This is a genomic window from Paenibacillus sp. NPDC057886, assembly GCF_042796655.1.
Taxonomy (GTDB): domain Bacteria; phylum Bacillota; class Bacilli; order Paenibacillales; family Paenibacillaceae; genus Paenibacillus.
On sequence record NZ_JBHVMZ010000010.1, the window covers coordinates 173,015 to 230,685 of the forward strand.

Here is a 57,671-nt window from a genome sequence, read left to right on the forward strand (position 1 = left end):
ATAAAGGTACTACACTTATGAGTTTTGACACTGATCGTATCTCTGACACAGTCATTCAACAAGAGAAAAAAAGCTATACATTTGAGAACACGGATTGGAATCTGGACTGGTGTTATCTTCGTCATCCCAATACAGAAAACTACTTGTTAGAGCAAGGCAAAATAAAGTTGAAAGGAACCGAAGTGACACTGGATGTTCCGGCATCCCCGACATTCATTGGCCTACGCCAAAAAGACTTTGACTCGACCATCTCTGTTGATGTAAGTCTTACGAATGGAGAGGCAGGAATCACCATCTACATGGATGAACAGCATCATTATGACCTGGCAATTCGCAAAGAGCAGAGCGGGTATAAGGTGATTGAGCGTCTGAATATTGGGGATATCAAATCAATCGAAAATGAAGTGGAACTGGGAAATGAGCATCATGCCACATTGGTTATACGGTCAAGTCATGAGCGCTACAGCTTCCTTATTCATGCAGATGGCAAGGAAATCCTTTTAGGTACAGCACAGACGAGATATCTTTCCTCGGAAGTTGCTGGAGGATTTACAGGGGTACTTATTGGTTTGTACGCGAGTGGAGAAGGTTCTGTGGCTGAGTTTTCTAAATTTAAGTGTGATTATATTTGAAAAGGTAAGAGGAGGGACTTTGGTTCCTTCTTTTTTTTGTCAATTCTTGTGATTTCTCAAACAAAAGTGTAGTAGCACGTGTTTATGTATTATATGAAATAAAATAATGAGTTGTATGCTGAGAATCGAATACATAGTACACCATATTCGGATAAACCACCGAGGATGTTTAAGTTGTAATGAGAGGGAGAAGGCAATGAATGATAATACTGCATATTCGTTAGTCGCGGCGAATCAAACTAGCTATGCCAAGTACTTTGCGACGTATAGAAAGAATATCTGGTTTAGACCCAGCTGGGCATCTCTTCAAGAAATGATGCTAGACGCAAGTAATTGTTATTGGATCTATCGAGACAATAAACGAGTGGGCGCGATTTCTTTGACAAGCAGTGAACTTGGATCTTTCTTCATGATTCCTCCGTCTACGTTGACTGTAGATATGGTTAATTTCTTAAAGAATTATGCCATTCCAAATTCAGGGGATCAGTCAAAGGTAGAAGCTTACAATGTTCTGGCTGAACATATTAATGTGTTGAAGTCGGCTGGTTTCGAAGTGTTAGACACTAGAAAGTGTATGATCAGACCTACCGAGAAGCTTGAACATGACCTCCATGCTGATTTTATTTCTATTAAACCCAAATTGGTGCATTTGCCAAGCATTGTTCAAGTCATGAACGAATCATATCGTGGAGGAATGGATGAAGGAAATCTGGATACATATCGGAATGACGTGAGTTATTATTTTGAACATAACCGTCAGGATGAGCTGTTGAATGCATCATCGGTTTTAGTAGATAAAAAGACGAACGAGGTCGTTGGGTTTTGTTTGATTTCGATGTGGGAGGATATGCCTCTTGTGTATGATATATCGGTTAAGCCGGGCTTTAGTAATCAGGGTTTGGGAGGATATATGTTATACAAGGCGATTTCTCATCTGGAAGGTTTCTCTCCAACCATTCGTTTGTTCGTTACTATAGGAAATAAGGCTGACTATTTATATACCAAATTAGGTTTTCTTTCAGGAGAGGAATCATCTCACTTGGTTTATAGAGATCGTGCAGAGAAATGATGATAGAAACTATACTTAATGAAATTGAAGGGAGGCTTCATGGAAGACCAATGGAGAATTGCAACGTATGATGCTGCTTGGAGGCACATGTTCATTGAAACCGGGATGCAATTAAGAGAGGCGTTGGGAGAAAAGGCCGTGCGGATTGACCATGTCGGATCAACTTCTATCGTCGGAATGGATGCCAAGCCGATCATAGATATACAAATTTCCGTATCTAATTATGATGGTTTGCTTAACTACAAGCATGGAATCGAAGCGGTCGGCTTCGTATTCAGAGAAGAAAATCCCGATAAAACCAAGCGATACTTTCGCGAAGTACCCGGATGCAGGAGAACACACGTACACGTAAGAAAAGCAGGGAGTTTCTCTGAGCAGATGAACTTGCTTTTTAGAGATTATTTGAGGGAACATCCAGAGGATCGATTGAAGTATGCTGAAGAGAAGCACAGGCTTATGGCATTATATAAGGACCAGCGGCCAAAATACGTGGAAGGCAAAGGACCGATGGTGTGGAGCATATTAGAGAAAGCTCATATATGGTCCCAAGAAATCGGATGGCAACCGGGAGAATCTGACGCATAGGAACATTCATTGTATATGGGTAACCTTATGGGAGTGGTTAGATGAACATTGGAAGAAAGCTGCTGACGACCGTTCTAACCATCAGTAGTTTTACTTTAATTGCAAGTATAATATCCATGAATGAATCTTACAGCTTTGATTTTTATATTCTTGTTTATCTTGTATATTCGACTCCCCTGATCACATTGATCGGGCTACCGTTATCCCTATTGCTGGATTATCTGTTGAGCAGATTTCGTTTCACAAATTATGTTATTTATCTAAGTTTGAGAATACTGGGTTACGCATGTGCTGGAGTCTTAGGTATGTATATCTATTATTTGCTCATGGACGCTGGAGAAGAAATTTTGAATTTTAAAGATTCATTGATTTTGACCTTATTTGGCGTCTAAGCTGCTATAATATTTGTGTTGATCGATCTGGGATTGGAAAGTTTGTTAAAGGTGAGAAAACGGAAGAAGGAGTCATAACAAGTGCTGATTTAATATTATTTTTCAGGAGGAATATAAGATGCCAACCCACTGTGCACTTCTTGTAATCGATGTTCAGGTAGCCATGTTCGATGAATCAGATCCCGTATATCAGGGGGACTTATTGCTTCAGAGAATACAACACGTCATTTCCAAGGCTCGGCAAAAAGGTCACTCCGTCATCTACATTCAGCACAGTGAAGGAGCAGGGAGTCCCCTTGAGCGTGGAACGGCAGGTTGGGCGATTCATCCGTCCATTGCGCCGATCACTGGTGACCTTGTTATTGAAAAGCAAACCCCGGATTCGTTTCACGAAACAGATCTGAATCTGAAATTGCAAGAAAACGAAGTTAAGGATCTTATTCTGACTGGCATGCAGACGGAGATATGCGTGGATACGACTTGTCGCAGAGCAAGTAGCCTTGGCTATGCATTAACCCTGGTTCGTGATGCTCACAGCACCTGGAATTCCAACATTCTTCAAGCTGATCAGATTATAGAACATCACAATTCGGTTCTGAGCATGTTTGCGAATGTGGTGGATACCGAAAATGTAATGAATGGATGAGATGAATTGACGATGCGATCTGGTTCCTTTCCACTGTATATGTGAATGCCCTTCTTTATCTGTTTAATGTCCTGTTTATATACGCTGGAATTCATGTTCTACTCTATGTAAAGAAGAGAATGACTAAGCCAAAAGAGTAGGGAGCTGCGACGAACGCGGCTCTTTTGTTTTTACCATATCATGGGTTATGATAGAAGGCACGAATAGATTGGGGATGATGATATGAAACAGATTCCAGCGGAATGGAATTCAGATCGACTTTTCATTTCCGATTTGAAAGAAGCTGAGATTTTCGATATCCAATCCATTGTTGATACGAGTAACTATGTGCAGGAATGGGACGGACGAGATCATGAGCCGGATTATGTGAGAACGTGCTTTGAAGAAGGCAATCTGCCTCCTGGGGGAAGGCTGGAGAACTACCGAATTCAGACCATTCGTACGAGTGAGGAAAACAAAAGTATAGGTGTGCTGAGCCTGTACCATGGCTACCCCATGGAGGATTCCGTTTATCTCGAATTTTTATATATCCATAGTGAGACCCAGAAGCAAGGTTATGGACAAGAAATGATTCATGCGTTGACCCGATTATTTTTCGAGCTTGGTTATAAGGAAATCAGAATCAACGTGGCACTCAAAAATTGGCCTGCATTACGATTTTGGACCAAGTCGGGATTTGATCAGATTAGCGGAATTTACGGAGAACTTGAACATTCGGATAAGACTTTTGCCAATATAGAACTGATCAAAACACTTAAAAAGCATGATATATAAATTGAACTAAACATTTACACGAGAACGTAGAGGACAGAAATAACCTGAAGAAGCGGAGCGTTCGCCTTTATCCCCGGATTTTCCCCTTTGAAAAAGGAATTCCAAAAAATCTGGGGATAACAGCGATTGGAAGGTTGTTCTGTCAACGGAGTGGCAAGTGTAAATATCTTTAGTTCAATTTATATAGAAAAGGAGAATGGCTAAATGGAATCTTTCTTTCGTTATAACTGGATCGTGCGTGAGCAATGGTTTCAGTGGTGTAAGGATGTACCGCTTGAAGAGCTGCTTCGGCCTCGAACAGGCGGAGTAGGCAATATATTGCAAACGTTTTTTCATATCATTGATGTAGAGTGGAGCTGGCTCCAAGTATTGCAGGGCAAACCGGATGGTATGGAGAACTTTGAAGACTATAAAACACTGGAAGCTGTGCGACAGTTTGAGCGCAAACTGCGACCCGAAGTGGAGGCATTTGTTCTATCCTGGGATCCTGGCATGGAAAAGAGACCCTACATCGATCCTGATTTGGATCGTACCACAGTCAAGGAATCGTGGGGAGAAGTGATGCGCCACGTGATTGCTCATGAGATTCACCATATGGGGCAATTATCGGTATGGTCCAGAGAACTGGGCAAGAAGCCCGTATCTGCCAATTTCATTGGTAAAGGACTTATTGCTCCTGATAACTAAAGTGAAGAGGAGACAGTATGATCCAAATTCTAAATTCACAAAGGAGGGTCGGGCAAAATGGGGTTAACTCTGGAAAGTATCCGATGGGTGGAGTTGAGCGAAGAAATTCGCTGCCTGCTTGGAGAACCATACAAGATGCTTCCCCTGTCACCAGGGCTGGAGGCAGACGTTATGAAGATAGAATGCGCTGATCACTCTTATGTGTTAAAGATATGGAACAAGGACTCCAAACCCAATATTCGCAAGCAGTATGAACTTTTATCTGAACTATACCAGAGGGGAATACAAGTGTCCCAACCGTACGGTTGGGGCATGGATGTGGATTCTAATCAAGTCCTGTTAACGAGTTATGACGGGGAGCCTATAGCCAAGTTAAGCAAAACCAAGCTGGAGCATTTGGCTCATATGTTAATTCAAGTCCATGGTTATGATGTAAATGATACGGATAACACGGATGCAAATTTCATATCACAATACGACTTCGTTGGATATTTCTTTCCTTCCATTGAACTGCATGAGGATATGTATCAGATCCTGACGAGCCTTCTTCAACGGACTGAATTTAGGCAAGATCATTTGATCCACGGTGATTATAACCTGGGAAATGTTCTGGAGGCAGGCGACCAATATACGATTATCGATTGGACGAATGGGCAGCTCGGTGATCCCAGATACGATATGGCGTGGTCTATTTTTTTGATGACAATCTATGCGGGGGAACGAAACGGAACGATGTACAGTGCTCTATTCAGGAGTCTGACGGAATACACACCGGACGATGCAGAGATTTTTGAAGCGATGGCTTGTTTGCGTTGGATTCTATTAAAGCGAGTGTCTGATGTTCCTATGGGGCCGGGTGTTATGCAGCGGGTTAAAAAGATTACTGGCAATAATTCATATTTAAATGATGAACTGCTGTAGTATTGTCCTAAACGGTCCTTCGTTGCATACCTATGGTATAGAGGAGCGTGATAGGTATGGAACAGAAGGTGCAAACTTATTTTGAGCTGAAACAGCAGCAAAAAGAAATTGAACAACGATTATCTGTGTTACGAGATGAGATTGTCGGGTATTGTGAGGAGCAGGGCGTCTATGAGACACAAGTTGGCGGATACGCTGTGAAAACGGTGCTTCAGCACCGCAAGGAGTATGATGACCAGAAGCTGTATGCTTCCCTTCCCGATCCGGACATCTGGCGACTGCTGTCCAAGGTGGACAGTCATAAGCTGAAAAGCCTGATCAAGCTGAACATACTGACTGAGGAGCAGATTAGTCCAGCTTGTACGGTGAAGCCGGTAACAGTATTACAGGTGGACAAGTTGTAACCCTTCGCACGCCATTATATATTAACCATTCTATAATCGTCATCACAAAGCACCTTCCACGGCATATTGCTCTGTTGCCATCATCGACGGAATACGGAGGTGTTTTTGTTTTTGCGTGGAAGCAAAAGCTTGCCTTTTGTGTTCGATCAGCAGCTACAGCCGAAGGAGTCTTTCTGGCGCATCATTAAGCAGTAGCAATCATACTTTCCTTGTCATTCGCACATATATGCCAACGCTCCCCGAGGAGCTGATTGAATCGGTCACGTGGTGGCCGGTTTTTGTTTTATGTAAAATTGTGTGCCAATTTCAGCCGTGCGTTTTAAGTCATTTGTGAGCATAGGCCTGATTCAGTGCCAGAATGGGAAGAAAACGGTTTGCTTTAAACAGTTATGCGAGTAGTTTATATGTTATAATTTGTAATTAATTCATGTGCCATCTTTGATAAGGAGGGGAGAAAAATGAAGATTAAGTAACCGGTATGGTTGAATTTACGATTCGATACATCGGTGGCGAAAATATGGTGAAAGATGTTGGTTATCAATTTGGCGGTAAAGATCTAACGGCAAGCGGATTGGTAGAAAATCTGGGTACGCCTTTCCGGGATATTAAGCAAGCCTCGGGTCCGAAATATCTGGAGAATGAAGACTTTCCCATCCCTGTCGATATTCAATGGAATGAAGATCAGGAAGAGACAGTATATCTTCAAAAGTTGTAGACCGATGAGTTGAGGAGATGGACTATGAGGAAAAAAATCATTTCGATCGTGCTTGCCATCTGGGTATTGATGATTGTGATCAGTGTGGTTCTTCTGTTTCTGCCCAGAACGATCCATCTTGATGGTGTGGCTGTAAAATATCGGCTGGGAGAAGACAACAGGGAACCAGAACAAACGGTTCATATAAACATGGATGGCAAACGTTATCTAACAGCTTCGGGAGATTACATATTCAGAGGAACCATTGATATTGAAGGTGAGCCTTTCCCCGTACCCGAAGATCAAAAGAGGCTCGAAATTCGTTTTCATAAAGGATACGGATTGATGGAATACATCATTTTTGAAAATGGGAAAACGGATATCTTCGTATACGGAACACTATTTGTTGATCGTGCATTCAGCAAACTCACCATCGCCATTTCGGAGGAGGATTCGAACGGAGAGCAGAACAGTAAAAGCTGGAGCGCCGAAGATGGGCTCATGCTCTCCATGCCCGCAACCAATCGTTCCGAAGCCATTCAGCTCTCTAATGAACTGATGGAAACTTATCTCGGGGGCTATACATTAAAATGAGAAATTATAAACAAAAACAGGCATGCATTTACCTTGGAGATCGCTTTCCCCTTGTGTAAACGACATGCCTGTTTTTTTATTTATGCTGCAAATCTCTAGTAATCTTGTGTTCAGTTTCCAAGCAAAGCTTTTTCTACTTCATCCAGAACCTGACCATAAGCGATCGGTCCAAATCCAGCTACCCAGACCGTGTTGTCCACCATGTAAACCTGGTCGCTTTTCACAGCCTTCAAGCCTTTCCAGACTGCATTGTCACGCAGCTTGGTGAGCGCTTGTTCGTTCTCTGCTTCACTACCGGAGATGATCATGAAAATACGATCCGGATTCAATTCAGGCAACAATTCGAGCGACACATTCTCAATAACTTCATTCATGACGATGCCTGCTTTGGCAAGATCAGGTGCATGGAGTCTGGCTATATCGTACAGCAGGTTCGGAGAATAGAAGGCGTCTGGTGATTTGTCACTTGGGGCTAATACCTGAATCTGCTTATCGGTCAAACGAAAAATCAGAATGGTGTCATCCGCGGCATCGCTGGCAGCAACCTTGGTGCCAAGATCCTTCGCCTTTTGATACAATTGATCCACGATTTCGTCTGCCTCCTTTTCTTTGGCTAATACTTTGGCTGTATCCTTGAACCACTCAAGCGAATTGCTGAAGTAGCTGCTCATATAGACCGGTCCAATCCCGCTGATCCCTTCGTATTCATCAACAAGTACTTCATTGGACAGAATGAGATCCGGCTCTGTGTCCAGAAGTGCTTCCTTGTTGAATTCATTGACGGAACCTAGCGGTACGACGCCTTCGAGCTTGTCCTTCAGATAGGCAGGCATCTCCTGACCGACTTGGGTCACCATGGCGTATGGTTTCATGCCCAGTGCCACGAGGTGATCGGCATACGCATAGGTCAAGCCAGCGATACGCTTGGGTTCAGCAGGAATATCAACAGGACCCTTAATACCCTCAACGGTGCGTGTCTCCGTATTGGTTGCCTCGCTATCCGACGATGAGGTGCCGTTGGTGCTCTCTGTTGACTCACTGGCTGTGGAAGTGGATTCACTCGTGGAAGCCTGTTCGGCCTTGGAGCACCCGGCAACCAGAATAAGCAGCAGCATTAGCATGATGCTTGCCTTCAAATTGGTTTTAAATCCTCGTTTGTTTCTTCTATCTGTATTCATATGTGCATGTCCCCCTTTACTGATTATCATTCTCAATTACTAGTATAGGAGAGAAGATTCAGTGCGTCGAGGCACAAAAGGAACCATTCACATGCACGATAGTGACCGAAGGCGCTCGGGAATTTCCCGTAATAACAGATCATGCGAGAAGGCATTATAGCTGCCGAGTACATAATTCATCTGATCCAAATAAACCCGCCCTCGCTTCACCGCTTCCCGCGCTTTCCACCAGGGAGAGTTCAACCATCTCTGCCGCTCGGCATCACTGACCGAAGGGTGGAACACCAACATGATGTAATCGGCGTCCAGATCGTCCATCTTCCAATCCTCAGCAATATAGTGGCTTTGCTGTTCATGGATCAGGGAAGGGGTGGACAATTGCAGATCCTGATACAGGACCGCGCCCATATGGCGGTAGCCGGCAACAAAACAATCCTGACTTCGAACGAGTAACGACACGATTGAAGCAGAGCCGATCTGCTGACGAAGACGGGTTGCAGCCTGATGGGATTTCTCATCATATTCATCCAGCCAGCTGTAAGCATGTTGATCTCGTCCGGTAGCCTCAGCAATTTCGAGGAACTGACTGCGCCAGTCCTGGGATTGAAAAGCAATCGTCCGTGTAGGTGCAATTTGGTGCAGCTGCTGAACATGTGCCTCGTCTGTATATTCACTGGTCAGAATCAGATCCGGTTCAGCCCGGAGCAGTGTAGTTGAATCGGGTGCTTCACCTTCATAGGCATTCATGAAAAGGGTATGATCCAGCAGAGAGGTTTCGGCTTTTAGCTTTGTTGTCTGGTGAGCAGCCGTTTGGCGTGATGCATTCGAATGTCGGTCAGATATTCCTGCGGACTTTTGCCCACGTTTTTCTTGAAAAAACGGGAGTAGTACCCCTCGGAGAAACCTACCCGTTCGGCAAGCTGTTGGCGTGTAATCGGTGACTGATAGTTCTGCTCCATATAGCGCAGCGCGTCCAGTACAAGACTGGCCGAGTCATAATCGGAGGTGGCTTCAAGCCGTTCTCCTACATCTGCGACCCATTGCAGAAATTGTCCTTGGATACGAATCCGCTGCCAATGATTATGTTTCTGCCAGAGAATATGCAGCTCTTTAATTAACTCGCGTTCATGGGATTGCAGGATACCAACACGGTTATGCTCAAAAAGGGGAGGGAGAATAAGAGCCTCTTCGGAATCCTCTCTATGCGAGATTTGCCCCTCTATCTCCAACGCGATGATGCGTAATGGATCTGCGGAAGTCTGTCTAATCTGCAGCTGTTTGCCATCCTGGAGAAAAATAAAATGCCCTGCCTTGAGATTGCGATGCTGACGATTCGCGATCAGACAGATCTCTCCATCCTCCAGCAGCACGAACAGTTGTCCTTCTGTATGTGTGAACGGGTTGCCGTTAGAGGGCAGCCTGGTGTGGTGCTCAATGGATGTAAGATTATACATCGGGATGTCCCCCTCTATAAAGCCGATTTCAGTGTGTGTTTAAAGGCATTGCAGTCAAAGCCTATGTATTATCTTATCATTCTAGCGAGTAACAGGAATGCTATCAATTATCTTCGATGTTCCCTTCGATGTTCTCCCGTCCTCTTTAATGATCCAGTACGCAATGATAACTGTTTAATAGCGTTTACAATAAAACTCAAAGTGAAACACCGAAATAAAACGGATTATCCTCCTAAAACGCTCGATCTGCCGTTGATTATGCATGCCAAATGTTGGTCCGATTTTATAAGCTTATTCTGTAGGCCAGAGGCTTCTGGATTATACAAAAATAAAGGATAAAGGAGAGTTTTTGTGATTCCGAACACAATAGCGAAAGAACGCCTTCCCTGGTCAGCTCTGCTCGCTTTGGCCATGGCTGGATTTATATGCATTCTTACAGAAAGCCTGCCGGCGGGGCTGCTGCCGCAAATAGCGCAAGATCTGGAGATCGGGGAAGGTTTGGCTGGTCAGCTCGTCACTTTGTATGCGGTGGGATCTCTTCTGGCGGCAATTCCGCTGACTACAGCAACTCGTGGATGGAGACGCAGGCCGCTGCTGCTAGTATGCATCTTCGGTTTTCTAATTTTTAACTCAATTACGGCTGTATCTTCGGTATATGGTTTGACCCTTGCTGCGCGCTTCATGGCGGGCGTGTCTGCTGGAGTGTTGTGGGGAATGACTGCAGGTTACGCACGCCGAATGGTTTCAGACTCGTTAAAGGGAAAAGCGATGGCTGTCGCCATGGTGGGCACGCCGCTGGCTCTTGCGCTAGGCGTTCCATTGGGTACCTTTTTGGGCAATTACGCAGGATGGCGTCTTATTTTCGGAACAGTCTCATTATTGACGGTAGTGCTTGTATTGTGGGTGCTCTGGAAAGTACCTGACTATAAAGGGGAACCTGCCCGTCATCAGCTCGCGCTTCATCGGATTTTTGTAATACCGGGGGTTCGTCCCATATTGTTTGTTGTTCTGACCTGGGTACTGGCCCATAACATTCTGTACACGTATATCTCTCCTTATCTGGGCGAGACGATGCTGTCCGAACGGGTGGACCTGGTTCTGATGATCTTTGGGGTGACTTCAGTGATCGGTATATGGATTATTGGGCTGTTGATTGATCGTCACATGAGATTATTGATTCTGGCTAGCCTTTTCCTATTTGCGCTGGCCTCGCTGGCGATGGGGATCTTTATCCATCAACCGATGATGATCATTCTGGGAGTAGTGGTCTGGGGGCTTACATTTGGCGGAGCGGCTACGTTATTACAGACTGCAATTGCGCAGGCCGGAGGCAAAAGTGCCGATGTTGCCCAATCCATGCTGGTGACAGCATGGAACCTGGGGATCGGAGGAGGAGGGATCGTTGGAGCCATCCTTCTGGACCAGATAGGGGCTCGTTTCCTGCCAATTTCCCTGATCCTATTGATCGTTATGGCCTTGCTCGTCGCCTGGCCGGCTAGTAAACATGGTTTTCCAAGACTGGCTAAGGAGCGATGACTGAGTAATCCATTTACACCGGACTCGTTCCTTCGATGAGATTTTTAGTTGCAATAGGTGAAGACATTGCGATGAGGGTGGTGTAAGTACCGTATTGATCGCATCGGTCCCCAAATGCTTCAAGACCAGCAATCGAATCCGTCATGATTTTCAAAAGGTAATTATGCTCTCCGCTGACGCGATGACATTCGACCACTTCGGGTGACGAACGGCAGAAATCAAGAAAGGCATGACAATCCCGTGTGCGAAAAAGAAGATAGGAAGTACTCGACCTCCCTATTTTCTGCGGGGAAATGATGGTGCGGTACTCCTCAATTACGCCGCTTTCTTCCAATCGCTTCACGCGTTCCGTTACGGCGGGTTGAGATAAACCTACCAGCTTGCCCAGTTCCGTCATGGATAGCCTGGCCTGGTTTTGCAAATGAAAGAGGATATTGGTATCAATTTGGTCCATGAGATAGCCCCCTTTTAAATTATAGGAAATGATTTGTGAATGCCTTTATATTCATCGCTGATTAAAGCGGATAACTTGCTTGTCTTATGTAATACGGATGAGATCATTTATATAATAAGCACACTTACTTTAAATAATCAAGCTTATTGCACATGGAGGAGAATAGTGAAATGGGAGACAAAGATATGAAGTTTAACCCAGCATATGTAGAAGAAGTAATTAACCGTACGTTGGCAGAAAAAAGAATCGTGGGTTCCGTTGTTCAGATTGCCTGGAAAGGGGAAGTGGTCTATAACAGCGCTGATGGCCTCGCCGATCGGGAGCAGAACAGACGAATGCAAGAAAATGCGCTATTCAGGTATGCTTCTGTAACCAAACCGATTGTGTCCACCGCCGCCATGGTATTGATATCCCAAGGTAAATTAAAGCTGGATGACCCGGTTGTCAAATGGCTGCCAGAATTCCGCCCCAAACAGCCAAATGGGGAAGTTTCCTCCATGACGGTTCATCATTTGATGACACATACGGCGGGGTTGACGTATCGTTTTTTTCAGGAAAACGGGGGAACGTACGAACTTGCCGGAGTATCGGATGGAATGGATATCGCTGGCATTACACTGGAAGAAAATTTGCTGAGGATTGCTGCTGCTCCACTGCTGTATGAGCCAGGGACGATGTGGAGATATTCAATTGCAACAGATGTACTCGGTGCAGTTATTGAGAAAGTGACCGGGCTGCCACTGGGAAAGGCAGTACAACTGCTCGTGACTCATCCACTAGGCATGAAGGATACGGATTTTGTCGCTGTGGATTCGAAGAGAATGACAGCTGCCTATGCGGACAGTTCCAACAGTTCGGGGCAACCTCGTCGCTTGCGTGATGAGGACCATGTTCCTTTTATTGAAGGAACGGCGGGCTTCCAACTTGCACCAGAAAGATACCTTGATCCATCGGCCTACCTTTCGGGTGGTGCGGGCATGATAGGAAGTGCGGGAGACTTTCTAGTATTGCTTGAAACGCTGCGTCAAGGTGGAGGTTCGCTTCTTCCTAAAGCGCTGGTCACCGAAATGACAACTAATCAGATTGGCGATCTGGACATGCCTTATTGGCCAGGCAGAGGATTTGGCCTGGGATTCACATTACTGAAAGATCCGGTAGAGGCAGGCACACCGGAGTCTGCTGGAACGTGGCGTATGGGAGGAACCTATGGTCATTCGTGGTTTGTTGATCCAACAGAAGAACTGAGCGTTGTCGCGTTCACCAATACAGCTCTGGAGGGCATGTCGGGCAGGTTCACAACGGAACTTTGCGAGGCTGTTTATGAGGGGATTGAGCGAGAGAGATAAGTTGTGTTATGGATTAATATGTAAAAATGTGATAAGGTAGAGCAGCAGATTACAGTGAATTCTAAATTTGATTCCGAAATGAGATGAGAAGATGGATCGTATCCGCAATTACCTGTTTGTTTTCGCAGGCAATTTTCTAGCTGCCTATATGATCTTTCCTGAAAGAACTACTGTCAAATCAGTGATGTTTGCTGCACTGATGCTGTTCCTGAGCATGGGAATGGATTTCATGAAAAGCAAAAAGCAGCATTCGTTGGAGCAGCAGTGAGCCAGCTTAACATTTCATGTCAGTGCGGAATATTTAGTCCGTAATTAATATTGGAACCGATTCTCGACAGAGGATCGGTTTTTTGTGTACAGTTGAAGCATGAATGACCGAATGACCTGAATGTTGGTCAAGTCAGAAGGCAGGGAGCGTTTCATATGATCCGAAACCAATTTAATCAATGGGCCAAGTGTCAGGCGGAACGGCTGCAAACGTTGGTATCTCGACGGAGCAGGCCAAACAGGGGGACGTCGATGAACAACTTATCCCTGATCCTTCAACCGGATTCATTATGAGTCCGAGTATGCCATCGGTCAGGTGACTGTCTGGGCATCAAAACAAATGGAATATGAGGTTGTGAACATCGAGACGGAAGAACAGCTTTTATGGAAGTATGTTGAAAACATGGAGGAAGACGAACCTGATTTTGATGAGATTTTGAGACAATATTTCGACGTGTTACAGTCCGGGCTCAAACTTTAACCGGCTTCGGGAGGAGAGGCAGAGACCACTTTATCCGGCTCCCATTTACTTGATCACTATTGTTCATTACACTTGGTTTATAGTACTTACTTAATCCAAATTCAGATGTTCAGGGGGAATATATTTATGCATCAATCCGCACATATTCAGGAAGCCAGAGATTACATATTAAACCGTATTAATAACAAGCCTGTCGTGGGCATGATTCTGGGATCAGGGCTGGGAGCGCTCGCGGACGAGATCGAGAATGCAACCGTCATTCCATATACGGACATTCCTTATTTTGCTCAATCCGAGGCTATTGGTCATGCTAACGAATTGGTCATCGGAGAACTGATGGGCAAGACAGTCGTAGCGATGAAAGGACGCCTTCATTATTATGAAGGATTTTCGCTGGATGAAGTAACGTTCCCGGTTCGGATTATGAAAGCGCTGGGTGTCGAGCAGTTGATCATCACCAATGCTTGTGGAGCGATCAATACCAGCTTCGAACCTGGACAGCTTATGTTGATTACCGATCATATCAATCTGGTAGGCAATAATCCGCTGATGGGGCCGAATAATGCCGAGCTGGGCGTGCGTTTCCCGGACGTGTCACAGGTATATAATCGTGAATTGCGCAGTATTGCTATGAAGGTAGCGGAGGAGCAGAATGTTGGTTTGCAGCAAGGTGTGTATGCATGGTGGAGTGGTCCGGCGTATGAGACTCCAGCGGAGATTCGCATGATTCGTACGATGGGCGCGGATGCTGTGGGTATGTCGACGGTACCTGAAGCGATTGTAGCCATTCATGGCGGCATGAAGGTACTGGGCATTTCCTGTCTGACCAATATGGCCTGTGGCATTCTGGACCAGCCGTTAAGTCATGATGAAGTGATTGAAGTCGCGGAAAAAGTGAAAACAACCTTCATCGGACTGGTTAAAGGTATTCTGAAAGAGATGTAATTTGTGATCGAGAGGGCGCTTTCCTTTCAAAGCACTCGTGTAGGAGGCATTGCCCATGATGGAAAATTTCCGTTGGGCAGTGCTTTTTGCTTTGCTGAACAATCCGTTTACGATGAAGATGGGCACAAGCTCCCTTATATTTTTCACGTATGTTATCGTACTGAAGGAGGAGGTAGAATGATCAAGCAAGCAGAGCTGCTGTGGAAACGTATTATTGCAAAAGGGACGGGCGCAAATGCTGATTTTGAGGTAGAGCTCAACCTTCAACCTGGTGCGAGCGATGAAGATTTTCGTTCCGTGGAAGACGAGCTTGGCGTGAAATTGCCTGAAGAGATGAAGGCTCTGTATCGTGTACATAACGGACAAGCCTGGAATGTTGGAATAGATTCCTTTGTTCGTAACCTGACATTGTCACCTCTGGATCAGGTGAAGGAGAACTGGGCGTTTTTGCAGGAAGAATTCGACCCGGACGAGATGGAGCCAGAGATTGAGGATGATGCCATTAAGCCAGTACTGTGGAACTGCAGATGGATTCCGATTGCGGAAAATGGTGGTGGAGATTATCTGTGTTTGGACACCGATCCATCAAGTACGGGGATGGTGGGACAAGTGGTGTACTTTTGGCATGATTGGGGACATCGGTCGGTTGAGGCTACGGGATTATTTGAATTTATTCAGAAATGTATAGAAGAAGAGGACGAATCAAACAGTTCCTCTTAATCATTAAGCGGAAGAAAGAGATTTCCCGTGTAAAATAGTGGTTGAAGAAAAATAAATCGCTCCCCGGAGAGCAGGCATCAAGCCGCACCATGGAGCGATTCTTTATTAGTTGGATTTAGTAGGATACGGGCCAAAGCAGTAGCAGTGAACATAGAATCAGACCTGAACCGCCGCCCAGGGTATAGACCGTGAGCTGGCGGAGTAAGGACTTTTTCCAGAACGGCAGAGCTGTCTGGGTGCGAATCCGTTCATTTTCCCGTTGCAGGGCGTTGGATTCTCTGACAAACATGCGCTTGAGACCGCCGAATCCTTGCAGAAAGGGGTCCATGAACCCGCTTTGGAGCACATGGATTGCTGTTCCGGCCAAGAGACATATCAGACCGGCGACAAATAGCTGGTCTGAACCTTCATGTAGGCTACCGGAGCCGCCTAATATTCCGCAGAAGTCCAGCAGATAGGCGGCCAGGGCCGTTATCAGACCGGACAGAGCGTAACGGATAAACATTACTCGGCTACCCGCTTGGTGAAGCGGAGATCCGGGTTGGAACGAGTGTCAAAGATAACGCCCTCAATACTTGGACTAATCAATGCAGTGTCGGCAGAGAAGAGGATCGGTATAATTGGCAGTTCGTCCATTAGAATGGCCTCCGCTTGGTGCAGCTCTTCAAACCGTTTAACTGGATCAAGCTCAAACGTGGATTCGCTGATCAGTTTGTCATATTCCGGGTTGCTCCAATTGGTGAAGTTGTTGGAGTTCTTCGATGTGTAGTGTTCCAGGACACCCAGCGGGTCGAGGAAGTTTCCTTCCCAGCCCATACGTGCGACTTGGAAGTTCTTTTGCTTGAAGGTATCGATGTATGTTTTCCATTCCTGATTCTCCAAGTTGACTTCAATATCTAGATTGGTTTTGAGCATTTCCTGAATGGCTTCGGCTACTTTTTTGTGTTTGTCGGACGTATTGTATTTGAAGGTAACTGTCGGGAGTTCAGACAAGCCTTCTTCTTTCAATCCTTCCGCCAGCAATGCTTTGGCTTTTGCCGGATCGTACGCATAATATTGGGTTGGCGCCTCTTCCCTGAAATCTTTGCCGGATGGTGCTGTTACGCCGTAAGGCACATATCCGAAAGCTGGTGTTTCACCGCCCTTGGTTACACTTGTTGTCAACGCTTCACGATCAAGTGCATAAGCGAGGGCCTGTCTGATTTTTTTGTTCGTAAAAGGTTTTTCCTCCACATTAAAGGAGTAGGTATATACGCTAAACGAAGGATGGGACAGGAAATCCGCATTGTTCCGCTCCTGATCGATCGTATCCACTGGCAGGGAGAGGATCAGGTCAAGCTCACCCGTTTTGAACAGCTGATAGTACGTATTGGAATCCTGAACCATTTTGAAGTGGATGGTATCCATCGTGATGTTGGCTTTATCCCAGTATTGATCATTTTTAGCCAGCGTAATTTGCTCATTGTGCTTCCATTCCTTGGCAGTGTAAGGGCCATTACCTACGATCGTATCGGCTTCTGCTGCCCACTTCTCATTATTGTCCACAACGGAAGCTTGAACCGGCAGATAAGCATGGCCAACGACAATGGTTGGGAAGAAGGCCAGCGGAGATTTCAGCTCAACCACCAGTGTATGGTCGTCTGTGGCGGTCACACCGACATCCTCAGCTTTTCCTTTTCCCGTGTTATAAGCTTCTGCGCCTTTAATGTAATACAGAGAAGAGGGGTCATAAGCGGCAGTCGCAGGGTTCAATACACGTTTCCAAGAGTATTCAAAATCCTTGGCAGTTACGGGTTCGTTATTCGACCATTTTGCATCGTCGCGGATGGTAAACGTGTAGGTTTTGCCGTCCGGTGATACATCGACTTTGCTGGCTGCTCCTTCAACGATTTTTCCTGATTTGTCGTATGTATACAGTCCCTCATACAGATTATCAATCACCCAGTAGGATGTCGTGTCGGATGCCAGTGCAGGGTCCAGTGTGTATGGTTCTCCACCGGCCAGATTGGTGTTCAGCACTTGCTTAACGTTTGCCGCTGCTGCCTGATTGTCCGGTTTTGAAGCAGTTGCACCATTGTCGGTTGTCGAACTGGAGCAGGCGCTCAAGGCAACGGATGCTGCCAGTAAGAGAGAGAGGGCCCAATTCGTTTTTGTTTTGTTCATTGTTCATTCCTCCATTAATAATTAATTCGTGTTACTCGTAAAGATGACATGCTACCCAGTGTCCTGTTTCGACCTCCCTTCCGGCAGGCATGCGGTTTGCGCAAACATCCATCGCGGCGAAACATCGTTGATGAAACGGACAGCCCGCCGGGGGATGAATGGGACTGGGCGGATTTCCTTGGAGCCGAATACGCTCCCTTTGCCCTTTTAAACGAGGATGTGCGGCGGGAATGGCCGACAGCAGCGCCTGAGTGTAGGGGTGAAGCGGATTGGCAAAGAGATCGTCCCGTCCGGATAGTTCCATCATTTTACCCAGGTACATGACTCCGATCCGATCGCTGATATGCTTCACCATAGCCAGATCATGCGCAATAAATAGATACGTCAGTTCCTCTTCGCGCTGCAGGTCCTTCAGCAAATTGACAATCTGTGCCTGAATGGACACATCCAGCGCGGAAATGGGTTCATCGGCTACGATGAAACGCGGCTTGACGGCAAGTGCCCGGGCAATCCCGATGCGCTGGCGCTGTCCTCCACTGAATTCATGGGGGAAGCGGTGGGCATGATCCGGGTGAAGCCCGACGCGCAGCAACAAGTCCGCGATGATGTCTTTTCGCGCTGCTCCTCGTGCCAGCTTGTAAGCGTCAAGCCCCTCAGCGATAATATCCCCGATGCGAAGCCGCGGGTTAAGCGAAGCGTGCGGGTCCTGAAAGATCATCTGCAGATGGCGGTTCAGCTCCCGCTTCTCACGCGGCTTTGCCTGTCCGGTATCCTGTCCGTTAAACAAAATCTGTCCTTCCGTAGCTTTCAGCAGCCCCACGATGGTACGTCCTAGTGTGGATTTGCCGCTGCCACTCTCGCCGACAAGCCCGAGTGTCTCTCCCCGACGGATGTTCAGGCTGATGCCGTCAACCGATTTGACGGTCAGATTGGACGGGCCGTGAAAATGTTTCTTCACATTGCGAATTTCAATTATAGATTTGGTCATGCTCATTCCTTTCTGCCGGGATACGATCATCCACTTGTGGAGCTCGAGGATCGTTCAGCCAGCATCTGGCACTGTGTTTTGGTGAAAATAGGGTTGCGTCAGGCATTTCCGTCAAACAGATATCCATCGTGTATGGACATCGGTCTGCGAACGGACAGCCAGGCGGGAGCGCAGCAATATCCGGGGGCGAACCTTCAATAGGAATGAGCCTGTCATGTTCCGTATCATCCAGTCGTGGTGTGGACTGGAGCAGTCCCCACGTATATGGATGGCGTGGCCGATCAAAGATATCCTCCACCGTGCCAGTCTCCACAATGGTGCCTGCATACATGACGGCAACGCGGTGAGCCACTTCGGCGACAACGCCCAGATCATGGGTAATCAGCAAAATTGAACTGCCTGTTTGCTGCTGTAAGCTGCTTAGAATATCCAGAATTTGCGCCTGAATGGTAACGTCGAGAGCGGTCGTTGGCTCATCGGCTATCAGCAGCTTGGGATCACAGGCAAGCGCCATGGCAATGGCAACCCGCTGACGCATTCCGCCGCTGAATTCGTGCGGATATTGATGATAGCGGCTTGGTGCGTCAGGAATGCCCACGAGGTTTAGCAGTTCTATGGATCTGGCCCGAGCATCCTTGGGCGATAATTTGCGGTGCTTACGAAGTCCCTCGCCAATCTGAATACCGATCTTCATCGTCGGATTCAGGGAAGACATGGGGTCCTGGAACACCATGCTGATCTCGGAGCCTCGGATTCGGCGCATGGCTTTAGCAGATAATCCGCTGATGACCCGGCCCTCAAAGCGGATTTCGCCGCTGCGAATTCGGCCGTTCGGTGATGAGAACATACCTATCAGGGAACGGGCGGTTACGCTTTTTCCGCTTCCACTTTCGCCGACGATAGCAAGCGTCTCTCCTTCATCGACGTGAAAAGAAACGTCTCTTACAGCTTCAAGTTCTTTGTCACGTGTGGCAAAGGAGACCTTCAAATGATTGACCTCCAGTAAATGACTCATGGTGTGAACCTCCTTAACGGTTGGAGCGCGGATCAAAAGCATCCTGCAGCCCATCACCGAAAGCGTTAAATGCAAACATGGTGAGCGAGATCATCAGACCGGGAAAAAACAGTCTCCACCATTGTCCGCTCAGGATGACCCCAAGCGAATCGTTAGCCATTGTCCCCAAGCTGGCGATGGGTGACTGGATACCGAGTCCCAAAAAGCTCAGAAAGGATTCGGAGAAAATAGCGGATGGAATCGTGAAGGTCAGATTGACGATAATGATTCCAGCCGCGTTAGGCAGCAGGTGCCTGAAAATAATCTTGGCATGGGATGTGCCGAGCTTCTGCGCTGCGAGTACGTATTCCTGTTGTTTTAATTGCAGGATCTGACCTCGGACGACGCGTGCCATACCAACCCAACCGGTAATGGACAGGGCAATAATCATCGTTAGCAATCCCGGTTTCATAATGACAAGAAGTAGAATGATAACCAGCAAATACGGGATACTGTACAAAATTTCAATGATTCGCATCAAAAAGCTGTCGATTCGATCGCCTGTCCGTCCCTGTCCGGCGCAGTAACCGGCGATTCCGCCAATCAGAACGCCAAGCACGAGGTCAATGGCTGCGGCGGTAAAGCCGATGAGCAGCGATATACGAGCGCCTGACCAGGTACGGGCCCACATATCCCGCCCGAGATCATCCGTGCCAAACCAGTGATCGACCGAGGGTGGCAGATTAGTCTTGAGTAAGGACTGTGAGCTGGGCGAATAGGGAACCAGTAACGGGCCTATCAGAGCCAGCGCAATAATGACAACGAGCAACAACAAGCCAAGCAAGGATAATCGATGGCGAAAAATACTGTATGTACGTTGTTTCCATAAGGGAAGACCCGGGCTGGCTATGCGATTCGCAGTCAACTGGCTTCGATCTGCCGGTGCGAAGCGGGGGTCCGACGTAATGGGGTCTGTTGTTGTAGCTTTCATGCTAATCTCCTTTGCTGGACAGCTTGATTCTCGGATCGACGATCCGGTACGACAGGTCGATCAGGAAGAGGGTGACGACCAGAATGACGCTGTAAAAGATCGTCGTTCCCATGATTACCGGGTAATCACGATTGAAGATACTGTCCACGAAATATTTGCCGATTCCCGGAATGGCAAATATCTTTTCAATCACGAAGGTGCCGGTGATTACGGAGGCGAAGAGCGGCCCGATAAAAGACAACACCGGAATGAGTGCGTTTCGCAGTCCGTGCCGGATGACGACTGACCAGGTAGATAATCCTTTGGCTTCCGCTGTTCTTATGTATTCCTGCTGTAACACATCCAGCATACTGGTCCGCATGAAGCGGGCGATGACAGCCAGCGGCGTCACCGATAAAGCCAGCGAGGGCAGTATCGTATGCTGCCAGGTCCCCCAGGATGCAACGGGGAAGAGTCTCCATTGTACGGCCGCGTATTTAATGAGCAGCGGTGCAAGAATGAAGCTCGGGACTGATATCCCGATAATGGCAATGAACATGGATATGTAGTCCAGCGGCCTTTTATGGAACAGGGCGGCAACCGTACCCAGTGCAATGCCTGCAATTAGCGCAATGACAATGGACTGGATGCCAAGAAGGGCGGAGGGCGGAAACCCTCGTGCGATCAACGTGTTGACATCGGTCGTTTTGGACTGGATGGAGGGCCCCAGGTCCAGCACCAGCAAATTTTTCAAATACAGTGCATACTGGACAGCAAGTGGTTCATCCAGATGATATCTTGCACGCATATTTTGCAGTACAGCTTCAGGTATCGTTTTGGAATCGTTGGAAAAAGGGTCGCCAGGGATCATGTGCATGATTAGAAAGGTCAACGTCACAATGATCCAGAGCGTCAAAAGCATGGTGAAAAAGCGTTTAACAATATACATGGTGCAAATCTCCTGTTCTGTTTCTCTAGGCACTCTTCCCAATTAATCTACTACTGTTCAATTAAGCCTCGCACAGAAATGTACACATTCGATGTAGAATGTGAGAAACTATTAAAAGCTGATAAGAATACTAGGTATATTAAAGTGATTTGTATATATTGTCAACATTAGGTTGCAGGTTTGTCACCCTTATAGCTAGAATGAAGAATAAAATAATCGAAAAAAAGGGGCCTTTTAATGATCCAGATAACGATGCGTCAATCCAAGCAGGCAGATCAGGAGCACCTTGCTGAGTTGCGAGCCCTGGTTCTATATGATGATCTACACAGGTTGGGAAGGTTCGATGAGGTGAAGGTTCGTGAACGTTTCCGTAATACATTCGACCCTGCCCACACGTGGATTATTGAGGTCGAGGGTGCACTGGTGGGATGTGTGGCATTGAAGCCCAAGTCGGAGGAGATTCTACTGGAACATTTCTATATCCATCCCGATTATCAGGGTCAACAAATAGGGACTCAGGTGCTGAACAAACTGCTGGAACGGGATGAGCTCAAGGGCAAACGTGTTATTTTAAATGTGTTGCAGGGCAGTCCGGCTCGGCGTTTGTATGAACGCTTTGGGTTTGTCTTGGACAGTGAAGATGAGGTGGATGTGTTTATGTCCGTTCAAGTGCAGTAACCGTTACTGTACATCTATATAAGTTGAACTATTCTTTTACACAGAAACGGAGAGGACAGAAAAAACCTGGAAAAGCGAAGCGTTCGCCTGAAAGCTTTCTGAAAGAAAGCTACGTCGTAAGCATAGGCTTATCAGCGGATTTTTCCCTTGAGAAAAGGGAATCAAAAAAATCTGGGGATAACAGCGATTGGAAGGTTATTCTGTCATCGGAGTGTTCAGTGTAAAATCTTTAGTTCAAGTTATATAACAGACCCATTCATTTAATTCTTGAATGGGTCTATTGAACTTTTCTATTATACTTTCCAGTGATGGTATCCTAATATGGATAATAACCTACTTTTTATATAGGAATTATATAGTATGGAGAATACCAAGATGCCGCATTGGAAGCGAAATCTGTATATTCTGTGGTTTGGCCTGTTTTTTAATCATATGTCTTATACCTTGTCTGTTCCGTTCTTTCCGCTGTTTCTGCAAAATGATCTCGGTATTCAGAGTGGATTGGAAGTCTGGTCCGGCATTTCGATCTCGATCAGCTTTCTGATCAGCGGACTATGTGCTCCATTCTGGGGATCGCTGGCTGATAGATACGGCAGCAAACTGATGCTGATTCGTTCGGGCGTTGGTCTCGCCATTGCTCACCTGGCTAATTATTTCGTTTATGATCCTTACACGTTTATTGCTGTGCGGATATTTCAGGGACTCATGGCCGGCTTCAATCCTGCATCCATTACATTGGTCGGCACCAATACACCGGAGAAGCATGTAGGTTATGCGCTTGGTGTCATCTCCACATCCACGGCTGCCGGGGGAATTCTGGGACCGCTTGTGGGTGGTGTACTAAGCCATTGGATCGGGCTGCGCGGATGCTTTATCGCATCGGGAATCATTACGCTGCTCTCGGCTGTGATGGTGATCTGGGTAAAAGAAGCCCGCGGTCCCCGCACTGTGGTTCGGACAAGTATTCTGGGTGATCTGAAAAAAGCAGCCTCCACTCCGGGATTAATGCGGATCTATGGTTTGATTTTGCTCGTTTCAACTTCCGTGCTCATTATTGAACCTGTGCTCACGCTTTATGTGGTCCAGATTGGTGGAGACGTCAGTAGTGCAACACTCAGTGCAGGAATCGTCTTCTCGGCTATCGGTGTGGCAACGGTGATTATGGGGCCGCGCTGGGGACGGATTGGCGGGAAGATCGGATACGAGAAAACGCTGTTTATTGGTCTGCTGGGCGGCGGCATGGGCAGTTTACTGCAACTGACGGCGCATAACCTCATTTATTTTGGAAGTCTGCGATTTGTCTATGGTCTGTTCTTCGCTGCGGTGTATCCGGCCTTAAATGCGTTAATCATCAAATATGCTGACCGGGATTTCCGGGGAAGGGCTGTTAGTCTGAGTCAGACTGCGAATCAATTCGGTATTGTACTCGGCCCGTTACTCGGGGGTTTTCTGGGCGGATGGACGGGGATTCCTTTTATTTTTCTCCTTACAGGCATTGTACTTCTGGGAGCAGCCTGGACAGTCCGGGTAAGCGAAAGGAACCAAGCGAATAAACCCGGAGTGGGCATGTCACCAGCAGAAGCAGGCGGAAACATCATAAAGAAATGATGAAACGATGAAAATGATCCTCAGAGAAAAAAAGGTTACTCGGACTGAATTAATTGGTCATCACCACAACATAGGGAGGAATTAATATGTCACAACGACGATTGAGATTGGGAGCAAACTTGAATGGAGTGGGAAATAGCATCTCTTTTTGGCGACACCCGGATATTCCGATCAATGCCAGCGTAAGCCTGGATTTCTACAAGAAGCAGGCGATTAAGGCGGAGGAAGGGAAGTTCGATCTGCTCTTTATTGCGGACGGCCTCTTTATTAACGAGAAATCCAATCCCCATTTTCTGAATCGTTTTGAACCGTTAACCCTGCTCTCCGTTCTCGCGGGAGCAACCTCACACATCGGGCTGGTTGCAACGTTGTCCACCTCATACAGTGAGCCGTTCACAGTGGCAAGACAATTTGCTTCTCTGGACCATATTAGTGGAGGACGAGCCGGATGGAATGTAGTCACTTCACCACTGGAAGGCTCGGCACTGAATTTTGGCAAAGGTGAACATCCGAACCACGCGCTGCGCTACGAAATTGCAGAAGAACATCTGAATGTGGTTAAAGGCCTGTGGGACTCCTGGGAGGATGATGCGTTTATCGGGGATAAAGAGAACGGTGTTTTCTTCGACCCATCCAAACTGCATACGCTGAACCACAAGGGAGATCACTTCTCCGTTCAGGGGCCACTAAATGTGGCACGTTCCAAACAGGGACATCCGGTCGTTTTCCAAGCAGGTTCTTCCGAATCCGGCAAGGATCTGGCGGCCCGATCGGCCGATGCTGTATATACGGGGCATGAGACGCTGGAGGAAGCTCAGGAGTTCTATTCGGATGTGAAGGCAAGAGCGGTGGCTTATGGACGTAAGGCAGAAGATATCTTGATTTTCCCTGGCATCGGTCCCATTGTGGGCAGAACGGAGGAAGAAGCCGAGCGCAAGTATCAGGAGATTGCGGAGTTGGTCAGTATTGACCAGGCATTGAATTATTTGGGCCGTTACTTTGATCATTATGACTTCGCCCAATTCCCATTGGATGAGCCTTTCCCGGAGATTGGTGATTTGGGCAGTAACAGCTTCCGCAGTACAACGGACAAGATCAAGCAGCAGGCACAAGAACAGGGACTGACCCTCCGCCAAGTGGCATTGCTTGCATCGACGCCGCGTACATCCTTCATCGGTACACCGGATCAGATCGCTGATCAGATTCAGGAGTGGTTCGAAGGTGAAGCGGCGGACGGTTTCAATATTCGCACAGTTGTGCCGAATGGACTCGCGGACTTCGTGGATCTGGTCGTACCTGTCTTACAAGAACGCGGCCTGTTCCGAACCGAATATGAACATGAGACACTGCGGGGTAATCTGGGTCTTGAGATTCCACGCAATCGATATACATTGGAGACGGTAAAATAAATCAATTATCGTACATCGAACTTGCTTTCAGTTCAAAATGCTATAAAAGCGATCCAGAAAGCTCCTATCATAACCACAACACGAAGAAACCAGCAAGTCACCCATCATCTGGGGACCTGCTGGTTTCTTTGGTTAAGCTGCTGCAGTTATAGGCTTATACTCTCAGATCAATCTCAAACGTCTTGATTTCATAAGGTTCAAGAGCAAAAGTTATCGGTGTATTATACAGGAGTTCGCCCTCCGGTACTTCCATAAGATTGCATTCTCTCCACGCGTGAATCCGTAGATCGCTTGTCAGTTCAAGCATATTCATGCTGCCGGAATAATCATGAACGCGTACGATGACACGATCGGAATCCTCCGCCTTCTTAACTGCCGAGATCATGGCTGTGCTGCCGGACAAGGTGAACATGGAGCGACTTGGCTGCTCTGATTGTCCCTGTGTATATTGAGCTGGAGCATTTAGAAGCCAGGCTTGCTGCACGGTTCCGCCAACCAGCCAATCTCCCTGATGCGGAAGAAGAGCATAGGTGAAGCTGTGCAGTCCCTGATCGGCATGTGGATCAGGGTGCGTAGCGCTCTTGATCAGGGTCAGCCGCATGACGTTATCTTTAATGTCATAACCGTACTTGGAATCATTCAGCAAACTGACGCCATAACCTCTGTCGGACAGATCCGCCCATTGATGGCCAACGGATTCGAAACGCGCCCAGTCCCAACTTGTGTTCCAGTGCGTCGGCCGTTTAACGTTGCCGAACTGAATATCATAGGTGGCTTCGGTAGAGCGGATGCCGACTGGGAAGGCAACTTTCAGCAGTTGCTGCTGTTCATGCCAATCCACCTCTGTGGCGTAATCGATTCGCCGCTGCCCGGCATATACAGTCATGTTCTGCGTAATCGTGGAGCCAAGGTATTCCCAAGCGAAGCGAATCACGGCCTGAAGCGGCCCAGTCTCTACGACTTCAATGCTGGTGCATTTCGTAATCTCTCGCATATCCTCCTGATAGAAGATATCAATATCCCAGGCTTCGTGGGCAAGCGGTTTGTCCTCGAACACCTGAAGCACATTGCCTCTAGCGCCTTTGGCAAGCACCTCACGGTGTGACTCTTTATCGTAAAGGCGGGTCAACTGCCCATTCTCGTTCCACTCGAGCAGATAGAACGGTGTTTCGATCCCATTGGCTGTGTGGATGAATGGCGAATGATCAGGGATTTCGTTTACCGTACTGATCTGGAAGTGAATGGTGGTATACCCCAGCGAAGGAATATCCTTCACCTCGACGGACCAACATGCATCCTGGTATTGAGCGTTCAGGATCTCACCGGAATCGCTCAGCCAAGTCCCCGTTTCCAATTCACCTGATGCCGCAGGAATGCTCACAATTTCTGTAACGACCCATGGGGAGGAGTTCCAAATGGTGTACGTATGCGGAGATTCTCCGCTGCCAGCGATAGCCATCCGAGCCTGCGTGTCCACGTGACTGCCAATCTGCTCAGCTTCTGCATATTCAATTCTGCTATCCTCATACACCTCTGTGATGGAGGAACCGGGAATGATGTCATGGAACTGGTTGCGCAAAATGATTTTCCAACCCGCAGTCAGAGACTTCGCTTGATACAGATTCCAGTCATTATGCACAATACTTTGCAATGCATTCAGCCATTCTGCTTCGCGGTAAGCCAGCTCAAGCTTGCGGTTCATCCGTTTGTTGTACGCCTGACTGGTATACGTTCCGCGGTGATACTCCAGATACAGTTCGCCATCCCATGTATGGATGTACGAATCGGTTTTCTCCACTGTCTCCTGCAGCTTTTCAAAATAATCATCTGCACGTCCTGTCTTAACCTTGGGCAGTCCGGGCAGTTGATCCAGCCGTCGTCTCATCTCCAGCATTTCACGGTTAACTCCGCCTCCGCCGTCTCCGTATCCGTACGACAGCAGCAGATCCTGGTTCATCTCCTTATCGCGGTAGGCATCCCAGATGCCCTTGACCGTCTTCGGAATGATTTTCCCGTTATAGGTATAGAACCATGAACCCGGCTCGGACCAAGGCTCAGGCGTGGTAATGAAGTGGGTCAGCACCTCTGAGCCGTCAATTCCGCGCCAGTGGAATGTATCGAATGGCATGCGGTTGTATTGGTTCCAGCTGATTTTGGTCGTCATGAACGTATGAATGCCGGATTTTTTCAGAATTTGCGGCAGGGACCAGCTATAGCCGAATACATCTGGCAACCAGAGATATCGGCAATCCGTCCCGAATTCTTCTTTGAGAAAACGAGTACCGATCAGCAATTGCCGGACCAGAGATTCGCCCGAAGTCAGGTTGCAGTCAGCCTCCAGCCACATGCCGCCGCCCGCTTCCCAGCGACCTTCAGCGACACGTTCCTTGATGGATTCGTACAGTTCCGGGTAGTCCTCTTTCACATATTCGTACAATTGGGGCTGTGTCTGAAGGAAAACATACTCCGGGAACATCTCCATCAGTCGCATGACCGTAGAGAAGGAGCGGGCGCATTTCTCGCGCGTATGCTTCAACCGCCACAGCCAGGCAACGTCAATATGAGTATGGCCGATACAAGTAACAGTCACATCAGAGGCTTTGTCCATCGCACTCAATCGGGAGCTCAAGTCATCCCTTGCGTCATGCACAGAGGAATAGAACACATCGGACTTAGGCTGCGACCAGTCAATCAGGCGGAAGGACTGCTGGAGCGCATGAAGCAGCTTTGTGCGTTCCGGTGCATGGGCATCCAGAATGTTGACCGTTTCCAGAATCGCCGACCCTGTAAATACAAGATCATCAACAGCTTCATCCAGCCAGCACAGTTCTGCTTGTCTGAACGTATGCGTCTGATTGCGGGGCTGACCGCCACCTTCCAGACCGGACCATAAGCGGAAGACCAGCTCGTTGGTGCTACCTGCGGCAGAGGCTGGAAAGAACACTTCCTTGTGGTTGGAATCTACGCCTTGAAATGGCTTGCCATCCCAGTAGAACAGTGATTCAAAGCCGGAATTGTTACCACCCCCGGTATCGCCAAAATCAAACAGTCCGACAATCCGTTTATCTGCCCAGGAGGCAGGGAACTCGACTTTTGTACGCAGCCACAAATAGAGATCTCGACCGGACCAACTTTCTCCTGTATGCATAGGCTTCCAATGGCTATCATCTGCCGGCAGGACCGGGTTGATCTCTTCCCTGCGGTCTTCGCAGGCAAGAAAATGATTTAAAGGCAAACGATCCCGGTAACGGAGCTCGGATAATTCATGAATACGTGCTTGTAGTTTGTTTTCAGTAAGAAACATCGTTAAAAACCCCCAGTTCATTTTATCGGGGAGTGATTCATATATAGAGAGCATCCAAAGCGAGTATGTATTACATAACTTTTATAGGGGAATGCGCCCATTATAGCGCTTCCATTCAATTTTGACAAATCATAATATGGATTACGGGTTCTGAGGGCTGGTGATTGTCGAATTTAACCAAACGGTGATACACTGAGTTGGAAATTGGTCTGGAGGAGGTGTTCAGGCGCGAATGTCCAGGATACGAACCATGTATAAGAACTACTTGAAGAAAAAAATGTTCAACAAAATCCTGCTCTTTTATTCCATGGTGATGGTCCTGTTGTTCATCAGCATATCGGTGGTGGCCTATCGCTATTATGAACAGCGAGTGGTACAGGAACAAATGGATGCCAGTTTGCAGGAGCTGGATATTGTCAGTATCAACCTGAATCAGCAATACGAACGGCTGTATAATGCCGTGCAGCAGATTTATACCGACGCCATGATCGGCGATGATCTGAAGTATTTTTTGACTCATGAATACGAGGATTTTCTCAATTGGCGTCTGAATCAATATGCTTCCAGCTACCGTACAGAGCGAGGGAACTTCGATTATCAATTACGTCTGCTGCTAAAGGATGAGGCTTCGATTGCAAATGTCGTGTTATACAGCACGGATCAGGATTTCTTCTATGTTCTTAATCGGGAGACTCAGCACTTTTACTACCATCCCAAGCTGTCTGCAGGGCATCAGGACTGGTTCCAGCGTCTGAGGAGTGCACCTTGGCAGTACATGGGCAGCGAACCGCTGTTCGAAGGGAAAATGGCTGATGAGCCTACCCCGTACAGCTACGCAAATGTGCTCAAAGACTCCGTGACATTGAAGCAGTACGGTGCAATTATGTTTGAGCTGAATACAGACCGCATTAAAGGGCTTCTTCGAGATAGACTCGATGGCAAGGACAGTCGGATCATGCTGATGACAGGGGAAGGTGAGGTGATCTTCGATTCGCAGGGCAAGTATGACAACACCGTCTACCCGTACTGGGGGAAGATGAATTTGCCGGAGGATTGGGTGGATCTGGAGGAGCGCTCCAAGGTGCAGCTGCTGAATATCGGGAATACGGGAATGGTCGTGGCTTCTATTATTCCGGAGTCGCAAATCAAACAGAGCCTTCAGGCGATTCGTTTCAGCCTCATTGGGATTGTGATTCTGTGCATCATGGTTAGCATCGCGGTGACGTTCACCATCATCCGCCGTTATTCCAAAAAAATTCACAGACTCGTGCTTTACATGCGGCGCTGGCAGGAGGGTGATTTGAGTAAACGTATCGAGATGGAGGGGGAAGATGAGCTGCAGCAGATTTCGCAGAGATTTAATCATATGTGTGATCGGCTGGAGTCTTACATAGAAACAGTGTATGTGTCGGAGATCAAACAAAAGAACGCGCAGCTTGTCGCTTTGCAAGCCCAGATTAATCCCCATTTTCTGTACAATACGCTGGAAAGCATCCGCATGAAAGCTATCAGTTTGGGAGCCAGGGATGTTGGGCAGATGATTTATATTCTCGCCACGATGTTCCGTCATTTGATCAAAAAGCAGACCCATGTAACCTTGGCGGAGGAAATAGAGCTGTGCGGCATGTACCTGGCTTTGGTCCAATATCGGTATGAGGACAAGCTGCACGTGGAGACGCATATCGAGAATGCAGCGGCGGGAAGCATGGTCGTCAAGTTGCTGGTCCAGCCGATTATTGAGAATTACATTGTGCACGGTTTTCGTACGAATGATGAGGATAACCGGATCTCAATCACAGCCGAAGAAGAGAACGGCGTGATTCGTATCCGTGTAAAGGATAACGGAAAGGGGATTTCCGCGGAGAGATTGCTTGAACTGCAACATGGGTTGTATAAGGGCGATGAAGCTGCTGAGACATCTGACCGATCTTTGGGTCTTAAGAACGTGCACGACCGCATACGTCTGAATTATGGCAGTGATTATGGTCTGCACCTGAACAGTGTGGAGGGTGAAGGATGTGAGGTGACCATCAGCATTCCAGTTACAAGGGAGGAAACGGGATGAGAAGTGTAATGTTGGTCGATGATGAGCCGCTTATTGTGAAAGGAATGCAAGCCATCATTGATTGGGATCAGAATAACATGCAGATTGCCGGAACGGCATGCAATGGGTTGGAAGCGCTAGCAATGATGGACGAGGTTCCTGTCGATCTGATTATTACGGATATCATGATGCCGCAAATGACCGGACTTGAACTGATCCGGGAGACTAAAGCGCGCAATCCATATACCAAATTCATTATTTTGAGCGGTTACGAAGAATTCAAATATGTGCGGGAGGGCATCTCGCTTGGGGTCGAGAACTACCTGCTCAAGCCAGTCAATATGGATGAACTGGAAGCGACCATCAAGCATATGCAGCGGGATTGGGAGCACGAAGAGATGCGCCAGATTCAAATGGATCAGAGCTGGAGGATTCTGCGCAACAATATTTTGCAGCGATGGGCGAACGAGACCATTGACGCCAAAGAATTCCGTGAGCGTGCGCAGATGCTTGAGATTCCCATGAACAAGTCCACATATTGTGCGGCTTCTCTGCGGATTGTAGGCGATGATAAGGGGGATGATCCCCAGATGTATCTGCCGGGAATTGCTGAGCAGTGTGAGCAGATCGGGAACAAAGACCTCCCGGATGGCTGCGGTGTTATCTGCTTTCCCGATCAGGAGGGAGACATCATGCTGCTGTTCGTTTCAGATGGTACGGAAGGTAGTGCTGAATGGCAGCTTCAGGCACTCAACAGGATGAAGCAAGCGGTCGCCGAGGACACAGGTGCACGTGTATGGGGGATCATGGGTCAATCCGAGTCGACCTATCTGGGTTTTCCGAAGAGCTGCAAGTCCGTAAAGCTGTGGCTTCAGAATCATTTGTTTATAGATTGTAATACCTTCATCATGCAAGTGGAGAACGAAGAAGCTGCCAATGAGTATCAAGAGAAGCCAGGGCCTGCGATGGAGCAGTTCCACAAGCTGCTGCGGGATGGGGAAGGTACAGAGGTGGACCGGTTCATCGACGAATTCTTCATTGCTGAGGGTAAGGAACCCTGCCTCCCGAGAACACCGTTCTTCAATTCTGCGATCCAGCTTATGCTGGCCGCCAAGGAACTGGAGAAAACGCCTGACTACGGGGACATCTTCGGACCCCTGTCCAGAATTCATACGCTCAGCAAACTGAAACAATTGGTCAGAAAAGTTGTTCATCGCACGCTGGATACATATCATACCGCCGAGAAAACGTACAGCCCGCATATCATGTCTGTGCTGGAGGTGGTGAAAAATCACTATCAGGATGAGCTTTCACTTAAGACGCTCAGTCAGAGGCTGGAGCTTCATCCGAACTACCTCGGCCAACTGTTCCAGCAAGAGGTCGGTACCACTTTTTCTGATTATGTGAACCAGTACCGAATCGAGCGTGCCACTCATTTGCTGTTATATTCGGACAAAAAGACGGCAGAAATAGCGGGCGAGGTGGGCTATTGGGACTCCACTTATTTTTACAGACAGTTTAAGAAATATGCTGGCGTTTCTCCTACGGAGCTGCGCTCGATCTACATGAAAAAATAAGCCGGGGGCTCCGGCTGAATGAAGATACTCCCCATGTGGGGGTGTCTTTTTTGTTATGGAATGAATGTACGATCTTTAATTAATCCATCAATTTATTGGGTTTTTCAACTATCTCAAAATTGGTAGCGCTTGCATAATGGAGGTAGGAGTGAACGAGGAAATCCAAAGTACCAAAAGGGCTTAGGTCCAGTGTTGATTATAGGGGATTAATGCTGGATGCAGCTAAAGCGATAATGAACGAGATTATAAGGAGGGACAGCCGTGCAGGGCATCTTCAAAAGTCTGATGAAGAACAAGGCTTTTCTTCTGCTGGTACTGCCGGGAGCAGCTTGGTTTATCATTTTTGCCTATTTGCCAATGTTCGGAACGATTATTGCTTTTAAGGACTTTCGGATTCATCCGGGCGGATTTCTTGAAAGCGTTCTAAAAAGCGAATGGGTCGGGTTCAAGAACTTTGAGTTTCTGTTCTCCACCAGTGACGCCTATATCATCACACGTAATACCATTCTGTATAACCTGGGTCTGATCTTTCTCGGGTTGGTGCTCGCGGTGACGCTTGCGATCATCATGAACGAACTATTGAACAAACGGCTGGCGAAGATCTACCAGACCGCGATGTTTATGCCTTATTTCCTGTCCTGGGTTATTATCAGTTATTTCGTCTTCTCGTTTCTGAGTGTGGAAAAGGGTGTGTTCAACCAGATCATTACCTATTTTGGTGGAGATCCGGTTAGTTGGTACAGTGAGACAGGGTATTGGCCGTATTTTCTCATTCTGCTCGGCCTGTGGAAAGGTGCAGGTTATGGCAGTGTAGTATATCTGGCGGCAATCGCAGGTATCGATCGTTCTTATTATGAAGCAGCGATGATCGACGGAGCCACCAAGTGGAAACAGATCCGGTACATAACGCTGCCACTGCTCAGACCGCTAATGATCATCCTTACCATTCTGGCGATCGGCGGGATCTTCCGTTCCGACTTTGGACTGTTCTATCAAGTTCCGCGGGATTCTGGTGCACTGTATCCGGTCACCAATGTTATCGACACGTTTGTATACCGCGGCTTGACCATTATGGGCGATACGGGAATGAGTACAGCTACAGGATTGTATCAATCGGTCGTTGGTTTGATTCTTGTCCTACTGGCAAACTATGCTGTGCGTAAAATTGAAAAGGATTATGCCGTATTCTAGGCTTGCGGCAAGGGGGTGCTGTCCATGAGTAATTTAAGCGAACCGGTAAAGCGGGCATCTGCCCAAGCGAAGAGGAGCAGAAAGAAATCGAGAGATCTGAATGCCATTTCGCCATTATCCAATGTGATTTTTAATATAGCTATCGGTCTGTTTGCCTTATCTTGTATCTTTCCGTTTCTGTTCATCGTTATCATCTCATTTACCGATGAGAAGACGCTGGCGATCAATGGTTTTAAGTTATTCCCTGAAGTCTGGACGCTGGATGCCTACCGATTCCTTATGGAATCCGGGCAGCAGATGGCCCAATCGTTTGGGGTTACCTTAACGGTGACGGTTGTCGGAACCGCGCTGACACTGTATTTGGTCACCACGTATGCGTATGCCATCTCGCGCAAAAATTTTGCACAGCGTCGGTTTTTCAGCTTTTTGGCCTTCTTCACCATGCTATTTTCCGGCGGTCTCGTTCCCAGTTACATTGTGGTTACGCAGGTGCTGCACTTGCGGGATTCGATATGGGCGCTGATCCTGCCGTCGATCATGAACGCTTTTTACATTATCGTTATGCGTACATTTTTCACGACCACCGTGCCGGATGCGGTTATTGAGTCGGCCAAAATCGACGGAGCTACTGAATTCGGTATTTATACGCGCATCGTACTGCCGATCTCGTTGCCAGGTATTGCAACCATCGGATTGTTCAGTACATTAGGATTCTGGAATGACTGGTTCAATGCGCTGCTCTATATCGACAATGCGAATTTGATTCCGCTCCAGACGTTGCTGATTCGAATTCAGAACAATATGGATTTTGTTGTGCAAAACAGCAGCCGTGTCGTGTCCTACGACATTGCCTCTACATTGCCAACGGAGACCGTCCGCATGGCGATGGTTGTTCTGGCTACACTGCCAGTTGCGCTGGCGTATCCGTTTTTCCAAAAGTATTTTATACAGGGCCTGACGATTGGTTCGGTCAAAGAATAAGTCTGGTTGTGCCTGCCCTCAAAGGGCAGTAACAATAACACTGATAAGGGGGATACACATGAAGACAAGAAAAATTGCTCTGCTTATGGCTGCCTTAATGCTTGCTTTTGCTACGATGCTAGCAGGCTGCGGGGGCGGTAACACCAATGATACTAGCGGGAATACGGCATCCGGGGGAGAGTCCGGTGATAAGGACACGGTGAAGCTCAAGGTCTATCTGATCGGTGGCCCACAGCGCGACCTGCCCATTGTACAGGATGAAATGAACAAATACTTAATGGAGAAAATAAATACAACCGTCGACATCACGATGATTGACTGGGGCGACTATTCCAAGCGGATGCCGGTTATTACCGCTTCGGGCGAAAATTATGATATCGCTTTCACCTCTTCCTGGGCTTATGACTATCTGCCAAATGCTACAAGAGGGGCGTTCCTGCCAATCAATGATCTATTGGATAAGTACGGTCAGGGCATTAAAGAGCAGCTTGATCCACGCTTCCTTACAGGATCGCAGATCGGTGGTCAAAACTATGCCGTGCCAGTAAACAAAGAGTTGGCTTCCCAATGGGTATGGCGCTTCAACAAGCAGTACGTTGATAAATACAACATGGACATCACCAAGATTCGCACATTAGAGGATCTGGAGCCTTACCTGCAGCAAATCAAGGACAATGAACCGGCCGACATTACTCCGCTGGCTGTTCCGAAGGGCTTTAAGCCTTATCTGGCGTTCGACTTCCTGTTGGGTGACGAATTCCCGGTTGGTATCAACATGAATGGTGACACCGGCAAATACGTTAATGTGCTGGAATCCGAAGAGCTGAAAAGCTCGCTAAAAACCATCCGTAAATACTATCAGGCTGGTTATCTGCGCAAGGATGTAGCGACACTGGAAGGCATCGACAACATCAAGACAGGCAAATGGTTTGTTGACCGTGAACAGACACAGCCGTACGCCGAGCTGGGATGGTCCAGAAGTGCGGGCTATGATATCGTGACTACACCGATGCAGGATCCGGTTATTTTCACTGGCTCGGCAACAGGTGCGATGCATGCTATCTCGGCGAACTCCAAGAACCCTGAACGGGCCATGATGTTTCTAAACTTGCTGAATACCGATCCATATCTGCGTAACCTGATCAACTACGGTATCGAAGGAACACATTACAAAAAGATTTCGGATAATGTCATTGAGGATCTGCCAGCGATGAAGGACGGATTCCAGATGCCTGGTTTTGCCCTGGGTAACCTCTTCCTGACCTACATGCACAAGGAAGATCCAGCCGATAAATGGGAAGCGTTCAAGGAATTTAACAATTCCGCGAAGGTTGCTCCAAGCTTTGGCTTCAACTTCAATCCTGACCCGGTGAAGACAGAAGTGGCTTCCATCTCCGCCATCGTGAAGGAATTCTACCCATCCATCATGACGGGGGCAGTTGACCCGGATGAGCATCTGCCGAAAGCGATCGAGAAGTTGAAAGCGGCAGGTCTGGATAAAGTGATTGCAGAAGCGCAAAAGCAATACGATGAATGGAAAGCTGCAAATCCACAATAAGCCTGGAACATAAAGTAGACATGGAAACGTCTGTCCGGTCTATCCAGGTCAGCGCTGATGGTGTGAATTGGTCAGGTGTAGTTCATGTAAAAGGAAATACGGCAGCCCGAATCTATGAGTTTGAGGTTCGTGGGTTGCAGCCGTAGTTGGCGGTTGGAAAGTTACAAGTGTAGCTGTGAAATTAGCAAAAAAGGAACCATGCGGTCAATCCGGTTTCAATGACGGCTGGCTATCCTTGAAGTAGCCGGTCGTCTAACGGGTGTACCGCACTGCATCAGACTACGGCTGAATATGACTGAATTTGAGGCTCACAGATCTTTGGATCTTGTGAGTCTTTTTACGTTTATGCTGGATTCGCTTGCAAAAGGTTTAAAATCGTTGTTTTAGATAAAAAATCGGTTTTGCAATCAAAGACAATGCTAATGAAAAGTCTTATATTGTAATTAAAAAGATAAGAAAGGAGTGAAGGTGATGAAGAATAGAAAGATCATGTTTGCTCGCCCGCTGCAAGTGGAAACGGTAGAAGAGGACTTTATTTTGCCAGCTTTAGGTGAGAAGGAAGTATTGGTTAAACTGATCTATTCCCTCATCAGTCCAGGAACGGAGCTGGCGATGTTATCGGGAAAAGAAGAGTGGGCCAAGCTTCCCGTATGTCCGGGGTATGCGAGTGTAAGTGAGGTGATCGAGGTGGGACAGGGTGTACACCATGTTCAGCCTGGGGACGCTGTGTTCCATTATGGTCAACATGCTGAATATCAAGTGGTATCCACAGATCATGTTTTCATCAAGGTGCCTGAGCACTTGGATTTGAAGTGGGTTCCCTTCACCCGTATGGCAACCGTGGCATTCACCTCAGTTCGTGTATCCAATATTGAACTTGGGGATGTTGTGGGTGTGACGGGGCTTGGATTGGTAGGGAATTTGGCTGCTCAATTGGCACACCTTCAAGGTGCAACTGTGATTGGCGTGGACCTGTCACCAGAACGAATCCGAACTGCCCAGACATGTGGGGTTGACTATACGCTTCGTGGCGGAGAAGATAAAGTAAAAGAAAAGATACATGCCATAACGAATGGAGCAGGTGTATCCACTCATATTGAGGCGACGGGTGTACCCAGTGTAGGTGTTCAAAGTCTGGAGTGGATCGGGAAGCTGGGAGAGATTATTTTCCTCGGCAGTCCACGAGGCGAATATAACACGGATGTCACCGATATATTGAACTACTGCCACCTGTATGGACGAGGCTGCATTACGTTTAAGGGGGCACATGAATGGCGCTTCCCGGTTGAGCCGAACGAATTCGTTAAGCATTCCCTGGTGAGAAATTCGAACATTGTATTTGAACTGATGTTAAAGAACAAGCTGCATATTGAACCATTGATCAGTCATGTGATGAAGCCGGAACAAGCGCAAGAAGCATACGAGGGCCTTAGAATAAATAAAGACCAGTATAACGGTGTACTGTTTGACTGGTCCTAGGAGGAGATTGGAATGATTAGAGGGTTAACAAGAGCAGGTTTAGGGAACATCGAGTCCAATGAACAATATATTACGAATGCTGCAAAATACGGATTTCAGTCTGTAGATTTGAATCCGCTCTCATTCATTCAAGAGGTTGGCAAGGAACAGGCCAAACATCTGTTGGAAAGCAATCAGATGATCATCGGTTCATCCGATCTGACGGTGGACTGGAGAACCACAGATGAACAGTTTCGTGAAGGACTTCAATCGCTGGTTCAAATGGCAGAAGCCTCCGCTTCGTTGAACTGTTACAGCTGTTGTACCTATATTTTACCTTCCACGGATCAGCCAGCAGCATCGTTTATGGCGGCAGCTACCAAACGATTGAGACTATGTGCGGATATTCTGGGCGCATATGGAATTCGGCTGGGTCTGGAGTTTGTCGGTTGCCATCATCTGCGAACCCAATGGAAGAATCCATTTATTTGGAGTGTGGAGGATACGCTCGACTGGATCGAAACGATCCATGCTCCGAATGTAGGTTTATTGGTGGATTCCTATCATTGGCATACGAATGGATTAAAGATTGAAGAAGTGTTGAATCTTAAAAAGGAACAGATTGTCCATGTTCATGTCAATGATGCCTATGATCTACCTATTGAAGCATTGCTGGATCATGAGCGTTTATACCCTGGCGAGGGAGTAATTGATCTGCAGGGGTTCTTGAAGAATTTGAAGACAATTGGATACACTGGCGTCGTATCTCAAGAGGTGCTGGCACCAACGCCAACCCTCGATTCAAGTGAATTGTTTGCCAAGTCCAAAGCAGGCTTCGATAAAGTGTTTGCGAAAATATAACCGGATCAGTGAGAAGGCAGTTGGGAGGAATTACATGTGTATGAGCCATGGATGAATAGCATTTCGCCATTCGTAAGAGCGGCAAGAATGACGGAATCCTTTTCTTTGGCAGGGGAATGGATAGACCACGATCATGTGTATACATACATTGAACAAGGGGAAGCGGAGTTCTTCTTGAGTGGTGTGAAATACCTGGTCCAAGAAGGCGATATTGTGCTGATGCATCCATTCATGTCTCATATCATTCGGTCCACCTCTACGCAGCCATTGATTCAATATATTTTTCATTTTGATCTGTATTATGAGGAAGAGCGTAGTTTATTGAAGACTACGAGTGCAACTCATAGTGAAAGACCTGGTATGGCGGATAGGGAAATGAAGCTGGCTTCCATACGCCCAATCTCTCATTTGCAGCTAGCCGATCGAATCGAATGGAAAAAGAGATTTGCGCTCATGCATAAGGAGTTTGAAGAGCAGCGGGGGGGATCTTCGTTAATCACGAAATCCATATGTTTGGAATTGCTGCATCTGTTTTTCAAAAATCAATCCGAAGATCAGGACCAAGAGGGGAACATGACCAAGGGATGGGCATTCATCGAAAAGTCGATTCGTTATATTCATGAATGCTACGCCGACCCTCAATTAAATAATGTTGCCATCAGTAGACATGTCGGTGTATCGACGAACCATTTATCGCATTTGTTCAAAAGTAAGCTGGGGACCACCCTTCACAAATATGTGACACATATCCGAATAGAGCAGTCCCAGAAAAGAATTATGGAAGGAACACATAATTTAACCCGGATTGCCGAGGAGGTTGGCTTTTCGAGTATTCATCTGTTCAGTCGGTCTTTTAAGGCTGCTGTAGGCATCACACCCAGTAAATATGCAGCGATGAAATCGAGGGTATAGTGGGAATAGGCTGATAGTTGCTAACTAAACATAAAAGATATATAGTATATTCAGAAAAGAAATAGTTAGGATGAATGAAATGGCATACTCTACAGCCTTATCACAGGGAATCTCCATTCTGCTCTACGTTCACGCATACACCGAGAAGAACTGTCATAACTATTTATCGACCAAAGTGATATCGGAGCAGCTAAATATTCCGGTTCCTACGACGGTAAAAGTCATTCGAAACCTGAATAACGCCAAACTGACGATGGCAAAAGAAGGTGCCAAGGGCGGCATATTACTTGCTCAGCCTTTATCGGAAATTACGATGTTGGATGTATTCCTGGCGGTTGAACCCGGCAAAGACTTGTTTAAAATTCATACCGATGTAACACTCCAGGGACAAGACGTGGACGACGTGAAACAAAAGGTCATTCATCATCTTGAAGGCGCGGAGATCGCAATGCAGAATTATTTAAAAGAAATACGGTTAACCGATCTGTTCCATGAAGAAAGAAAAGGTTAACCTCTTTTTTTGGGTTTAACTAGATATAATATATATCAAGTATATTTCGTTTTTTTTTTGAGAGGAGCAGTCAAAATGAATTTGCATACAAAAGTGGTTGAAGCCAGAAACGGAGTTCCCATTCCCCAACTGGGTTTTGGAGTTTACAAAATAACGAAAGAAGCAGAATTTACAACAGCGACTCGCGAGGCCATTCAGGTCGGGTACCGACATTTTGATACCGCCCGAATCTATGGGAATGAGAAAGCGCTGGGGGCAGAGATCCGGCATAGTCAGATCCCGCGCAAGCAATTCTTCATCACGTCGAAAGTCTGGAATACGGATCATGGCTATGAAGCAACCAAGAAAGCTTTCCAGAAAACGATAAACAAGCTGGGTGTCGATTACCTCGACATGTATTTAATCCATTTTGCCTCGCCAAAGTATATAGAAACGTGGAAAGCCATGGAGGAATTATATGAGGAAGGCAAGATCAGAGTCATTGGGGTCGCGAACTTTGAGATTCAGCATCTGGAAGAATTAAGGAAGCACGCGAAAATCTTGCCGATGATCAATCAGATCGAGACGCACCCGGAATTTCCACAGAACGAACTGCGTGCCTATATGGACAAACATCAGATTTTGCATGAGGCGTGGGGTCCGTTAGGGCAAGGGAATAAAGTATTATTGCAGCATGCGGTATTGAAGAAAATCGCTGATCATCACCATAAGACGGTGGCTCAAGTCATTTTGCGTTGGCATCTGGAACGGGGAGTCATCCTGATTCCCAAATCATCCAATCCAAAGCGGATCAGAGAGAACAGCGAGATCTTTGATTTTGAGCTGTCCGCTGAGGAAATGGAAAAGATTAGCCGTCTGAACTCCGGTAAGAGGTATTCTATCCATCCGACAGGTTATATTGTGAATCCGATTTTTAATACATTGATGAAACTTTTTATTCGGTAGAACGAAGGATCCGTTGCATTGGCATATCTAATTTTATATGAATGAAACAATTGCGATAGGGATTAACGGGTGTATCCGTTAATTCCTTCGTTTTTTTTGAGGAAAAAGGTCTTTTGCACCCTACTCTGTTGGTTCTTAGGTGTTCAGTGATTGTTAAGAACTGCTTGCTATATTGGTACAGAACGTTATCAGAAACCTAAGGAGGAGACCATTTGAGTTTACACACTAAAAAGGGTGCAAGAGTCAAAAGAACACGATGGAGTGTGCTTGCTCTTGTCATTACATTACTCACAAGCGTGGGTTTTCCAGCTTCATCGGCTCTGGCTGCAACAGAGCCCGTTTCATTAAACAGACCTACAGATATCGAGTTCTATAAGACGGCTAATGGTGAAACAGAGTTGCTGATTGCAGACACTGGAAACAATCGGGTTATTCGGTCTACACCGGAAGGCAAGGTACTATCGACGATAGAGGTCAACCAGGTGACGGCGGTTACGATGGGGAACGATGGGCTGATCTACGCTGCTGAATCCGGAGCAGCCGCAAAAGTACATATTTTTAATCAGGATGGTACTGTGAACGGACAGCCTATAGACGTTATGCGTAAATTTTCGTTGTATCCGCATCCAGATGAGGATAAGCAGCCTTACATTCGAAACTTAATTCGATATAAGCAGGGCGATTATGAAAGACTGTACGTTTTCTTCAACGTGTATAGAGAAATGAATAATGCTCCAGCGAGATATGGCACATTGGCCAACTTCGCTTTGGGACACGAAGGATGGGGAGGTTTGAGTGGCGCATTCTCAGAATACTCTGGCGCAACCCAGGGAACTGGAGATCAGGTATGGTATACCAATGGGCAGGGAGCGATGCTTTACCCCGTTACAAGTATACTGAATTCAACAGATAAACTCGGAGACTTGACACTGGATCCAGTAAACAAACGTGTATACGTTGTGAGCGAGAACCAGATCATGCAGAGTGGCTACGAGGGCTTTGTATCTCCTGAACGTCCTGTCCTGAGTACGTGGGCGAGTGGAAACGAGACATATCCGATTGACCTCACTAATCAGATTGCCTTCGGACCGGAAGGCGAATTGTATATGGCTGATACGGCGAGAGACCGAATCGTTGTATTCAGTGCAGATGGTAGCTCTGCCCGTATCTTGGGACTAACGCTGGATAACACCCCCAAACCTGTTGTAGGCACGTTTACCAAAACGGTAAAACAGGGGCTCCCGGTATCCTTTACATCTACGGATTTTACCAGTAACTATGCCGACCCAGAGAACCGGTCTATGACGGATATTCGCATCGCATCCCTGCCTGACAGCGGTAAATTACAACTGAATGGTACAGACGTTGTGAAGAATCAGGTGGTTCCTGTCGCAGAGTTGAACACATTGGCCTTCGTTCCTTCTTCGGCTTTTACAGGGATCAAGACAACGTTCGGCTGGCAGGCCAAGAATGGAGCTGTGTTTTCGGATAGCGTGGAGGTAACGATCATGCTTCGAATTAAAGGTGATGCCAATGGTGACGGCGTGATTACACCAGCGGATGCGTTACTGGTCAACAAATATATCAAAGGATTAATCACGTTAACACCAAGTCAGATTGAAGCATTGGACATGAATGACGATGGTGTACTCGATGCGAAAGATTCAGCCCTGATTATGGGCGTATACTTGGGGATTAATTCATAAAATTAGAAGGGAGTGACTATCTTGCCAAACAATAAGGGACATTTAATTTCTGTAAAATCCAAACGATCCATGAAGGCGCTTCTGGCTATGCTGCTCATGGTGTCTATGATCTTCTCGTGGCTTCCTCAGGCACAGGCCAATGTAGATCCGGTAATTCATATCGGAGAAGTATCTGGAAAACCAGGTGACATCGTTGAAGTACCTGTATCCTATGATTCAAAAGGTTCGGAATTTTCTTTTTATCGCTCTGAACTGTCCTTTGCCTATGACCCGGCAGTGCTTGAACTTGTGGACGAGGACGAGGTTGTGAACCGGCAGGCTTATGAAAACTATCAGGGAGTTAGCCTAACCGAAGATACGTCTGCTCTAGGTTATATTCAGGTTGTGATGACGACGCAACAACTCATTGATGAGTCTACCGCACTGTACTCTCTTCATTTTAAAATTAAAGAGAATGCGGCTGCCGGTTCAAGCTCAGTAACCCTGCATGGAGGCGTATTAGTAGAGGAATTTGATCCTATACAGACGACTGGAGAAAATGGACAAGTTACTGTGCTGGCCGATGAGAAGCCGGTTGGGAATGTGGCTGTTTACATCGGATCTGCACAAGGAAAAGCAGGTGACAAGGTAACGCTATCGGTTGATACGGTGTCGCTTGATCAACCGATAGGCTCTTACGGAATCCGTTTGAAGTTCAATCCGGCAGTCCTGCAGGTGACTGATGTTACAGGTAACAGACCGGGAGTACAGCATAACGTGAATAATGAAACAGGATCAATCATCGTGGGCTGGAGTGATGAGGATGGAGGTCTAAGTCCTATTCCGGCATCCGAGAGCCCACAGACACTGTTCAAGATTGAATTCAAGAATGCCTCCAGTGCTGTCGCAGGAGAGTATCCGGTACAGATCGTCAACGAGACGCTACCCGAATACTTTACGGTGACAGATACCGATGCGATTGAAATGAAGAAACAGGCAATATCAGGCGATGTCACGGTCGTTGGTGAGCCAGTTACGCCAACAACACCAACAACGCCAACAACGCCAACAACGCCATCCAATTCGGGTTCGTCCGGTGGTTCTTCAACACCATCCACGCCTGCAAGCACTTCCGAGAAGATCACGGTAAATGTGACCAATGAACGGAACACTAATGCCGTTGTTTCGGAAACGATTATAGTGAGAACAACAGGGGCAGATGGACGCAAAAAAGACGAGGTGAATCTGACAGCCGAACAGACTTCTCGAGCGATTGAGAGCTTGAAGAAGGCCGGTTCGAAGATTGCCCGAATCCTGATTCCAGATGCGAAGGATGAGGTATCTGAACTGAATGTCACACTTCCATCCAAGTCTACTTCCCTGATGGCTGATGAGAAGATGAACCTGTATATCGAAACGGATAACGCTTCCTTGCAGCTCCCGGCAGCTTCGTTACAGGGATTAAGCTCGGATGTATTCTTCCATCTCGTGCCGATTAAGGACAAGGCGGGACAGGAAGTGGTGAAGCAGCATATTCAGAACGATCCGTTATTATCCAGTGCATTAACTAATACAGCCGACTTCCGCCTGGTAGGTCGTCCAATGACCATTGAGACGAATATGAGCAGCCGTCCGGTGACGGTTGTGCTGCCGATCAGAGATACGAACCTGACGAAGAAGGAACTGGACAAGCTGCAAGTATTTATTGAACATAGCGATGGAACGAAGGAATTAGTTAAGGGGAAAATCGTTAAGTTTAATGGAACAGACCAACCGGGGATTGAGTTTGAAGTCACCAAGTTCAGCACATTTTCCATTATTCTGATGAACGGCGGCCAGTCATCAGCCTACATTCAAGGTTATGCGGATGGCACGTTCAGACCGAATCAGGCGGTTCAACGTGCTGAAATGGCTGCCTTATTGTCTCGAATACTGCCGTCTGGCAGCGACGAGGCTGCGCTCAATACATCATATCGGGATATGCCGGTTGCTGAATGGGCACGCGAAGCGATCACAAAGGCTACTGCATCAGGTTACATGCGTGGCAATGCTGCCGGGGATTTCATGCCGGGGCGTTCCATCACACGTGCTGAAATGGCTGTTATTATTGAACGAATCCTGAAAAATCAGGGATCAGCCACCGATGCAACTGCAACTACAACGGAAGCTGTCGATATTACGCAGCAATGGGCTAAAGAAGCTGTTCAACAGATAGTGGCATCAGGTATCATGAGTGTGTCACAAGAAGGCAAGTTCCGTCCAAATGATGCTGTCACACGGGCAGAGGCCGTCACGATTATAAATCGCCTGCTGAACATTGAATCGGTTAAGACCGGTTCTCCAATGTGGAAGGATGTATCCGTCAGCCATTGGGCTTATGGTGCCATTCAGGCTGCATCTCAAAATTAGAATGAAGCTTGCTGATCCTGTTTGCCAGTTCATCGGGGCAGGCGTGATCGGATTATGAAAAGAAGGCATCTTCGGATGCCTTCTTTTCATCGCTATGCACTAAGCATGGAATAAGGATGGACAGCTTAAGATTTGAGTGGGAAAATAACGCTATATTGCAAGTTATAAGATAGACGTTACTGTAGAAAGAGAGATGACGGTCATCAGAAGGGATCGATTTTTGTTAGGGATCGGATTCATGACTTTGTTGCTCGCGCTGGTGGTTGCATTGCAGATCTCGGCTGAACGCGAGAAGCCTTTGGCCAAGAAGGGCGTTCTGGACGTGACAGGTCTGGAGTGGACGAAACAGTTTGTTGTACCGCTGGATGGGGAATGGGAATTCTACCCGCAGCAGTTACTTTCCCCTCAACAAATCCATCACACAAGTGATCAGCCTATCATGATACAGGTCCCGGGCAATTGGGACGACAAGAGGATTAGCCATGGATATGCCATGAACGGAAAAAGTTTTGGAACCTATCGCTTGCTTGTACGAAATGTGCCGCAAGGAGAACTGCTGGCGATAGCCAAGCGTTATGTCCGCTTTTCGGATGCGATGTATGTTGATGGAAAGTTGATGAATCGCTCCGGCAAACCGGGCACCTCCGCTGCATCCTACGAACCGCGTAATGAGCCATATACAATCTATTTTCACGCTGAACGTACAGAGATTGAAATTGTGTTACAGGTAGCTAATTTTGATTTTCGCAGTGGCGGCATTTATAACTCGATTGATCTGGGACTTGGCAGTCATATGGAAGCGAGAACGATCATTCAATCCGGACTTGAGCTGTTGATTATAGGCATTGTGGTGATCTTTGGATTGTTGTTTTTCTATCTGTATGTGCGCCTGCATCGGGATGGAATTCAGCTGCTGTATGCGTTGTTCTTTATCGGTTTCGCATTGACGGTGGTGACCAACGGGGAGCGTCTGCTGTTACAGCTGATGCCGGACATTTCCTTTGAACTGGCGTATAAATTGAAATATATATCGGTATACGGTGTGTCTATTATTGTAAGTATGATTACCTGGAGACTTACTCCTGATCTCGCACCCCTGTTCAAAAAATGGCTTCAGGCGCCAAGCATGGTGCTGGCTGTATACGTGGTATTCATAGCGATGTCTCCATTTCGTATCTATTCGTTCATTCAAGAGAGCATGTATGCCGTCAATCTGTGTGCCTATGCTATGGCTTTTATGGTCATCATTCATCAGTACATTCGGGAAAGGTACGGAAACCGGAGTCGATCCCAAGCACAATTGCTTATCATCTGCATCTGGCTCATGCTGGTAAACTATGTTCTTGGAATCATTGTTACGTGGTATCCGATCAGTCAGGTGCTGCTGAACTGTACAACGCTCGTGATCTTGTGCGCCTTTGCGATGTTGCTAATCTATCAATATACGCAGGCGTATGCCTCAATGCAGCAACTTGCCCATCAGCTTCAATTGTCAGACAAGGCCAAGGATGAGTTTTTGCTGCTGACTTCGCATGAGCTTAACTCACCGCTTCACAGCATTATTCATCTGTCCCGTTCCCTTCTCACGACGTCACTTAGACGTGCTAATGAACCAGAGGTTCGAGGCAAGCTTCAGCTTATCCGCAATACGGCGTACCGGATGTCAAATCAGGTCAATGATCTGATTGACATGTCAAGATTCAGGGATGGGAACATGAATCTGTCCATGGGGAGCGTGGATCTTGTCTCTTGCCTTTCGCTGGTCACGGAGGTATTGGGGTTTCTGGCGTCTGGCAAAAGCATCGTTATGATTCGCAGGCTGGAGCCTGAGGCACGCTACGTCATGGCGGATGAGAGTCGGCTGCTGCAAGTGCTGTATAACCTGGTCTATCACATGATGGGACAGCATCATAATGGCAAGCTTGTTCTGGCGTGCGAGAGACATCTAGATAGTGTGCAGATTATCCTTCGTTTGGAAGCCCATCCGGATCGGATTACATGGCAACGTCAGGATGTGGATTCTGGTTCACAGCAAGCGGATCGAATTGCAGCAGGGGTGTCTGTTGCAGCGGAAATAGTCAGCGCAATGAGAGGGAAACTTGTGGTGAACGATGAAGCTGCATCGATCATGATTGAGCTTTCGTGCGCTGTTCGTGCCGATATGGAAGATTTGACGGAGACAGCCGCAACGCAGGAGACTGATGTGAAGGAGGAGGAAAAGGTGGGAAGCGTGACTTCAGCCCACATATTAATTGCGACGTCTGATCTCGTAGACATGGAACAATTGAATACATTGCTTTCTACGGAAGGCTTCAATCTGAGCTTCGCAGACTCTGATGTCAAGGTGCGGACTGCCTTGGCCGGTGGCAGGTTCCCCGATCTCGTGATTGTAGACGCCATGCTGCCTGAGGTGACCGGCTATGAGCTGTGCAAGCAGATTCGGCTGGAGTTCAGCCAGGCAGATCTTCCGATTCTATTTATCAATATGCGCAGTACACCAGCCGATATCGAGGCCTGTATTACAGCGGGCGGCAATGATTTCATCACACGTCCACTGGATGCAGGGGAAATTCTCGTGCGAGTACATACACTTCTTGGCATGAAACGGTTGGTCAAGGAAGCGGCTATTAATGAGATGGCTTTCCTGCGCTCACAGATCAAACCGCATTTTTTATATAATGCTTTGGGCACGATTATGTCATTGTGCTTCACAGATGGTCCGAGAGCAGGTGAGCTCCTGGGCAGTTTCAGTCGGTATTTGCGCATTCTCTTTCATCTGGATAATTCAGAGGAGATGATTCCGCTCAGCAAGGAAATGGAGCTTGTTCAGGCTTATGTCGAGATTGAGAAAGAGCGGTTCGGCTCCCGGCTTCAGGTGGCATTGGATGTAGATACGTCACTCTACTCATGCAAGGTCATGCCCCTACTCATTGAGCCGCTGGTGGAAAATGCGATTCGGCATGGCGTATCCCAAAAGATTAGTGGGGGAACCGTTCGGCTATCTATTCATAGGCACGGAGACATGGTGCAAGTTGTGGTAGAGGATGATGGTGTGGGCATGTCGATCCAGCAAGCTGAATGGATACTGGACAGAGGCCCTGGGGAGCAGGGCATCGGCTTGCAAAATGTGCAGAGACGATTGAAGCATCTGAATGGTCTGGCACCCGTCATCCATAGTGAGCAAGGATTGGGCACGAAAGTGACGATATTATTTCCATACCAGTAATTGAAGGGGGAGGGGAACCTGTAGTGCTGCAAGCGTATTTGGTGGACGACGAGCCTCATGCTTTGAATATGCTGGAAATGTTCCTTGCTCGAACAGGTAAAGTACACGTCGCAGGGCGTGCGGCTAATGGCTTCGATGCGCTTGATGCACTTCGGAACATACGCCCGGATATCTGGTTTCTGGATATTGAGATGCCAGGAATGAGCGGACTGGAGTTGGCAGCGAATATACACGAGGTGGAACCGGATGCCGTGATCGTGTTCACAACCGCCTATGATCAGTATGCTGTAGCTGCTTTTGAACATGAAGCACTGGATTATCTGCTCAAGCCGATCGAGATGGGGCGCTTGTCACGGACCATTGAACGATTGACGAAGGAAAAGCGGGAGAGTAGGCCACCGGATCCCCTTGTCGTCAAGACCGATAATACGGACAAGTTGTTTGTCCAATTGCTTGGAACATTCCGTGTTGCAATCACAAACGGAAAGACGCTGATGTGGCGGACAGCCAAGGAGAAGGAGCTTTTTGCATACTTGCTGCTGAATAACTCTGCGACAAGTGCAGTTCACCGGGATCGCATTATCGAAAAGTTATGGCCTGATGAACCTTATGAGAAAGCCAAAATTTATTTGCACACTTGTGTGAGCCTGTTACGAAAAAACTTGCGGAACATGGGTATTGAACAATTGTTTAGCTATAAAAGTGAGCACTATATCCTAGATAAGGAACGGATTAGAGCAGACGTATTTGATTTTCTGGACGTTTCGTTCAAGATAGAGCAACAAGCAGATGTGCCGATTGCTCTAATCGAGCAAACCTTACATCTGTATCAGGACGAACTGCTTCCTCAGGAGGATTACCCCTGGGTAGTGGAGCTAAGCCATCGGCTGGAGCAATTTGCCTTGGAGCTCAGGCTGAAGCTTTCCGAGAAATATCTGGATTCTAATAACGGCAGAAAAGCAGCAGAGGCAGCGGAGCGTGCAATCAGTCAATCGCCATATGAAGAAGAAGCCTATCGTCATGCCATGCAGGCATACTTGTACATGGGTAAACACGATCATGTGCTGCGAATCTATCAAAATCTCAAAGAAAGATTGACCGAACTTAGCATTCAGCCCTCCCCCGTCACGAGACAATTATATGAACAGATTGAGGTCTGAGGAATCGACATGTTCTGAAATACTGGAGCCGCATTATAACCCCAAAAAACGAGTCATGGATCTTATTCCAGTGACTCTTTTTTTGTGTGTTATGAAAACATTGACAATTCGTTAACAATTCCAGGATTTCCCGTTTACAAATCTCTCCTATAATTACAATCGTGATAGGTCATTTTTACTATGAACGTGGAAGTTTGGGGGGATGAGCCGGACAAGCTCTCATAAAGACGATACATGCAGAATACCAGACAGCAGGGCATGACAAAACAAGGCAAATTAAATGGAATAGAGAAGGGTGACAAGAGCCAATGTCAATGAAAAAGGTGTTAGTGGTGTCCATGGTAGCAACAGTGTTAGGTACTTCTGTGGTTAGTGCAGTATCGGCTGCTCCTGCAGTGAAACCTGCGGCTAATGCAGCTCAGGTGCAAAATTCCACGCTTACAATAAACGGTAACAGCGTCGTCGTTCGTTCCATTGTTAAAAATGGCGAGACACTTGTGTCACTTCGTGATGTGATCAAAGCCATCGGCGCACAAGCAGAAGTACATAGCGGAACGACGGTGATCAAGCTGAATGATCACAGCGTGACGCTCCAAAACAATAGCAAACAAATCGTGGTAGATGACGTCAAAGTGAATTTGAATCAACCGGTTACCATCATCGGTGGTACAAGTTACATCGCTCTTCGTCCACTGGTGTCGGGCGTTGGCGGTACGATTGTCAAGCGCAACGGACTGCTTGAGATCAGTACAGTATCCTTGATCGATGAAGTCGAGAATCCTCGTTTTGCCGGAGCGGATAAGCTGATTGTCTCCAAGAGCGACAACAATGGCAGAAACGATTATCTCGTGAATACAACAAGCGGCAAATACGAGTTGTTATTAACGACAGACGGTGGATCGGATCTCGTTATTTCGCCAAGTGGTGATCAAGCAGCGTATACGAATGCCGAAGGAGCCGTTTATGTTATTGATCTGAAGACCAAGGCTTCCAAACTGATCACGAGCGACAACAGCATCAAGCCTGAGTTGGTATGGTCTGCTGACGGGAACGCAATCTACTTCCTGCAAGGAGATAAAGGGTCCGTGATTGCCAAGCTGAATGTGGCGGATGGCGCGATTACGAAAGTGGTCGAAGACAAGGTGGACTATAAGGAAAATCTGAATGTTTCTGCTGACGGCAAGAAATTCATCTATACCGTAACAACACTTGGTACCGTAACTTCGGATACAACGAATGTGGATGAAGACAATGTCTCCATTGATTTCTCATCCAATCAACAGCAAATATTTTCGTATAACACAGGAGATTCAAAACCGGAGGCTGTGAAGCTCACAACATCAACCGACGACAAGGTATTTGTATGGTCTGCTGACGGACAAAAAGCCTACTACGTGAGTGTACCTTCTGAAGACGGTAAAGCATCGTTGCTGACTGTGGATTCATCTCAAAAGTCTACGCCGGTGTACACCGAGTACGATGTAGAACAAGCTATTCTGTCGGGTGGCATCTTGTATGTACTGGCGGCCCAGGATGACAACAACAGCGTGATCCTTTCGATCGACACGGTAACCGGAAAACAAACCAAGCTGTACACGGTATCTTCCGATGTATCATCCATCGCAGTTGCCGGATCGCAAATCGCTGTGATTGAGAATGGCCGAGTTCTGGTACAAGCTGGCGGAAGCTGGAGAGCCGTTACGAAGTAATGTTTTTTATCAAGTATGATCACAAGCTTTTTAATTCGAGAGGAGTTTAGTTAACATGAAAAAATGGATCAAACCCTTCACAGCAATGCTTATGGCGGTATCTCTGATTGGTGGACTGGGTGGCGCAACGACGGCATCAGCTGCCAAGAGCACGGAGAAAGGTAAAATTGTCATTAACGGTTCCTCCGCATTGCTTCCGCTGACACTTCAAGCTGCCAGCGAATTCAAAAAAGATAATCCAAAAGTTAAAATCTCGGCTTCCGCAGCAGGTTCCATCACAGGTCCTCAATCCGTTCGTAAAGGGATCGCGGACATTGGTGCTGTAGACTGGGATGCATCCAAAGATGTACCTGGCTTCAAGAAATTTGATGGCTTGGTAGCCAATCCGGTAGCTGTAACAGTGTTCACGGCTGTCGTTAATACCAATGTGGGTGTAAGCAATCTGACAACAAAACAACTGCAGGACATCTTCTCCGGCAAAGTGACAAACTGGAAGGAAGTCGGCGGATCGGATGCCAACATTGTTGTGGTTAACCGTAAGTTTGGTTCCGGTACACGGGTTAACTTCCAACAAAAAGCATTGGATGGCAAGGACTTCATGAGCAAAGGGGACAACTACAAAGAGGTTGGCTCCAGCGGTGATATGAAAACTACGATTGAAACGACACCCAATGCAATCGGTTATATTGACCTTCCGTATGTAACTAGCAAAATGAAGGCTGTATCGATCAATGGCGTGGCACCAACAGAGAAAAACGTCCTGAACAAAACATACAAAGTATGGGGCATTGGATATTACATGACCAAAGGCCAACCTACGGGAGCAACCAAAGCGTTCATCGAGTATATCCAAAGCAGCAAGTTCCAGAACGGTTCCCTGAAAAAGCTGAAATTCATTCCGCTTGCTGCCGTTAAATAACGAAAGCTACGAACGTCCATCATTCTCGCATTTCATAAGGAAAGGGATAGCCAGCTTCTGCGCACGGTCGCCAAGCTGGCTTCTCTATGTGAAAGGAAGAGCCCTTCATGATCGATTTAAATCCATCCACGAACAGCCCTGCTGCGAGTGAGCTTGATCCAAGCATTGGCAAGGCTCCCGGATCGGGAACCCGATTTGACCGTAAGGCGCGTTTAAGATGGTCCAATAAACTGTTTCGCATGATCTGTATTGGCAGTACATTGTTTGTTTGTCTGGTTCTGTTATGCATTCTGGTCCTTATGCTTCGTACGGGGGTTCTGACCTTTGCGGATGTTTCGCTCAGCGAATTCTTTTTCTCTACCAACTGGGACCCGGAAAATGAGCATTACGGTGCGCTGACCTTTATTCTGGGAACGCTGGCACTCACGGGACTCACCATGCTGTTTGCCATTCCAATCTCCGTCATCATTGCGGTGTTTCTGGCCGAAATGACGCCAAAATGGCTTCGCCATATTCTGAGACCCGTATTGGATCTGTTGGTGGGTATTCCTTCTGTGGTATACGGTTTCTTGGGACTGACGATTCTCATCCCCTGGCTTAGGGATATCAGCGGACATGATCTGGCGGACGGTTTGCTCGCAGCGTCCATCGTTCTGACGATTATGGTGCTGCCTACCATTAGCCGGATCAGTGATGATGCCATATCTGCTGTACCGAACAAATACCGGGATGCAGCTTATGCGCTTGGTACGAATCGCTTCCAAACCATAACTCGTGTGGTCCTGCCTGCTGCAAGAGGCGGAATCATGTACGCCGTCATTCTCGGGATGACTCGTGCCATTGGAGAAACGATGGCGGTGGTGATGGTCATCGGCAATACGGCGCAGCTCGCTAACAGTCTGTTCACGCCAACAGCCGTATTGACAAGTAATATCGTCATGCAAATCTCAAGCGTTGAATTCGATTCCACCTGGAATCATGGGCTGTACATGATGGGCTTTATCCTGCTTGCCATTTCCATCTTGATGATTGTAGCTGTAAGAATGCTTCAGAAGAAAGGGGGACGCTACTCATGAGTATGAAGAAGCAGGCGAACGCTGTCCCCGCCTATTCGTTCGGCAAACGCAGAGGTGCATCCACGCTGATGGACCGGATTTTTACGGGTATGGTATGGGGTGTAGGGATTGTCGTCATTTTATTCATTGTCGGACTGTTATTTCTTCTTCTGGAAAAAGGATTGCCTTTGCTGAGCTGGGACTTTCTATATGGTGTCCCAAGCGAGATTGAAGAAGGAGGAGGGATTGGGCCGGCGCTGTTCAACTCGTTCTATGTTCTGATTCTCTCCCTACTAATCTCTATTCCCATCGGCATGGCGGCAGGGATATACCTGGCGGAATTTGCTCCAAACAACAAACTCATGGAGATCGTGCGGATTTGCGTGGAGGGACTGTCTTCTGTTCCATCCATCATCTTTGGATTGTTTGGTATTGCCCTGTTTGTGGAGTTCTTCGAAATTGGTCTTACGATTCTGGGCGCCGCCGTCAGCCTTGCCTTTCTGAATCTGCCTGTGCTTACCAGGGTAACCGAGGAATCGGTCCGGGCGGTTCCGGTTGAACTTCGTAATGCATCCTTTGCACTTGGCTCCACCCATTTGCAGACGATCCGTAATGTATTGCTGCCAGTGGCTATAAACGGAATCATGACAGGCATCTGTCTGACCGCAGGCCGGGCATTCGGTGAGAGTGCCGTCATTATTCTGACCGCAGGGGTGTCTACATCCGGGGAGATGTGGGACTTCAATTTGCTATCGCCGGGAGGAACCCTTGCTGTACATCTGTGGTACATCCAATCCGAAGCGATTGTGCCGGATGCCGAGGAAATTGCGCAAAAAACAACGGCTGTGCTGATCTTTGTGGCCTTGCTCATTAATATTCTGTTCCGTGTGCCAATTTGGCTGAATGCACGCAAAAATCAAGTCTGATGTGTCAGGCTGATCCAGTAACATGATCAATTTCAACACCGGGAGGAACCATTGTGCAGCCAATTATTGAGATTAACAAGTTGAATTTATATTACGGTCCGTTTCAAGCGCTTAAGGATGTCTCCATTGAAATTCCGGAGCGGGCCATTACCGCTTTTATCGGACCGTCGGGCTGTGGCAAATCCACGTTGCTGCGGACCCTCAATCGCATGAATGATCGGATACCCGGAACACGCATTGAAGGTAAAGTGGCTGTAGGTGGGACAGATATATACAGCGGCGAGGTACATGTGGAAACCATTCGCAAGAAGATCGGCATGGTCTTTCAACAGCCGAATCCCTTTCCAAAATCCATCTACGATAATGTAGCCTTCGGTCCACGCCAACATGGCATTCATGGCAAAAAGAAGCTGGATGAAATCGTGGAACAGAGCCTGCGCTCTGCGGTCCTGTGGGATGAAGTAAAGGATAACCTGAAGCGCTCTGCCCTGAGTCTGTCCGGTGGTCAGCAGCAGCGTCTATGCATCGCACGTGCACTGGCGGTCGAGCCGGATATTCTGCTAATGGATGAGGCTACCGCTTCACTTGATCCGGTCTCCACCTTCAAGATTGAGGAGCTTGCGCATGAATTGAAGGAAAATTATACTATTGTGATGGTTACACACAATATGCAGCAAGCAGCTCGGGTCTCCCAACAGACGGTGTTCTTCCTGAATGGGGAGGTCGTGGAATACTCCGCTACCCAAGACATGTTCTCCGAGCCCGTTGATTCGCGTACACAGGATTATATTAGTGGTCGATTTGGTTGATTGTGAATCGTTAAGAGAGGTGGAAGTCTTTCAGATATGATCTGAAAGACTTTTTCTGTTTTCGATTATTTCAACAGACCACGTTGCTCCAGTAATTGTGTCGTAACGGTCCACAACTTGTTTTGCATTCCAGCATCTCCGCCCGGATACACAGGAGTAATGGATGCACCGCTTCCAACATTGAAATATCCTCCCGAAACCTCACCAAATGCCGGTTCCATTGCCAGACGAGTCATAATCTCTGCGCCCCGCCGTGGGTCGCCGATATGCAAAAACGTTAAAATGCGCTCAAGCATACTCGCAAACCACAACTCTCGCCCAAGACCCGTAACATTAAAACCTGGATTCAAAGCATTCACTCGGATTCCGGTTCCGTCCCATTGACGGGCAAGTTCACCTGTAAACATAATATTGAGCAGTTTGGTTTTGCCATAGATTGAGGAGGAGCCGCGTGCAGTAAAGGGGGCGGTATCCGTTAAGTCATCGGGCAGCACCAGTTTGCCGTGATTTCGCGAGGCTTCAGATGCAATATTGACGACTCGGGCGTGGCCTGCCTGAATCAGGGAAGGTTGCAATGTGTGTGTTAGCAGCCAAGGTGCCAAATAGTTCACGGTGATCATCTCGGCAAACCCTTCGGAAGTGACTCTTTGTTCAAAAGCATGAAGACCCGCATTATTCAAAAGTACATTGATACGCGGATAAGCATCTGCGATTTCAAGCCCTATACGTTTTACATCGCTCAGTAAGGACAAATCTCCGAAGAAAAAGTTGATCTTGGCGGATGGCGCAATTTCCCTGATTTTGTTTCTGGTGGTCTCGGCGCGTTCTTCGCTTCGGGCTGTGAGTACAAGGTGTGCACCGCGTTTCGCGAGTTCCATGGCAGCAAGCTGACCTAAGCCGCTTGTTGCTCCGGTGATGACAATAATGGGTTGTGTTGTTTTCATAATGAGGTCTCCTTTTGACACGAATAGGGTTAAATTATATAATGGACATAAATCAACTATAAATATTAATTGATATTTGTCAACTATATATTCAACATTCTGTTTTGATGTATCGAGGAGAGGGGAACCACAATAATGAGTGAAAATCCAGTTAAAACAAATGCCAGAGAAACCCTGGAACTGGCACTTGGTGAGCAGATCCATGCGCTAATTAGTGCTTCGCATGCGCTTAATGTCCGATCTGCCGAGCGTTTTGATGCAACTATGCAGCCTGCCGCCTTTCATCTGGTGCGGTGGTTGTATTCTTACGGTCCTACAAGCGCAGCAGCTTTGGCAGAAGCGACGGCCATGGACCGCAGTTCGGTAAGCCGTTTGATTAAACAACTTGAGAAGGCAGGGTATGTAAGCAAGGAGCCGGACCCCGAAGATCGGCGCGGCGTTTTGCTGTCTTTGACGGAGCTTGGTCAACAATCGACGGTGGGTGCGCTCAAGGAGAAGGAGTCAACTTTTTATGAACGCATATCGAGATGGAATGAAGAGGAACTGGAACGTTTTACCACTATGCTTCGGCAGTTTAATGGGTTTAATGGTTAGTGAGAGGTATCTGTAGGCAGGCGTCCATAACGGGCGTCTTTTCTTTTGAGCGGGGAATTGTCGGGAACGCCTTATAACGACATACACGGTAAATATGGACGTCTGAAAACGAGAAAAGACGGTTCGGCTTTAGCTACCTACCCGTCCTTTGTTTTTTCGATATATCACGATCTCAGTAAGCTTCGAAGGATTTGCGCCTAGACTGTTCCCAATTATCAAGATTAAGCACTGATTTAAAATTGAATTTATTTGGTGGTGCAATGATGATTACTCCTGAACTCAAAGTTATTAAACGAATGTCTGAAGGCGATGGATTATCTTTGGAGTTTGAGGGCTTTTGATTCAAGGAGTGTCTATTGACTCCAGAACCGTAAAGCCAGGTAGTATTTGTCCCCATTATAAGAGAATTAGATGGGCATAATTATGTTCATGAAGCAATATCTAAAGGAGCGATTGCTTCTTTTTGGCAAAAGGATCACCCTAACCCACCAGACCATTTACCGATAATTTTTGTAGATGATTGCTTAGAAGCTTTACAAAAATTAGCGGCACAATATCGACGAGAATTACAAGTCAAAGTTATTGGTGTTACGGGTAGTAATGGTAAAACAACTATCATGAAGAAGAGTTCCACCGAGTAATTGGTAGAAATCTTGACCCGGATAAAATAAACTATATTTATACATTCGGTGATCTCAGTTACCATATTGCATCAGAAGCAATAAAGAGATATCCAACAGGTGCAGTAAAAACATTTGAAGATAAAATGGGGTTGGCAAATGCACTAAACCGAGCAATTAAGAAAAATGATTTAATTTTGTTAAAAGCATCACGAGGGATACAGATTGATTCAATTATCCCATACTTAATGAAGTAATCACTAAACTAACAGAGCACTTTAGTTCAACAAATTAAGGAGCAGTATCGCCGGCGGCGACTGCTCCATTTTTTTATTACGCTAATAGGCTTTTGATGATCTTGTAGTGCTCATGCCTACCAAATTGGCCAAAAGAGCCAGTCCAGAGAACAACTTACCATCGATTGCCGTCGTTTGCCCTCCAAAGCCTTATCGTCGAGCAGATGGTTCCTCATAGCTGTGCAAGCCGGCGTCGCGCAAAGTTCTTCCGACAAAGCCCAACTCCCGACGTGCAGCGGCATCGTTGACGGTGAACTCACGCCCAATCATGCGTATCATCGAGCGTGAGATCGGCGGATCGCCGTCTTTCCGCGTGACGCCCCAGATCGTGTCGAACAGCCGGCCAATGGCAGAGGCGAGCCAGTAGGGCATCGAACGCAGTTTATCGATGGACAGGCCCTTCAAGTTCGCAAGCGAGGCGACGAACTCACGGAAAGTC

At 47.2% G+C, this 57,671-nt stretch carries 54 protein-coding genes (2 of these 54 running past the window's edge); 41 read left to right on the plus strand and 13 right to left on the minus strand.

The window, feature by feature from the left end; genetic code table 11:
- The 10 genes from ACFVQB_RS28660 to ACFVQB_RS28705 form a co-directional block, all read left to right on the plus strand.
- On the plus strand, positions 1 to 632 hold the end of the coding sequence (locus ACFVQB_RS28660) for a glycoside hydrolase family 43 protein (RefSeq protein ID WP_379447331.1). It extends 859 nt beyond the left edge of the window; the window shows 632 of its 1,491 coding nt (coding positions 860-1,491); its start codon lies beyond the left edge, outside the window; it ends in the stop codon at positions 630 to 632.
- Between the two features lie 196 nt (positions 633 to 828).
- Positions 829 to 1,701 (plus strand): GNAT family N-acetyltransferase, encoded by an 873-nt coding sequence (locus ACFVQB_RS28665; RefSeq protein ID WP_379447334.1) that lies wholly within the window; start codon positions 829 to 831, stop codon positions 1,699 to 1,701.
- A 39-nt stretch (positions 1,702 to 1,740) separates the two neighbouring features.
- Entirely contained in the window at positions 1,741 to 2,286 is a 546-nt protein-coding gene (locus tag ACFVQB_RS28670) for a GrpB family protein (protein ID WP_379447337.1), read from the plus strand.
- A 510-nt stretch (positions 2,287 to 2,796) separates the two neighbouring features.
- Entirely contained in the window at positions 2,797 to 3,324 is a 528-nt protein-coding gene (locus ACFVQB_RS28675; RefSeq protein ID WP_379447339.1) for a cysteine hydrolase family protein, read from the plus strand.
- A gap of 222 nt (positions 3,325 to 3,546) precedes the next feature.
- Positions 3,547 to 4,098, plus strand: coding sequence for a GNAT family N-acetyltransferase (locus ACFVQB_RS28680; protein ID WP_379447341.1), 552 nt, complete (start codon positions 3,547 to 3,549; stop codon positions 4,096 to 4,098).
- A gap of 204 nt (positions 4,099 to 4,302) precedes the next feature.
- Positions 4,303 to 4,785 carry a DinB family protein gene (locus tag ACFVQB_RS28685; protein WP_379447343.1) on the plus strand — a complete coding sequence of 161 codons (483 nt, stop codon included), beginning with the start codon at positions 4,303 to 4,305 and terminating at the stop codon, positions 4,783 to 4,785.
- A gap of 57 nt (positions 4,786 to 4,842) precedes the next feature.
- Positions 4,843 to 5,706, plus strand: coding sequence for an aminoglycoside phosphotransferase family protein (locus tag ACFVQB_RS28690; RefSeq protein ID WP_379447346.1), 864 nt, complete (start codon positions 4,843 to 4,845; stop codon positions 5,704 to 5,706).
- Between the two features lie 56 nt (positions 5,707 to 5,762).
- Positions 5,763 to 6,110 carry a hypothetical protein gene (locus tag ACFVQB_RS28695; protein ID WP_379447349.1) on the plus strand — a complete coding sequence of 116 codons (348 nt, stop codon included), beginning with the start codon at positions 5,763 to 5,765 and terminating at the stop codon, positions 6,108 to 6,110.
- Positions 6,111 to 6,588: 478 nt separating this feature from the next.
- Positions 6,589 to 6,825 (plus strand): hypothetical protein, encoded by a 237-nt coding sequence (locus tag ACFVQB_RS28700; protein ID WP_379447352.1) that lies wholly within the window; start codon positions 6,589 to 6,591, stop codon positions 6,823 to 6,825.
- Positions 6,826 to 6,849: 24 nt separating this feature from the next.
- Positions 6,850 to 7,398: a hypothetical protein gene (locus ACFVQB_RS28705; protein WP_379447360.1), complete on the plus strand. Its 549-nt coding sequence runs from the start codon at positions 6,850 to 6,852 to the stop codon at positions 7,396 to 7,398.
- Positions 7,399 to 7,508: 110 nt separating this feature from the next.
- Here ACFVQB_RS28705 and ACFVQB_RS28710 read toward each other — a convergent pair whose 3' ends face one another.
- From ACFVQB_RS28710 to ACFVQB_RS28720, 3 genes are all read right to left on the minus strand, one after another.
- Complete coding sequence (locus ACFVQB_RS28710) at positions 7,509 to 8,576, minus strand: ABC transporter substrate-binding protein (protein WP_379447363.1); 1,068 nt, start codon at positions 8,574 to 8,576, stop codon at positions 7,509 to 7,511.
- An 87-nt stretch (positions 8,577 to 8,663) separates the two neighbouring features.
- A complete protein-coding gene (locus ACFVQB_RS28715) occupies positions 8,664 to 9,323 on the minus strand; it encodes an ABC transporter substrate-binding protein (protein WP_379447365.1) in 660 nt (219 codons plus the stop codon).
- Positions 9,324 to 9,358: 35 nt separating this feature from the next.
- A complete protein-coding gene (locus ACFVQB_RS28720; RefSeq protein WP_379447375.1) occupies positions 9,359 to 10,030 on the minus strand; it encodes a helix-turn-helix domain-containing protein in 672 nt (223 codons plus the stop codon).
- Positions 10,031 to 10,441: 411 nt separating this feature from the next.
- On the opposite strand from ACFVQB_RS28720, the gene ACFVQB_RS28725 reads away from it, so the two are divergent.
- Positions 10,442 to 11,566 (plus strand): MFS transporter, encoded by a 1,125-nt coding sequence (locus ACFVQB_RS28725; protein ID WP_379447631.1) that lies wholly within the window; start codon positions 10,442 to 10,444, stop codon positions 11,564 to 11,566.
- Positions 11,567 to 11,579: 13 nt separating this feature from the next.
- Here ACFVQB_RS28725 and ACFVQB_RS28730 read toward each other — a convergent pair whose 3' ends face one another.
- Positions 11,580 to 12,020, minus strand: coding sequence for an Lrp/AsnC family transcriptional regulator (locus tag ACFVQB_RS28730; protein ID WP_379447377.1), 441 nt, complete (start codon positions 12,018 to 12,020; stop codon positions 11,580 to 11,582).
- A gap of 170 nt (positions 12,021 to 12,190) precedes the next feature.
- Here ACFVQB_RS28730 and ACFVQB_RS28735 point away from each other — a divergent pair, with 170 nt between their 5' ends.
- From ACFVQB_RS28735 to ACFVQB_RS28755, 6 genes are all read left to right on the plus strand, one after another.
- Entirely contained in the window at positions 12,191 to 13,366 is a 1,176-nt protein-coding gene (locus ACFVQB_RS28735; protein ID WP_379447381.1) for a serine hydrolase domain-containing protein, read from the plus strand.
- A gap of 91 nt (positions 13,367 to 13,457) precedes the next feature.
- Complete coding sequence (locus ACFVQB_RS28740; protein ID WP_379447383.1) at positions 13,458 to 13,634, plus strand: hypothetical protein; 177 nt, start codon at positions 13,458 to 13,460, stop codon at positions 13,632 to 13,634.
- A 282-nt stretch (positions 13,635 to 13,916) separates the two neighbouring features.
- Entirely contained in the window at positions 13,917 to 14,114 is a 198-nt protein-coding gene (locus ACFVQB_RS34575) for an immunity protein TriTu family protein (protein WP_483874967.1), read from the plus strand.
- A 126-nt stretch (positions 14,115 to 14,240) separates the two neighbouring features.
- Positions 14,241 to 15,059 carry a purine-nucleoside phosphorylase gene (locus tag ACFVQB_RS28745; protein ID WP_379447386.1) on the plus strand — a complete coding sequence of 273 codons (819 nt, stop codon included), beginning with the start codon at positions 14,241 to 14,243 and terminating at the stop codon, positions 15,057 to 15,059.
- 55 nt (positions 15,060 to 15,114) lie between these two features.
- On the plus strand, positions 15,115 to 15,240 hold the full coding sequence (locus ACFVQB_RS28750) for a hypothetical protein (RefSeq protein WP_379447388.1): 126 nt from the start codon (positions 15,115 to 15,117) through the stop codon (positions 15,238 to 15,240).
- Positions 15,237 to 15,779 carry an SMI1/KNR4 family protein gene (locus ACFVQB_RS28755; protein ID WP_379447403.1) on the plus strand — a complete coding sequence of 181 codons (543 nt, stop codon included), beginning with the start codon at positions 15,237 to 15,239 and terminating at the stop codon, positions 15,777 to 15,779. Before ACFVQB_RS28750 ends, ACFVQB_RS28755 begins: the two co-directional genes overlap by 4 nt.
- Positions 15,780 to 15,894: 115 nt before the next feature.
- Here the strand turns inward: ACFVQB_RS28755 and ACFVQB_RS28760 are convergent, their stop codons facing one another.
- Genes ACFVQB_RS28760 through ACFVQB_RS28785 form a run of 6 tightly spaced genes read right to left on the minus strand, consistent with a single transcriptional unit; the run spans position 15,895 to position 21,843 of the window.
- A complete protein-coding gene (locus ACFVQB_RS28760) occupies positions 15,895 to 16,284 on the minus strand; it encodes a DUF3899 domain-containing protein (protein ID WP_379447405.1) in 390 nt (129 codons plus the stop codon).
- Positions 16,284 to 17,942, minus strand: coding sequence for a peptide ABC transporter substrate-binding protein (locus ACFVQB_RS28765; RefSeq protein WP_379447407.1), 1,659 nt, complete (start codon positions 17,940 to 17,942; stop codon positions 16,284 to 16,286). Before ACFVQB_RS28765 ends, ACFVQB_RS28760 begins: the two co-directional genes overlap by 1 nt.
- A 31-nt stretch (positions 17,943 to 17,973) precedes the next feature.
- Complete coding sequence (locus tag ACFVQB_RS28770) at positions 17,974 to 18,930, minus strand: ABC transporter ATP-binding protein (protein ID WP_379447410.1); 957 nt, start codon at positions 18,928 to 18,930, stop codon at positions 17,974 to 17,976.
- Positions 18,911 to 19,945, minus strand: coding sequence for an ABC transporter ATP-binding protein (locus ACFVQB_RS28775; protein WP_379447413.1), 1,035 nt, complete (start codon positions 19,943 to 19,945; stop codon positions 18,911 to 18,913). The genes ACFVQB_RS28770 and ACFVQB_RS28775 overlap by 20 nt, the downstream gene beginning before the upstream one ends.
- A gap of 13 nt (positions 19,946 to 19,958) precedes the next feature.
- A complete protein-coding gene (locus ACFVQB_RS28780; RefSeq protein WP_379447415.1) occupies positions 19,959 to 20,915 on the minus strand; it encodes an ABC transporter permease in 957 nt (318 codons plus the stop codon).
- 1 nt (position 20,916) lies between these two features.
- Positions 20,917 to 21,843 (minus strand): ABC transporter permease, encoded by a 927-nt coding sequence (locus tag ACFVQB_RS28785; RefSeq protein ID WP_053781546.1) that lies wholly within the window; start codon positions 21,841 to 21,843, stop codon positions 20,917 to 20,919.
- A gap of 237 nt (positions 21,844 to 22,080) precedes the next feature.
- On the opposite strand from ACFVQB_RS28785, the gene ACFVQB_RS28790 reads away from it, so the two are divergent.
- From ACFVQB_RS28790 to ACFVQB_RS28800, 3 genes are all read left to right on the plus strand, one after another.
- Positions 22,081 to 22,521 (plus strand): GNAT family N-acetyltransferase, encoded by a 441-nt coding sequence (locus ACFVQB_RS28790; protein ID WP_379447419.1) that lies wholly within the window; start codon positions 22,081 to 22,083, stop codon positions 22,519 to 22,521.
- 360 nt (positions 22,522 to 22,881) lie between these two features.
- On the plus strand, positions 22,882 to 24,129 hold the full coding sequence (locus tag ACFVQB_RS28795; RefSeq protein ID WP_379447422.1) for an MFS transporter: 1,248 nt from the start codon (positions 22,882 to 22,884) through the stop codon (positions 24,127 to 24,129).
- Between the two features lie 86 nt (positions 24,130 to 24,215).
- Positions 24,216 to 25,538 (plus strand): LLM class flavin-dependent oxidoreductase, encoded by a 1,323-nt coding sequence (locus ACFVQB_RS28800; protein WP_379447425.1) that lies wholly within the window; start codon positions 24,216 to 24,218, stop codon positions 25,536 to 25,538.
- Between the two features lie 154 nt (positions 25,539 to 25,692).
- Here ACFVQB_RS28800 and ACFVQB_RS28805 read toward each other — a convergent pair whose 3' ends face one another.
- A complete protein-coding gene (locus tag ACFVQB_RS28805) occupies positions 25,693 to 28,842 on the minus strand; it encodes an alpha-mannosidase (RefSeq protein ID WP_379447427.1) in 3,150 nt (1,049 codons plus the stop codon).
- 232 nt (positions 28,843 to 29,074) lie between these two features.
- Here ACFVQB_RS28805 and ACFVQB_RS28810 point away from each other — a divergent pair, with 232 nt between their 5' ends.
- The 20 genes from ACFVQB_RS28810 to pstB all read left to right on the plus strand — a co-directional run bounded on the left by ACFVQB_RS28810 (position 29,075) and on the right by pstB (position 54,778).
- Positions 29,075 to 30,907, plus strand: a complete 1,833-nt coding sequence (locus tag ACFVQB_RS28810; protein ID WP_379447430.1) for a cache domain-containing sensor histidine kinase — start codon at positions 29,075 to 29,077, stop codon at positions 30,905 to 30,907.
- Positions 30,904 to 32,463: a response regulator transcription factor gene (locus tag ACFVQB_RS28815; RefSeq protein ID WP_379447433.1), complete on the plus strand. Its 1,560-nt coding sequence runs from the start codon at positions 30,904 to 30,906 to the stop codon at positions 32,461 to 32,463. The genes ACFVQB_RS28810 and ACFVQB_RS28815 overlap by 4 nt, the downstream gene beginning before the upstream one ends.
- A 285-nt stretch (positions 32,464 to 32,748) precedes the next feature.
- Complete coding sequence (locus ACFVQB_RS28820; protein WP_205524889.1) at positions 32,749 to 33,654, plus strand: ABC transporter permease; 906 nt, start codon at positions 32,749 to 32,751, stop codon at positions 33,652 to 33,654.
- A gap of 24 nt (positions 33,655 to 33,678) precedes the next feature.
- Positions 33,679 to 34,635 carry a carbohydrate ABC transporter permease gene (locus tag ACFVQB_RS28825; protein WP_379447449.1) on the plus strand — a complete coding sequence of 319 codons (957 nt, stop codon included), beginning with the start codon at positions 33,679 to 33,681 and terminating at the stop codon, positions 34,633 to 34,635.
- A 58-nt stretch (positions 34,636 to 34,693) separates the two neighbouring features.
- Positions 34,694 to 36,193: an ABC transporter substrate-binding protein gene (locus ACFVQB_RS28830; protein WP_379447452.1), complete on the plus strand. Its 1,500-nt coding sequence runs from the start codon at positions 34,694 to 34,696 to the stop codon at positions 36,191 to 36,193.
- Positions 36,194 to 36,213: 20 nt separating this feature from the next.
- On the plus strand, positions 36,214 to 36,339 hold the full coding sequence (locus ACFVQB_RS28835; RefSeq protein WP_379447454.1) for a hypothetical protein: 126 nt from the start codon (positions 36,214 to 36,216) through the stop codon (positions 36,337 to 36,339).
- A gap of 325 nt (positions 36,340 to 36,664) precedes the next feature.
- Positions 36,665 to 37,672 (plus strand): zinc-dependent alcohol dehydrogenase, encoded by a 1,008-nt coding sequence (locus ACFVQB_RS28840; protein WP_379447456.1) that lies wholly within the window; start codon positions 36,665 to 36,667, stop codon positions 37,670 to 37,672.
- 12 nt (positions 37,673 to 37,684) lie between these two features.
- Positions 37,685 to 38,512 carry a sugar phosphate isomerase/epimerase family protein gene (locus ACFVQB_RS28845; RefSeq protein WP_379447457.1) on the plus strand — a complete coding sequence of 276 codons (828 nt, stop codon included), beginning with the start codon at positions 37,685 to 37,687 and terminating at the stop codon, positions 38,510 to 38,512.
- Between the two features lie 36 nt (positions 38,513 to 38,548).
- A complete protein-coding gene (locus tag ACFVQB_RS28850; RefSeq protein ID WP_379447462.1) occupies positions 38,549 to 39,424 on the plus strand; it encodes an AraC family transcriptional regulator in 876 nt (291 codons plus the stop codon).
- A gap of 79 nt (positions 39,425 to 39,503) precedes the next feature.
- Positions 39,504 to 39,935: an RrF2 family transcriptional regulator gene (locus ACFVQB_RS28855; protein ID WP_379447464.1), complete on the plus strand. Its 432-nt coding sequence runs from the start codon at positions 39,504 to 39,506 to the stop codon at positions 39,933 to 39,935.
- A 75-nt stretch (positions 39,936 to 40,010) separates the two neighbouring features.
- Entirely contained in the window at positions 40,011 to 40,880 is an 870-nt protein-coding gene (locus ACFVQB_RS28860; protein ID WP_379447466.1) for an aldo/keto reductase, read from the plus strand.
- Positions 40,881 to 41,092: 212 nt separating this feature from the next.
- Positions 41,093 to 42,586: a dockerin type I domain-containing protein gene (locus ACFVQB_RS28865; RefSeq protein ID WP_379447469.1), complete on the plus strand. Its 1,494-nt coding sequence runs from the start codon at positions 41,093 to 41,095 to the stop codon at positions 42,584 to 42,586.
- Positions 42,587 to 42,607: 21 nt separating this feature from the next.
- Entirely contained in the window at positions 42,608 to 44,974 is a 2,367-nt protein-coding gene (locus ACFVQB_RS28870) for an S-layer homology domain-containing protein (protein ID WP_379447471.1), read from the plus strand.
- 238 nt (positions 44,975 to 45,212) lie between these two features.
- Entirely contained in the window at positions 45,213 to 48,200 is a 2,988-nt protein-coding gene (locus tag ACFVQB_RS28875; RefSeq protein ID WP_379447473.1) for a histidine kinase, read from the plus strand.
- A gap of 23 nt (positions 48,201 to 48,223) precedes the next feature.
- A complete protein-coding gene (locus ACFVQB_RS28880; protein WP_379447476.1) occupies positions 48,224 to 49,360 on the plus strand; it encodes a response regulator in 1,137 nt (378 codons plus the stop codon).
- A gap of 314 nt (positions 49,361 to 49,674) precedes the next feature.
- Complete coding sequence (locus ACFVQB_RS28885) at positions 49,675 to 51,069, plus strand: stalk domain-containing protein (protein WP_379447478.1); 1,395 nt, start codon at positions 49,675 to 49,677, stop codon at positions 51,067 to 51,069.
- Positions 51,070 to 51,124: 55 nt separating this feature from the next.
- Entirely contained in the window at positions 51,125 to 51,988 is an 864-nt protein-coding gene (locus ACFVQB_RS28890) for a phosphate ABC transporter substrate-binding protein (RefSeq protein WP_063565318.1), read from the plus strand.
- A 107-nt stretch (positions 51,989 to 52,095) separates the two neighbouring features.
- Positions 52,096 to 53,064, plus strand: a complete 969-nt coding sequence (gene pstC / locus ACFVQB_RS28895) for a phosphate ABC transporter permease subunit PstC (protein ID WP_379447497.1) — start codon at positions 52,096 to 52,098, stop codon at positions 53,062 to 53,064.
- Complete coding sequence (gene pstA / locus ACFVQB_RS28900) at positions 53,061 to 53,969, plus strand: phosphate ABC transporter permease PstA (protein ID WP_379447499.1); 909 nt, start codon at positions 53,061 to 53,063, stop codon at positions 53,967 to 53,969. Before pstC ends, pstA begins: the two co-directional genes overlap by 4 nt.
- A gap of 53 nt (positions 53,970 to 54,022) precedes the next feature.
- Positions 54,023 to 54,778 (plus strand): phosphate ABC transporter ATP-binding protein PstB, encoded by a 756-nt coding sequence (gene pstB / locus ACFVQB_RS28905; protein WP_379447501.1) that lies wholly within the window; start codon positions 54,023 to 54,025, stop codon positions 54,776 to 54,778.
- 65 nt (positions 54,779 to 54,843) lie between these two features.
- On the opposite strand, the gene ACFVQB_RS28910 is transcribed toward pstB, so the two are convergent.
- Positions 54,844 to 55,722 carry an SDR family NAD(P)-dependent oxidoreductase gene (locus ACFVQB_RS28910; protein ID WP_379447504.1) on the minus strand — a complete coding sequence of 293 codons (879 nt, stop codon included), beginning with the start codon at positions 55,720 to 55,722 and terminating at the stop codon, positions 54,844 to 54,846.
- Positions 55,723 to 55,857: 135 nt separating this feature from the next.
- On the opposite strand from ACFVQB_RS28910, the gene ACFVQB_RS28915 reads away from it, so the two are divergent.
- The gene (locus tag ACFVQB_RS28915; protein ID WP_379447506.1) at positions 55,858 to 56,316 is read left to right on the plus strand and encodes a MarR family winged helix-turn-helix transcriptional regulator; all 459 of its coding nucleotides are present in this window, start codon (positions 55,858 to 55,860) and stop codon (positions 56,314 to 56,316) included.
- A 1,066-nt stretch (positions 56,317 to 57,382) separates the two neighbouring features.
- Here ACFVQB_RS28915 and ACFVQB_RS28920 read toward each other — a convergent pair.
- Positions 57,383 to 57,671 carry the 3' portion of an NAD-dependent epimerase/dehydratase family protein gene (locus tag ACFVQB_RS28920; RefSeq protein WP_379447508.1) on the minus strand. It continues 692 nt past the right edge of the window, so 289 of the gene's 981 nt are visible here — the last part of the coding sequence; the start codon falls outside the window, past its right edge; its stop codon occupies positions 57,383 to 57,385.

Excerpts from the sequence above, each read along its gene's own strand:
- ACFVQB_RS28675 (WP_379447339.1), top strand. The coding sequence starts at position 2,797 with ATGCCAACCCACTGTGCACTTCTTGTAATCGATGTTCAGGTAGCCATG.
- ACFVQB_RS28770 (WP_379447410.1), bottom strand. The coding sequence starts at position 18,930 with ATGACCAAATCTATAATTGAAATTCGCAATGTGAAGAAACATTTTCAC.
- ACFVQB_RS28720 (WP_379447375.1), bottom strand. The coding sequence starts at position 10,030 with ATGTATAATCTTACATCCATTGAGCACCACACCAGGCTGCCCTCTAAC.
- ACFVQB_RS28795 (WP_379447422.1), top strand. The coding sequence starts at position 22,882 with ATGGAGAATACCAAGATGCCGCATTGGAAGCGAAATCTGTATATTCTG.
- ACFVQB_RS28825 (WP_379447449.1), top strand. The coding sequence starts at position 33,679 with ATGAGTAATTTAAGCGAACCGGTAAAGCGGGCATCTGCCCAAGCGAAG.
- ACFVQB_RS28860 (WP_379447466.1), top strand. The coding sequence starts at position 40,011 with ATGAATTTGCATACAAAAGTGGTTGAAGCCAGAAACGGAGTTCCCATT.
- ACFVQB_RS28670 (WP_379447337.1), top strand. The coding sequence starts at position 1,741 with ATGGAAGACCAATGGAGAATTGCAACGTATGATGCTGCTTGGAGGCAC.
- ACFVQB_RS28820 (WP_205524889.1), top strand. The coding sequence starts at position 32,749 with ATGAAGAACAAGGCTTTTCTTCTGCTGGTACTGCCGGGAGCAGCTTGG.
- ACFVQB_RS28875 (WP_379447473.1), top strand. The coding sequence starts at position 45,213 with ATGACTTTGTTGCTCGCGCTGGTGGTTGCATTGCAGATCTCGGCTGAA.
- ACFVQB_RS28750 (WP_379447388.1), top strand. The coding sequence starts at position 15,115 with ATGATGGAAAATTTCCGTTGGGCAGTGCTTTTTGCTTTGCTGAACAAT.
- ACFVQB_RS28700 (WP_379447352.1), top strand. The coding sequence starts at position 6,589 with ATGGTTGAATTTACGATTCGATACATCGGTGGCGAAAATATGGTGAAA.
- ACFVQB_RS28680 (WP_379447341.1), top strand. The coding sequence starts at position 3,547 with ATGAAACAGATTCCAGCGGAATGGAATTCAGATCGACTTTTCATTTCC.
- ACFVQB_RS28765 (WP_379447407.1), bottom strand. The coding sequence starts at position 17,942 with ATGAACAAAACAAAAACGAATTGGGCCCTCTCTCTCTTACTGGCAGCA.
- ACFVQB_RS28915 (WP_379447506.1), top strand. The coding sequence starts at position 55,858 with ATGAGTGAAAATCCAGTTAAAACAAATGCCAGAGAAACCCTGGAACTG.
- ACFVQB_RS28805 (WP_379447427.1), bottom strand. The coding sequence starts at position 28,842 with ATGTTTCTTACTGAAAACAAACTACAAGCACGTATTCATGAATTATCC.
- ACFVQB_RS28910 (WP_379447504.1), bottom strand. The coding sequence starts at position 55,722 with ATGAAAACAACACAACCCATTATTGTCATCACCGGAGCAACAAGCGGC.
- ACFVQB_RS28705 (WP_379447360.1), top strand. The coding sequence starts at position 6,850 with ATGAGGAAAAAAATCATTTCGATCGTGCTTGCCATCTGGGTATTGATG.
- ACFVQB_RS28735 (WP_379447381.1), top strand. The coding sequence starts at position 12,191 with ATGGGAGACAAAGATATGAAGTTTAACCCAGCATATGTAGAAGAAGTA.
- ACFVQB_RS28755 (WP_379447403.1), top strand. The coding sequence starts at position 15,237 with ATGATCAAGCAAGCAGAGCTGCTGTGGAAACGTATTATTGCAAAAGGG.
- ACFVQB_RS28695 (WP_379447349.1), top strand. The coding sequence starts at position 5,763 with ATGGAACAGAAGGTGCAAACTTATTTTGAGCTGAAACAGCAGCAAAAA.
- ACFVQB_RS28800 (WP_379447425.1), top strand. The coding sequence starts at position 24,216 with ATGTCACAACGACGATTGAGATTGGGAGCAAACTTGAATGGAGTGGGA.
- ACFVQB_RS28730 (WP_379447377.1), bottom strand. The coding sequence starts at position 12,020 with ATGGACCAAATTGATACCAATATCCTCTTTCATTTGCAAAACCAGGCC.
- ACFVQB_RS28775 (WP_379447413.1), bottom strand. The coding sequence starts at position 19,945 with ATGAGTCATTTACTGGAGGTCAATCATTTGAAGGTCTCCTTTGCCACA.
- ACFVQB_RS28835 (WP_379447454.1), top strand. The coding sequence starts at position 36,214 with ATGGAAACGTCTGTCCGGTCTATCCAGGTCAGCGCTGATGGTGTGAAT.
- pstA (WP_379447499.1), top strand. The coding sequence starts at position 53,061 with ATGAGTATGAAGAAGCAGGCGAACGCTGTCCCCGCCTATTCGTTCGGC.
- ACFVQB_RS28815 (WP_379447433.1), top strand. The coding sequence starts at position 30,904 with ATGAGAAGTGTAATGTTGGTCGATGATGAGCCGCTTATTGTGAAAGGA.
- ACFVQB_RS28840 (WP_379447456.1), top strand. The coding sequence starts at position 36,665 with ATGAAGAATAGAAAGATCATGTTTGCTCGCCCGCTGCAAGTGGAAACG.
- ACFVQB_RS28890 (WP_063565318.1), top strand. The coding sequence starts at position 51,125 with ATGAAAAAATGGATCAAACCCTTCACAGCAATGCTTATGGCGGTATCT.
- ACFVQB_RS28785 (WP_053781546.1), bottom strand. The coding sequence starts at position 21,843 with ATGTATATTGTTAAACGCTTTTTCACCATGCTTTTGACGCTCTGGATC.
- ACFVQB_RS28665 (WP_379447334.1), top strand. The coding sequence starts at position 829 with ATGAATGATAATACTGCATATTCGTTAGTCGCGGCGAATCAAACTAGC.
- ACFVQB_RS28760 (WP_379447405.1), bottom strand. The coding sequence starts at position 16,284 with ATGTTTATCCGTTACGCTCTGTCCGGTCTGATAACGGCCCTGGCCGCC.
- ACFVQB_RS28715 (WP_379447365.1), bottom strand. The coding sequence starts at position 9,323 with ATGAATGCCTATGAAGGTGAAGCACCCGATTCAACTACACTGCTCCGG.
- ACFVQB_RS28830 (WP_379447452.1), top strand. The coding sequence starts at position 34,694 with ATGAAGACAAGAAAAATTGCTCTGCTTATGGCTGCCTTAATGCTTGCT.
- ACFVQB_RS28690 (WP_379447346.1), top strand. The coding sequence starts at position 4,843 with ATGGGGTTAACTCTGGAAAGTATCCGATGGGTGGAGTTGAGCGAAGAA.
- pstC (WP_379447497.1), top strand. The coding sequence starts at position 52,096 with ATGATCGATTTAAATCCATCCACGAACAGCCCTGCTGCGAGTGAGCTT.
- ACFVQB_RS28740 (WP_379447383.1), top strand. The coding sequence starts at position 13,458 with ATGGATCGTATCCGCAATTACCTGTTTGTTTTCGCAGGCAATTTTCTA.
- ACFVQB_RS28790 (WP_379447419.1), top strand. The coding sequence starts at position 22,081 with ATGATCCAGATAACGATGCGTCAATCCAAGCAGGCAGATCAGGAGCAC.
- ACFVQB_RS28725 (WP_379447631.1), top strand. The coding sequence starts at position 10,442 with ATGGCTGGATTTATATGCATTCTTACAGAAAGCCTGCCGGCGGGGCTG.
- ACFVQB_RS28745 (WP_379447386.1), top strand. The coding sequence starts at position 14,241 with ATGCATCAATCCGCACATATTCAGGAAGCCAGAGATTACATATTAAAC.
- ACFVQB_RS28855 (WP_379447464.1), top strand. The coding sequence starts at position 39,504 with ATGGCATACTCTACAGCCTTATCACAGGGAATCTCCATTCTGCTCTAC.
- ACFVQB_RS28780 (WP_379447415.1), bottom strand. The coding sequence starts at position 20,915 with ATGAAAGCTACAACAACAGACCCCATTACGTCGGACCCCCGCTTCGCA.
- ACFVQB_RS28685 (WP_379447343.1), top strand. The coding sequence starts at position 4,303 with ATGGAATCTTTCTTTCGTTATAACTGGATCGTGCGTGAGCAATGGTTT.
- ACFVQB_RS28810 (WP_379447430.1), top strand. The coding sequence starts at position 29,075 with ATGTCCAGGATACGAACCATGTATAAGAACTACTTGAAGAAAAAAATG.
- ACFVQB_RS28885 (WP_379447478.1), top strand. The coding sequence starts at position 49,675 with ATGAAAAAGGTGTTAGTGGTGTCCATGGTAGCAACAGTGTTAGGTACT.
- ACFVQB_RS28710 (WP_379447363.1), bottom strand. The coding sequence starts at position 8,576 with ATGAATACAGATAGAAGAAACAAACGAGGATTTAAAACCAATTTGAAG.
- ACFVQB_RS28845 (WP_379447457.1), top strand. The coding sequence starts at position 37,685 with ATGATTAGAGGGTTAACAAGAGCAGGTTTAGGGAACATCGAGTCCAAT.